This is a genomic window from Rhizobium sp. BR 362, assembly GCF_036528765.1.
GTDB lineage: Bacteria > Pseudomonadota > Alphaproteobacteria > Rhizobiales > Rhizobiaceae > Rhizobium.
Genome location: NZ_JARWGH010000030.1, coordinates 1 through 57,168 on the forward strand (window position 1 = coordinate 1; position 57,168 = coordinate 57,168).

Genomic DNA, 57,168 nt, shown 5'->3' on the forward strand with positions numbered 1-57,168 from the left:
GGGCATGGCTTGCGATTGACGCCATGCACCGTGTTGCCTTCCGCTTCGCTTAACAGCGTCGGCATCCCGGATTTTTCATTTCGCGGCTCTATGGCTGGCCTGCCGGTTTCCCCTGTCAACGCTTCGACGCATACCTCGCGATGTGCGCCGCATGACTCGGGGTCAGAGTGATTCGCCACTTCTTCTCCGTACTGAACTTTCATCAACTATCTTTCATCGGCTTTGCAGCCGCACTAAGCGCTGTTGCCCTAACACGTTAATCAGGTTGCGCCGGACTCGGATTTCGCCTTTTGCTCGACAATAGCATTGAGCGAGTTGGCTTGAGAGGGATGATAATTGTGCCAGTAATCCACAAACGCCCGCAATTTGGGTAGCGCTTGTTTTCGATCCGGAAAATAGATGAAAAAACCCGGACTCGTGGGCATGAACGTTTCGAGGCAGGTTTCGAGGAGACCCTGGCGGATCAGCGGCTCGACAACGCCAGCGATATTGTAGGCTAAACCGACACCTGCCTGCGCGGCTGAAAGAGAAGTCGCGGGTCCATTTACGGTGAGACCTCCTGCCACATCCATCACGAAGCTCCGAGTCCCAATCTCCTCGGTGTGCTCGACAAAATCCCAGCGGTAGACTGCGCCTCCAGCGAGCCGAATATTGATACAGGAGTGACGCTCAAGCTCTTCTGGCCGCAGCGGCTTACCGCGTTTTGCGAAGTAAGCAGGTGACCCCACGACCACCCTCGGAGTGAACCGCGCCGGGTTTGCCGGAGACCCCAACTCGTGAGAAGTAGGGTCTATGACAAGCAAGACGACGAACAAATTCTCTCCTGAAGTTCGTGCCCGCGCCGTTCGGATGGTGACGGAGCATGAAGCCGAACATCCCTCCCGCTGGGCGGCGGTATCATCGATAGCGGCCAAGATCGGTTGCTCGGCGCATACCCTCCATGAATGGGTGAAGAAGGCCGAGGTCGACAGCGGCAAGCGTGCAGGTTTGCCGAGTGACGTGGCGGAGAAGATGAAGGCTCTGGAGCGGGAGAACCGCGAGCTTCGTCAGGCGAATGAGATTCTACGCAAAGCCTCGGCGTATTTTGCCCAGGCGGAGCTCGACCGCCCACTGAAGCGATGATCTCCTTCATCGACGAACACCGCTCGGTGCTCGGGGTCGAGCCGATCTGCAGACTGCTGCCGATTGCCCCGTCCACCTGTTATGAGGTTATCGCCAAGCGCATGGACGTGGACCGCCTATCGGCCCGCGAACGGAATGATATTGCCATGAAAGTCGAGATACGTCGGGTGTTCAACGAGAACTTCCAGGTCTATGGTGTGCGCAAAGTCTGGCGGCAGTTGCAGCGAGAAGGTTACGACATCGCCCGCTGCACCGTCGCTCGGCTTATGAGAATGATGGGGCTTCAAGGCGTCATTCGCGGCAAGCCAGTCAAAACCACTGTGTCGGACAAGTCCGCTCCATGTCCGCTCGACCGGGTGAACCGACAGTTCTGCGCTCCAGCGCCGAACATGCTGTGGTTATCCGATTTCGCGACCTGGCAGGGCTTCGTTTACGTGGCCTTCGTCATTGATGCCTTCGCCCGCCGTATCGTCGGTTGGCGGGCAAGCCGAACGGCCCATGCGGGCTTTGTACTCGATGCCCTCGATCAGGCGCTTCATGATCGGAGGCCCGTTAAACGTGGCGGGCTGGTTCATCATTCCGACCGCGGCTCGCAATATGTGTCCATTCGCTATTCCGAACGGCTGGCGGAGGCGGGCATCGAGCCGTCTGTCGGAAGCGTTGGCGACAGTTACGACAATGCTCTCGCCGAAACGATCAACGGTCTTTACAAGGCAGAGGTCATCCATCGGCGAGGACCATGGCGCAACTTCGAAGCCGTGGAGTTCGCCACGCTCGAATGGGTCGACTGGTTCAACCTCCGCCGTCTTCTGGAACCCATCGGGAATATTCCGCCAGCAGAGGCAGAAGAACGATACTACGCCATGCTGGACGCACCAGCTATGGCCGCATAACTTAAACCAAACGGTCTCCGGCAAACCCGGCGCGGTTCAAACCGCAGAAGCCCTCTGGGGTTATCACTGAGGCGCTGAGCGGCCTCATATGCAGCTTCAACGTAGGCGACGCCCGCTGAAGCCTGCTCCAAAAAGACTTGTCCCGCTTCGGTAAGGCCAACGGAACGCGTTGTGCGCGTGAAGAGCGGTGCGCCCACACGCGCCTCCAGTTGCTTGATCGTCCAACTGATTGCAGCAGGTGTCACGCCGAGTTCAAGCGCAGCAGCAGTAAAGCTCCGTCGTTCCGCGACACGAGTGAAGACGACTATTCCTTCCAGGAGGTCAGCTCTCATTATCAAACTCGCCTTACAAACCCTTTTAGTTTTTTGCAGATTATCAAACCAAACTCCACCGGGTATCTTTAGAGCCTTCGTTAGGAGTTGTCGCCGATGCCTATTGCATCGATCACACGCCGGAACCTCGGCCTCGCTATTGGGGCGACTGCCGTTCTCTTCAGCACAGGAAAAAATACCATGGCACAGACACTGACCGAACGAAGCCAACCAGCGGCGCAGAAAGTCAGTTTTGAAAGCGAGGACGGGTTCGTCGTCGCCAATCTATATCTTCCAGAGGGACATGATCCATCGCGTCGCTATCCGGCCGTCGCGGTCGGTGGTTCGCTAACCTCGGTGAAGGAGCAGATGGGCGGAAATTATGCTGGCGAACTTGCCCGGCGCGGCATCATTGCGCTCGCAATTGATTATCGCAATTACGGCGAGAGTAGCGGTGCGATGCGCCAGTTCGAGGAGCAGGCTTCGAAGGCGGAGGACTTATCGGCCGCGCTTCGGTATTTGAAGAAACGTAGCGACGTGACCGGGACAGGGATTCTCGGGATTTGCACATCAGGGGGCACGGGTCTCTACACGGCTGCGAAGGACCCCAACGTGGGTGCGTTAGCCACCGTTGCAGGGTTTTTCTCCGACCCCGAACTCGGGTTGAAGATGTTCGGCCGTGAAGGTATCGACAACCGGATCGCGGCAGGTCGACAGGCGCGTAAACGATACGACGAAAATGGGGTAATCGAAACGGTCTTCGCGTATATGCCGAACGACAAATCGGCAGTGAGCCCCAGCCCCAGCGAATACTATATGGATCAGTCACGCGGCGGGAGCGTTCGTGCCTGGCGCAACGAGTTTGCGGTTATGGCCTGGGAGCCTTGGCTTGCTTTTGACCCTTTGGCGCAGGCTCCCCATGTTACGGCACCAGCACTCGTCGTTCACTCAGATGGTGCGGCGTTCCCTGATCAGGCTCGCAAAGTGTATGACCTTTTGGCAGGCCCGAAAGACCTTCATTGGATTGAGGGAAAACACTTCGACTTTTACGACCAAGCTGAGACAGTGCGTCAAGCTGCTGACCGGGTTGCGTCACACTTCCACAGCAAGCTCAGTTAAGGCGATGCCGAGGAGAGGTTGTCCAGGTGAAGGTGAAGGGTGCTTTTGTCCATGTTGCCCCTACTGAACGAATGATGCGCCGCATCCGCTTGGCGGAAGGCGGCTCGGGTCATAAAGCGTCAACAGATTAACTAGCTAGTTTCCGTCCACAAACAGGCGTATTTAAGCGCGTTTACAAGGGTTTGTCCTTTGCGGTGAGAGTGGTTTTGGGGCGACGGACAGGATCATGAACGCTTGTGATTGGGCAGTATACAGTTGGCGGCGCTGAGGCGTACGCCACGAGGCCGGCATTGTAGCGACGGCGCAATTCTAAAAGCTGGTCGGAGTTCAGGTCGGTTTGAGGCGGATGAAGAGGACGAGGTTGTAAGCCACGACGGAGGACCAGACGTAGGTCTTGAAGTGGTCAAGGCCCCGCCAGGTGCAGCGTGCCAGGCCGTAGGCACGCTTGAGGCATGATATTCCGGCTTCGATACCGGCGCGGAAGTTGCGCAACTTGCGATAGACCCAATTGCTTCTGACCATGTCCTCGACCTTGAGGCCAGCTTTCTTGTGGAATGCCATGTCGCGAACGCCCCAGGTCTTGGCTGTGGCCAGGTTGCCGCGACTGGCAAAGCCGCCGTCGGCCGCCGCCTGCCGCGGCGCGTTTCCATAGACGGCGATGTGGCGCTCCAGCATCGGCAGCAGCCGCTCGCTGTCGGGCGGATTACCTGCCTCGATCACCAGATCGAGGATCATGCCGCTTCTGCCGGTGGTCAGGTTGAGCTTGTGGCCGTATTCGGTCTCGCGGCTACCTTTGACGATGATATCGGCATGGGGTTCGAACAGGCTTACCAGCTTCTCGCCCGCCGGCAGCTTCTCGCCCGCCAGTACTCGCCGCTCGCTCTGTTTGATGATGCGTTCGATCAGCGGTCGATAGCGGCAAACCTGGGCCTGCCAGAGTTGGACGAGCGGATTGCTCGCCGCTGCCAGTCGCTCGGTTGCCTGCTTCAGGTATGCCAAGGTCGCGCAGGCGATCGCGATCAGCTCACGGTAGAGCCGGACCCGATTGGGCTGACCGCGTGTGAACTGGATCTCGCGGGCACGCTTCTTGGCCGCGCGGCAATGATCGCGCCATGCCAGGCCGGCGCCGACCAAGGTATCTGCCTTCTTCAGCAGGCGCACCATGACCCGCACGGCATCCCACAGCAGGCTGCTGTCGCTCGGTTCGTGCATGAGTGCCGAGGTCACTGTACTGTCCAGCCGCACGACCGTGCCGTCTTCCAGCTTCGCCTGCCGAGCGCTCGACAGCAGCGCCCGATTGATCGCTTCCCAGGTCTCGGGTCGGATCGCGCTGATCGTCTTTTGCAGCACTGACTTTTGCGGGCTCCATGACCACGGCAGGCGCGCAAAGGCCCGAAACGACGCAGAGTCCTCGAGATGGAACGCCAGTTCCTGGTAGCTCAGCTGCCGGTATTGCTTGAGCAATGCGCAACGCAGCACTGCCTCGGCCGGCAGCCCTTGCCGTCCGGTGGCCTTGACGCCGTGCCGACCCAGATCCCGCCCCACCAAGCCAAACAGATCGTGGTGCTCGTCCAGCCACTGCGACATCGACTTCAGTTCGTGGCCGATCTCGTGCGTGGCGAAAAGATCGAATATACTGGCTTGGACGGTGCGTTCCTGGCGCATTGTCGGCTCCGGCGGTTGCAGATTGTGCTTCGGAATCAGTGGCATGAGCCCAAAGTATACCTGAAACCGCCGGGCCTTGCTTGCGCAAAATTCAGATTCACTTAATAATATCAATAASTTGATGTTCGTGGACGGAAACTAGCTAGAGTCGCCAGGCAGAACTTAATAGCCCATTCGAATACCATTCGGCGTGATGGGGCCTGCGAACCGAATCCTGGAAGCGGCGGTTAGGTCGTCGTCTACAAGGACGGCCGGGAAATCGCTGCATTGTCCGCAGGCTCGGTGAGACCGCGAACAATGTCATCGAGCTTACCGGCATGCTGCACGCTACCCAATGGATCATCGATTATTTCAAGAAGGACGAGCCGGCAACGATCTGGCGTGACGCCATGTACGTCGTGAACGGATGCAATGAATGGCGTAACTCCTGGGAGAGATGATTTTGGAGCGCCTGATCGAGGCGATGGAGACGGATATCGCGCAGCCCGTAAGGGTCGGGCCGAAGGCATTCGGAAGCAGCATGCCGCAATACCTCCATTCCGCCGCGGAAAACTTCGCCCGTCGGCGCGAGGACATCATCAAGACCGGTGGCGCCAGAACCCGCGAGGATGAAGCCGCCCAACGCAGGCAAACCGACAAGTCTTTAAGGTTTGTTGTCATAGACCGCAGAGTGGCAGGTCACCGCCGATCTACAATACGGCCGATTATACAAGGAAATTTGTCGAGGAGTGCCTCCTCAAAGGGCGTATATCATTGATGACATTACCATGTTCTAATTCAACAGTCGGCCGTGCCCACGACCGTAATTGAAACGAGCACTTGATGGAAACTCTGCCCCTATCCCTATTCGGATAGGGGCTTTTTGTGGGTGTGCTTGGGCATTGCTGTACGAAATACCGTTGTCATGCAGTCCGATGGTACAACGCGGCCTGTTACTCCCAGGTCTGTCGATTGTACCAATCGTCGATGTCGCGCCGCGCCCGATCTTTTTCCAAGCCGTAGCGTTGTTCTTGGATCTTGCCTTCGAGCTGATCTCGGCGTCCGTCGATTAGATCCAAGGTCGTCATCCGTGAGCTGTCCCCACTGCTCTTTCACCTTGCCCTTGATCTGCTTCCAATTTCCTTCAACTCTATTCCCATCCATGATGTTCTCATCGTAAGGGTTGTCCCTGCAGCGGTAATGTAGATCGGCTATCTTTGTTCGCCAAATAGTTGGAGGGGCCGCCGCGCGAAGCTGGGCAAAGCGAGCGCGCGGAAGCTGGGGTTAGGCCTCCGCTTTGTTTCAAGCATGCAGAAGTGGAATCAAGCCCTGAACGATAGATTCTGCCAATGCTTCCTATCGCTTCGCTATCTGGAAATTTCATAATCAAGGGCTTCTTGCCCCAATCGTCCGACTACGGATCAATGGCAAAGTATTTTACCAAGAAGGGGTTCGCTAAAAGTGGCCATGCACCAGCAAGTCTGGCGAGGTGGCGTTCGTCATGAATGCCTTGCTTATAAAGAGTGACAACGATTGGTGCCAGTCGCTGGGCTTCATTTACATCTTTCATTAGGTTCAATCTTGAGAAAATCTGCTCGAAAGCAAGCTGACAAATCTCTAGGTCACGCAGACCAAAGATTGCCTCATGGTTTCGAATATATTGGGAAAACGGCGAACCATCCTCATCATGCCGCTCCGCCGGGCTGGATACCGGTGACCCCATCTCGGGAGAATCCGAAACCATCCGCTGCTCTCCGATCGTGCATGAGTATACAACGCACGTTTACACTCCAGGCAACATTCTCGCAACCTGAGGCATCATTTCTTTGAGCATCTTCTCGGCGCCGCCACTTTACTGCTGAGCGGGCGTTGTCGCGGGCGGCGTTGTGGTGGTCGGCTGTGTCGTTGTCGTCTGGGCTGGGGCGTTGGGATTTGTCGTGCTGGTGTGGGGCCAGAAAGCCCAGGCGAGAGCTGCGACTACAATAATCCCGAGAATGACAACCCATGGCATCCAAGGTTGGCGACGTACCGGTGTCGTTCTGAGATCTGGGGCACGCTTGTTGATGTCGTTGCTCATCTGAGTACTCCTCTGGGACGTAACCTTTAGCTGCAGCAAAGGTTCCTGACCACGAGGCGTTGCGGTGAAGTTGCGCTAATATTGCGCGCAGTTCATTGGGTTGGTTGATGTCCGTGATCGGATTCATCTCGCAAGTATTTGGCATCGTATAAGAATGGAAGAAGCCGAGCCGTTCCGGGCACAATCTTGGACTCGTCGGCGTCGACCTCGAGGCGAGCTGTCCATCTAATCATGTGGTTGTTGTCGGTCGGGTCCAACGTCGGAAACTTGAGGCGACGGCTTTGATCAGTTGTGACCACATCAATGGTATAGCTATCGTCTTCAAGGTATCGATCTGAGATGATCTCCACATGGAACCGGCCACCTTCCGTCCTGGCATCGCCCTCGTAGCCACATCGCTGGATGCAACCTGGCAAATCACCCCTGACTGTGAATGAGATCAATGTGCCGTCCACCAGGTTGGTTATCCCGTTAAAAGACGGTGGATTTCCTTTGCTCATGGTTATCGAGAGCGTCAGATCGTTGTCGCTGGCCGCAAAGGCAGAAGGGACCATGATGAGCGACAGTGCGGCAACGACGACGGCGTGATGCATAGCAATCCCCCAATTACCGCAATGATTATCGGGAATGATCTAAGAGTCGAGTCAACTATGCGTGCGAGCGTGGCGCCCTGTGAACGGCTCAAATTCATCATCGCCGTGCAGATATTCCAGCTCATGGTCAATGTGGTCGATCGCCCAACAGAGCGCCTCGATCTCGCTTCTCAGGTGCTCGGCCAAGTCCCCGGTGATACTGGCGATATCGGCCGCCGGCAGGGACGCCCTGCTGTTGATAATCTTGATCTCGTCAGCTTCAAGACCGGCAAGGTGGTGCTTCGCCCGCTCGATCTGGAACAACAGCTTGCCGCGGTGATCCAGTAGGTATTCTCTCGTCTCGTCGATCATTTGGGCGTCTCCGAGGGATGTGGCTGTAGCCTTATATGCTTCGAGACCGTGTTCGGTAATCCAAAAATATTCGATATTGTCGATACAATCTCTGGGGACGAAACCGCGGGCCTCCAGACGGCTAACGATATCGTCGCCGCACCCATAAAAGCCCACGCAAGGCGGGCCCGGAAAGGTGGAATGATGGAGGTGATTTAGGAGATGCCGGCCGTGTGACGCGCTGACATCATCTTTGATGCGACAAGGCTAAAATGCCTGATAGGATTTGAGCTTAATCGTGGAGGGGACCATGAAATCAGCGGCAAACGACAAAGAAAATCTGCCGCCCGTCGAGCAGGAGTGGGCCAGCGCCATGCTAGTCATTGCATGGCCGTTTGGGGTTTTTGCCATTGCGCTTTGCTGTAAGTTCTTCGTGTAGCGATTAAGCCCCCGCCTGACCTAACGCTCGGGCCTGGCCAAGACGGTTGTCGGGATGTTGATTTTGGGGATTCTAGCCGTCGTCCCAACAATGATGGTGCAGTCTCTCGTGCCCATAAATCACGCTCTTCGTCACTCGCTCTCAGTTTGAGCAAGCGATCGGTGCCGCTGCGAAGCGCTCCCTGGCTCACGCTTGCGGCTATGCCGGATTGACAAGAGCAGCCGCAACTTCACCAATCGGCAGGTCAATCAGGGTGATGCCGCATTCCGTGCAGAAGCGGCGTTCGTTCTTGGTCATGGTTTTGGCATCAATCACAGCGAAGTGTGGGCCGTTGGAGCGCTTCATGATCTGGCGGGCAAAGATGCGCAACATCTGATCGTCGAAGCGGCAGCCCAGAAAGAAAAAGCCGCGGTTGGTGCGCCGTGCTTTGACGGCTTCGGGGATCGGCGTCTGGATATCGATCTCTGTCAGAACTTCGACATAGTCCGCATCTGACACGAGAAAATTAGCAGCGGGCCGAACGCTTCCATGAGGCGTATACAACACCGTTTTTGCTGCCGGACCGGGCCTGAGTTCCTTTCCGGACAAATCGTAGGTTCTCGTCCATATATCGCGGTTCTCATTTGCCCGCGTAACGCCTTGTATCTCGACCACGTCTGTTCGGCCATTCGCCACGAGAGCCGCGCGCATCGTCCCGTCGTACCAGCTGTCGATGATGAGCGAGAGTGGCAGCGTTGCAAGCCAGGCATGGAGGCCGGTCAGCGGCGCGGATGAGGCGAATATCTCCGCCATCCAGGCTTGAAGCGTCCGACGATGCCTGCGCTGCTCGATAAACTGTGCGACCGACCACATGTTGCTGCGTATCTTGGAAGGTGCTGTCGCCCGTGTGTTAAGAGCTGCTGCAACGCCTTCTGGACCATCAGGTACAGGCGGTGCCGCCGAACTTTGCCGGAGAAGCCCGGGACCGAGATATGGGATTATTGCGTCTGCGGCGAGCGCTTCCTTCAGCAAATAAAGTTGCTTTTCGGCGTAATCGCCCCGGCAGACCAAAAGATGATCGGATTTAGGAAGCACGGGCATGCCGCTGTCGCTTTTTGTCGTTCGTTAGCAGCGTTTAGTCCTCCTCAGATATCTTCTTTGCCTCGACCGTAATGGGCAGGCGCGTGTCCTTTGGCAGATCGGGCAGGGCTAGCCTCCATCCATTCCTAAGCAGCACGCAGCCGCCCCATAGATTTTCATTTTCCATAGCAATGATCGGCTCTTCGAGATCCTTCTTGGAAACATATGCCGATAAGCCGGTTCCGGTTCTGCGGATCATCACTTTCACGGGGCTATTCCTTCCCTGGCGCTGGTAGTCGTTTCGGCAATGCTTGCTGCGGCTTTGTCGAGGCTCGTCAGTTCACGCGCGCGCATGCCGACGATGGTGCCGCGATCCACCCATTCGACCGCATAGATATAGAACTGCTGGAGAAAGGTGCCGATGTCGCGCACATAACCCTCATCGCCCTTTCGCACCAGGTTTTCGCCAACGTCTTTGCCGGGATAGGTGCCGTCATTCTTTATGTGGCGCGTGGCACGAACCCGCTCGCCTGGTAGAAATTGCGGTGAACAGCCGATTTCCACTTCTTGTTCGCGTCCTATGCCCACGGTGGTGCCTCACTTTCTTGAGACTGCTCGGCTTAACCGCGGAGGTCAAACCTTTGGACGAGATATTGCCTTCGGCGGCCAGCGAACAGGCGATCAGGCTGGAACGCAGGTCTTCGGTACCGGACATACCGATGCGCATTGCTGCGTCTCGAAAGCTCCCTCGCATTCTGTGCACTTCTTCGGATCGATCACGTAGTTCTCGCCCATCAGTTCTATCGCACCTGATGGACATTCGAACTCGCAGGCTCCGCACTGGGTGCATTGGGATGCGATGATCTTGAAGGCCATTTTCAACTCCTGAGGAGGTTAAACTAAAAAAAATTCACGCCGTCCCTGTCAGCAGGTCGACTCCAAACTCGGTGGCATAAACCATGCTGATGGCGGTTTCGATGTACTCATAGGTATAAGAGTCCACTGCTCGAATGCCCGCGTCCGCCAACCGCTTTTTAGGGCAATCTCCGATCTTTGCGCAGAGCACGATGTCGATCCCCTCGAGCGCAACTATCACACCGTCGAGTGTAGCGTCGTCACCCCAACCGCCGCGGCAATATTGCTCGACCTTGCGATGCCCCACGAAGGCGATTCCTCTCGGAGAGGCTTCATAAATCTGGAACTCTTTCGCATGGCCGAAATGTTCGTTTATGCGGCCGCCGCCCTTGGTCGCCACCGCGACGTGAAGCGACCCGTCGGGGCCGGCTGCTTTGACCATTTCGATCGCCTCGCTCTTGGCTGCTGCGTGATTGCCTCTCTCCCGCGCCACTACTTCCCGGTATGCCTCGCGATTGCGCTCGTCGTACGAGACTGCATCGGGAATGTGGTCGAGCGTGAATTCTTTGCCACGATCCTCGCCGAGCAGACCGACGGCATCGGCCCGGCATTGCCGACAATGACGCATCAGCTTGGCGCCTTTTTCGAGACGACCTTGAAGCGCCTTCAATTCGATTGCCCGCGGAGCGCGCTGTCCGGTCAGGCCATAGTAAGTGCCGTGCGCTGGGTCCGAAATCAGGGGCATCACATTATGCAAGAACGCGCCGCGCTCTTTCACCCATCTGTTCACCTCGATCAGGTGCTCGTCATTGACCCCGGGTATCATGACCGAATTGACCTTGACGAGGATGCCCCGCGCCGCCAGCATTTCCAAACCCAACATCTGTCGCTTGTGCAGGATTTCGGCGGCTTCGATGCCGGTGTAGCGCCGGTGATTGTAAAAGACCCAGGGATATATCTTTGCGCCGATTTGCGGGTCGACCATGTTGATTGTGATGGTCACGTGATCGACATTCATGCGTGCAAGCTCATCGACATGATCTGGCAATGCTAGCCCGTTGGTGGAGATACACAGCTTGACGTCGGGAATTTCCGCGGCAACTTTTTCGAAGGTCGCCTTGGTTCTCCTCCAGTCGTAACAGGCATCGCCCGGACCGGCGATTCCGACGACCGAAAGCTGCGGCACTTCGTTGGCGACCGAAATAACTTTGCGCAGCGCCTGCTCTGGCGTCAGCTTTTCCGAGACGACACCGGGCCGGCTTTCGTTTGCGCAGTCATATTTCCGATTGCAGTAGTTGCACTGGATATTGCAAGCCGGTGCGACGGCGACGTGCATGCGCGCGAAATAGTGGTGTGCTTCTTCCGAGTAGCAGGGATGATCCTTTATCTTCTCCCATGTCGCTGGATCCATGTCATCCGGTTTTGCGGTTGAGCCGCAGGATGAGGATTTGCAGCTGTCGGACTTCGCATTGGTCAGCCTATTGTCGGACGTTTTGGCGCTGGCCGAGCTATCAAGCGAAATCATCGATGCGGTCATCTAGCAATTCCGTTGCTGGTGAAGATTGCAGTTCAAACTGCAAGACCTATGCCAGGGCCCGGGATTGTCTTATGTCCGGCGTTTTAGTGTTTCGCGTTGGATTGCATACACTTGCTCCCGCACGATTTCGTTCGTTCATGACAATCGGCACATGGATCTCGTCGCGAATGCGACGCGCCTCTGTCACGTAGAGTGCCGAGAGCGCATTTCCGACCTGACGAACGACATAGGCTTAGAACTTTTTCATCTCGATATTGTGCCGGCGCAGAGCATAGCCGACCTGACGGGGCGTGAGGCCGAGCATACGAGCCGCTTTGGCCTGAACCCATCCGACTTTCTCCATTGCCTCGATCAGCCGGTCCCGCTCTGTGAGGCGCGGTGATAGGGCTGGGCAAGCCGGACCATTGGGGTCGCAGGCCTTGAAGGGCGCTACCTCGGGATGCGAGACGCTGCCTGGTTGGGTAGAGAGCGGCGATACTGCCGGCGTTGTTCCACCCCGAGTGAGCTCATCGATAGGCTTACCCTCGCGGCCGCCGCCGTCGCCTTTCCAAAGACGAGCCGAAAGACATTGGTTGTTCTGGCACGCAAAATCCGAGGGAACGATCGTCTTCGAGCGCGCCAACGTCGCCGTCCTACGCACGCAATTTTCCAGCTCGCGGACGTTCCCAGGAAAATAGCATTGCGAAATCAGGTCTAGCGCCTGCGCCGTGAAGGCGTGCTCGCGATTGTTCTCCCGGTTGAAACGGTCGAGAAAGACTTTTGAAAGGCGCGAAATGTCTCCGGGCCGCTCTCTGAGTGGTGGCAAGACGATCGGCACGACATTGATGCGATAGTAAAGGTCGGCTCTGAACTCGCCATTTGCAACAGCCGCCTCGAGGTCCTTGTTGGTTGCGCATACGAGTCTGATGTCGACTTTGAGGGTCTTGGTTCCGCCAACCCGCTCCAGCTCGCCTTCCTGCAGCACGCGCAAAAGCTTGGCTTGAAAGGCAGGCGAAATTTCGCCAATTTCATCAAGGAGCAGCGTTCCGCCATTTGCCAATTCGAAACGCCCCGCGCGCTGCGATACAGCACCGGTGAAAGCGCCCTTTTCATGTCCGAAGAGTTCCGATTCCAGGACACCTTCAGGCAGTGCGGCGCAGTTCAATTTGACAAAAGACTTCTTGCGGCGAGGGGAAAGCTCATGAATGGCCTGTGCGAAAAATTCCTTGCCAGTGCCGCTTTCACCCCGCAGAAGCACTGTGGTATTCGTCATAGCCACCGCAGAGACGATTTCCAACACCCGCCTGACTGCAGGGCTTTCTCCGACGATCCAGTCGACTTTGGCTCTTGAGTTTTGGCTCGGATCATTCCGTCCCCCTTCGGCGGATTTCCGGTGCAGCTGGATGATTTGCGGACCGGACGTGCTCAGGGCTCGGTGGAACGCGATCGTCTGGCCGATAAGATCGGCGACCATGGTAAGGAAGCGAATATCCTCGTTGTGACGCAGTTCAGTGGCGCTGTCCCTGAAGCGGTCGATCCATAACGTCCCGACCAGTTTGTGCGCAGCCCTCAAAGGAACCCCGATAAATGTGATGGGGATCGTGTCGCTGCTCAAAGACGGCTGAGGGTCAGCCCGAAAAAGTTCGGATTTACTGGTCTCCCTTATCACCAGCGGCTGTCCGGTCGTCACGATCTGATCCATTGCAGCCGGTGGGATGGTGTGGCGTGCGCCGGATTGACGAGAATCGGCGACGCCGGCCGACGCGGTAATTTCCGGCTCCCCTTCGCTCGCCCATATAACGATTGCCCCATGACGCATTCGCAAAAACGTGGGGAGGATATTGGCGACCTTGACAAGCGTGATCTCCAGCGGGGCAGCGGCCGTTAGGAGCTTCGATATTTCGTAGATCCCGCTGCAGGAGATTCCGACTTCAGGCGTTTTGCTGGATACCCCGGGCAAAGGTCCAACTTCATCGACGCAATCGCGTAGAATGCGGGTCATTTTCAACACCCCTAGCTGTGTAGAATGCCCCCATTCCAACCACTGTTTGTGCTTATTTGTATAAGCGGAAACTCTAATGGTAGTTTCTGAAATTGCAAGCTGGTTCCTGTCAAAATTGATGCAGCGCCTGGCTGTGACGACATAATGTGTTTTTCAAAAGTTTAACAATAAATTGTTCACCCGAACTTGAAGAGAACACCAAAGCCGCCTCGTGGATAGTTCCACGTGATGTCCCCACTTGCCTCACACAGCACCCTGCATGTGCCGCACTCCATGCAGCCGTCGGCGGCAATCTCCACTTGGCCTTTGTCATTCAGTTCATAGCATTTTGCCGGGCAGATGCGTGTTAGCGCCAAAAGGTTTGCACTCGGATGCTCGTGCGGCCGCACCTTAATGTGCGGGCGTCCCTGATCAACCAGATAGCGATTCTGGAAAAGCTTGTCCTCAACACGCAACTTCGTCACTGCAACGGTCATCCTATTTCTCCTTCAACGCCAAGCCAATGCCAGACGCACCGCGTCGCTGACCAGCCCCCAGCGCGAACGCGCCTTTATGAAAGCGGCCGTTGTCGCCCTTTCATTTTCGATCTTCGGCGTACCATCGACACGCATGAAATTTTTCGAAGCTTCAGACATCAACTTCGGGTATGTCATGAAGAAATTGCGGGAATTGGTATGAAGTAGGGCCGGCATGTCTTTGTATTTCCTAAGATCTTTAATGACAAAGGAATCGTCCAGCATCGTCTTGTATAGTGCGAGGTTTCTTTTGGTCATTCGACCTCCGCGGCTCTTGACCTCGAAAATAGCCTCCCCGGCGATGCGACCTGACGTCATGGCGAGATTGGAACCTTCGCGGTGAACGGCATTGTTGAGCTGTGCTGCGTCGCCGACAACGACCCAGCCATCGCCGAAGAGCGCGGGAATTGCCTTGTACCCACCTTCGGGAATGAGATGAGCTGCATATTCCTTGACTTCCGAATCCGCGATCAGATGTTTGATCGACGGATGGTTCTTGAACGCTTCGAGCAACTCGTAAGGGCTTTCGCACGTTGCGGCGAAGTCGGAGACGAGGCAACCGATGCCAAGAGAGATCGACTCCTTATTGGTATAAAGGAAGGCGAGCCCGGCCATGCCGCGGGAGATGGTGCCGGCCGCCTCGATCACACAACCCTCGTTGCCATGAAGACCGAAGCGCTGATCGATCACGTCTTCTGGCAGAAAATGTATTTCCTTGACAGCGAGAGCCACGCTCTCCGAAGTCGGCGTCTGACGCAAACCGGCCCGGGCGCCGAGCAACCCATTGGCGCCTTCCGCAAGAACGACCGTGTCCGCAAGTATGACATCGCCAGTACGGTCAGTGCGCACGCCGATCACCTTGCCCCCTTCCTGGGCAAGTTCTGTCGCCGTCGTCTCGCAAAGGACTGTCGCTCCCGCCTCACGCACCTTACGCGAAAACCAACGGTCGAACTGAGCGCGAATGATTGTATAGCGCTCTGGCGTCGACTCGTTGAAATCATCCGATCGGTATTGGATCCCAACGTGGGATGTGTCATCCATCATCCAGAAGCGCTGCTCGACGAGATGCCGCTCAAGAGGCGCATCATCTCGAAAATTCGGGATGATTTTCTCCAGCATGTTCGCGTACATGATTGCGCCCTGGACGTTCTTTGAGCCCGGATACTCGCCACGCTCCAATTGCAGGACTTTCAAGCCACGGCTCGCCATGGTGTAAGCAGCCGCATTCCCGGCCATGCCCGCGCCAATCACGATGGCGTCAAACTTTTCCCCGCTCATAACCCGTGCCCCCTAATTCGCAAGCTTATCGCGACTGTGCGGCGACAGCCGTTGGGTGAAAACATCAGTGAGGGCCGGCAAGAAGCGGATCGCATCCGTCACGACGCCAACGTGGGCGAAGTCGAAAATCGGCGCGTTCGGATCGGTGTTGATCGCCACAATGAGATCAGCGCCCTCGACGCCAACCCGGTGCTGAATGGCGCCGGAAATCCCGGCCGCTATATAGAGCTTCGGCCGGATAGTCTTACCCGTTTGCCCGATCTGCCGATCAGCCGGCATCCAGCCTTTCTGGACCAGCGGCCGTGAACAGCCGTATTCGGCTCCAATTACCCGCGCGAGATTCTTCGCCAGCTTCAGGTTCTCCGATGTTCCAAGACCGAGGCCGCCGCCCACCACCACATCGGCATAGGCGAGATTGGAATTTGTCGATTGCACGTCGGAAATGAACCCGAGGACTTTGGTGACGATCTCCTCCTCGACCATCAGGACCCCATGCTGAATGACGCAGCCGATAGGCTTGTTCGTGCGCTGCGGCATCGCCATGACCCTTGGCCGCACTGTCGCCATCTGCGGTCTGCAGTTGAGCGTGTAGATTGTGCATAGTAGAGAGCCGCCGAAAGTCGGCCGCGTTGCGGCAAGCGAACCGTCCGCATCCACATCGAGTTCGGTGCAGTCCGCGGTGAGCCCCGTCAACAAGGTCGTCGCCACGGAACCGGCAAGGTCGCGACCAAGCGTCGTCGCACCGAGAAGCAGGATCTCGGGTTGGTAAGTGGCGACGAGATTTGTCAGAGCTTTGGTGAAGGGCTCGTTCCTATAGTCTTCGAGCAGGGGGTTCTCCACCAGATACGCAACGTCGGCGCCATAGGCAAACGCCTCTGCGATGGCCAGCTGCGTGGCGTCCCCCGGAGGTCCGAGCACGACACCTGCGAGTTTGACGCCAAGCTTGTCCGCCAGCTTGCGGCCTTCTCCCAGCAGTTCGAAGGAGACGGGATGGACATTTCCGCGCTCCACTTCGATGAAGACCCAAACATGGCGGTAGTCTTTGAAATGATCGGGCAGTTCTTTCTTCATTCCCGCGCGGCCGACGGCTGGGCGCGGTATTTCTTGATTTGCGGTCAACGTCATGGCTCCTTGCCGTTATGCGCTGGCGTCGAAGGCGAGTTCGTGTTCGAGCGCCGGCTGACGGGCGAAGATTTCGACAATCAACTCATCAGCAAGATCGCCGAGCGCCTTATCGGTGGTGGTGATTTGCCCTGCCTTTTCCGTCCTTACTGTCGGGGCAAAGACGCGTTTGACGACCGTCGGCGAACCACGCAGTCCACACTTGCTGAGGTCCTCGATGCCGGCGTCGCCCGCGCTCCATTTTACGATCTGACTGCGTGCGGCACGTAGCGCGTCATCAAGCGAGCCGCGGCGGATTTCGTTGGTGCCTTCCAGCATAGTGATGAGGCAGGGAAGCCTGCCATGCAGCATCTGGGTACCGCCTTCCGAACGGCGGTCGACCTTAATTTCGCGTGCATCAAGATCGAGGGAGCAAATCTTCGAAACGTAAGTGAGTTGCAGGAGGTCGAGGCGCTTAGCAATGCCCGGCCCGACTTGGGCAGTGTCGCCGTCGATGCTCTGCTTGCCCGTGAAAACGATGTCGGGGGCGCCGAAGGTCTCGCCGATTTTTGCAATCGCCTGCGACAAAGCAAAGGAAGTCGCCAGGGTATCGGATCCCGCAAAATAGCGGTCGGTCAACAATACCGCCCGATCCGCACCGTAAGTGAGCGCCTTGCGCAACGAATCCTCTGCCATGGGCGGGCCCATCGTGAGCACGGTGACCTCGCCGCCATGCACGTCACGCAACCGCAGTGCTTCTTCAAGGGCGAATAGATCGTAAGGATTTATGATGGTCGGCACACCCTGGCGCATGATCGTGTTCGTTACAGGATGGACGCGAATCTGTGCGGAGTCCGGCACCTGCTTGATACAGACTACGACGTGCATGTGGTCTCCTAGCTGCTGTTAAATGGCGGGTTTGGCGCTTCGTGTCCTCTAAAGCACTATCTGTGCCAAGGTTTTTGAATGTGGCATCCCTTTGAAATTTCAATGATTTATGCTGAGGTGCCGACACTGGACTCGCCATTGTCGGCTTCGCGACATCGTTCAAGCCGGAACCATGTCGCATTCACTCCCTGCCGAAACGCTTCAAGATAGAATCGAATGGCACGAACGTGTGACCCGGTTGGGCAGGCTTGGCCGGATTGTGATCGTTGAGCACCTTGAAGACCCGGTGCGCAAGTGGCGAGGACGTCGCAAAATCTTCGTAGGCGCGTTCAAGCATGGCGCGTGCTCTGGCAGCAATCACCTGTTCCGGGAGATCGGCGAAATCCTCTTCGGCGAGGTATTGTCCCATCCGCTTCATGATGTGAAGCCGCGAGACGTCAAGCACCTTCGGATCATAGGCGACGTCAAGCAGCGCGAAAAACTCCTCCGCGGCAGACAGATTTTTCAACCGCGCGAGGATTTCGGCCGTATCGCTGGTTCGACTGGCGTTGCAAAAACTGTTCATAACATTCTCCCCGTTTGGAACGATGCTCTGTGGTGCTCCGGTGCGATGACCCGCGGTCGCGAAAGCCCCGCAGGAAAAGTGCTCGCTCTTACGGCTACAAGTGGCTTTGCCAGTCCGAGCTCTTCTGCCTCGCAACAGCGACGAACATCGCCTGGTTCCGTCAAGCCAGATCGAGTCTTCAGAAAGTGAACCGCTTCATGAGGTGTTTCCGTCCGTCTCCGTAGGCTTCATAAAAGCCAAAGGTCTTCGCCGCTTTGCCGGCGTCGGCTTAAACGAAGAACCATCTCGTAAACTGCCGACGATTCCGGGTAAGACATCGAGCACGCGATCTATATCCTCCTCGCAATTATCACGCGACAGGGAGAAGCGAATGACCCCGTGGCTCGAGATATCGGGAATGTTCATCGCGGTCAGGACATGGCTCGGCTGCGGCGACTGAGAAGTGCAAGCCGAGCCGGAAGAACAGGCGATGCCATAGCGGTCGAGGAGAAGCAGTAAGCCATCACCGTCGACTTGGTCGAAGGCGATGTTGGAGGTGTTCGGCAACCGCTTTTGCTTATCGCCGGTGACGAACGCATCTGGGATGCGCTGCAGAAGCCCTCTTTCCAGGCGATCTCGCAGCGATCTTACTCGTCCGTTCTCTTCCTTCATGAAGCTCGACGCAAGTTCAGCGGCCTTGCCGAGCCCGACGATGCCAGCGGTATTTTCCGTGCCGGCGCGCCGGTCGCGCTCCTGATGTCCCCCCTTGATCATCGGATCGAAGCGCACGCCGCGCTTTACCCAAAGCGCACCAATCCCTTTGGGTCCGTGCAGCTTGTGGCCCGAGAGCGACAACATGTCGATCGCACTCGATTTCAGGTCCATCGGCAGCTTGCCGACCGCCTGCACTGCGTCTGTATGGAAAAAAGCGCCAACTTCCTTGGCCAACTTAGCGAGGTCAGCGACAGGAAAAATCGCGCCCGTTTCATTGTTTGCCCACATGATCGAGACGAGTGCAACATGTGGGGTGAGGGCAGCCCGGTATGTGCGCAGGTCGAGGCGACCATGCCGATCGACTGGAATCCTGTGCACCTTTATGCCACGCGTCCTCTCAAGGTGCGCGCAGAGCGTTAGCACGGCCGGATGCTCGACTGCGGACGTCACGATCTGTGTGCGATCGGGCATGATTTCGAGCGCTGACAGGATCGCTGCATTATCGCTTTCCGTGCCGCCGGAGGTAAAGACGATCTCATGCTCGAACTCTGCACCGATCAAAGCTTGCAATCGTTTGCGCGCGGTCATTATCGCGGCACTTGCCGAGGCACCAAAACTGTGACTGGACGAAGGATTGGCAAATTGATCAGTAAAGAACGGCAACATCGCTTGTACGACTTCAGGATCAACTCGCGTCGTTGCATTGTTGTCGAGATAGACAGATCTCATGGAAGCGATCCTCAGTTGGCGGAGTGACCTCGGGTAGGCTCCGTCGTTCACCGCTCGGGCAAGAACAATCGCCGCAGCGTTCGATTGGTCGAATTGGCTGCAGGAACGTTATCTGGCAATTTCAGGCTCCGGTGAACTTTGTTCAGGCGAGCTCCAAGCATCCTCGATCCGCGGCGACATGCCGCCGAAAAACCCCGTCGGTTACAAAGATATTTCTTGGACCTCGAGTACGCTGCCTTCCTTTGTGCCTGCCGACAAACTCGTCTCTGACCTAACGAGGCCTTCAATGAACAGCGCCGCAGGGACCGTAACAGTCGCTTCTTCGACAGCTGTGAAGCATGTGACCGGATCGCGCGACTTTGCGCCACACATGAGGCAAACGGCGACGGCGAGGTGGATGGCGGCCGGTCGACAACATACGTTAAGTCGCAATTGATGTTTCGAATGGCTTCATAGGCGCTCTTGCCCACAATAAATTCGATGAACTCGGACGAGCAGGCGATCGCGAAACGGGTTCGGAGCGACTGCAGTGTTGCGGCACTGATCGCTTCCGTCGGCCGATCGAATCCCATCATTAATTCAACCGCATCCCCAGATGCGACCTTGTTTTCAGATTTGGCTGTTTGCAGAATGCGGGCGCCCTTGTGATCGCAAAATGATGTCTTGAGCTTGCCGCGATACTTCCGCATGACTTTTCACACCAACCCCGGATGGTCAGGCAAAGGACTTACCACAAGCGCACATCTCTGCCGCGTTGGGGTTGTCGAAGACAAATCCTGAGGACTCCAGCCGTGTAACGAAGTCCACCGTCATGCCGTTGACGTGTGGTTGAGAGCCTACGTCCACGAACAGTGTAATCCCGCCTGTTTCGATGATCGCATCGCCCTCGCGTGGGCCGCTCTCCGGTCCCATCAGGTATTTGAGCCCGGCGCAGCCGCCGGTCTCGACCGCGATGCGCAGGCCTTCGGCCGGCTCGTCCGCTCGGCTGAGCGCAATCTTCATGGCGGCAACGGCGTTCTCTGTGAGCGTGATCATAAATATGGTTCTCATTGGTCGTCGGGAAATTTGCAAATGACCTTGCATGTGCCGTGCCAAAGAGAAAAGCATTGAGCAGGCGTCGGATCTTCCGCTGGCAATATGCATGCGCATGCCCGACAATGTCCGACATCACTGAACGTCCAACATCAAAAAGGAGCAGTCACCCGTGATTTGGGGACGCCCGCCAAAGACATCACTGCGCCATTTTCACGCCGTTGCCGTCATCGTAGCTGGGAAAAGGTTTGTAGCAGGCGCACCGGGAAAGGCCCTGGGTACCAACAACGATTGTCTGGTTTGTCGATTAGCCGACATTTTGCGTTGGCCAATCTGTATTTGCACGCTCATCACGTTGTTGAGAAACTCCCGGAGAGTTGTGCCGACGCTGTTTATCGCCAGGCTGGCATAATTTTTGAAGCTTTCTCGTCATGGCCGCTATAGCTGCAGGCGACCTTGATCAATGAAACGAAGGAGCAAAAGCGCCGTGTCAGATCAGCATCAATTCCAGATCTTAAAGGGAAAGAGCATCAGTCCCAGGATACTAATGTCTGATCGGTGGCGACATTCACAGTCATCCAATGCCAGGCTATGGCTGCGAATGGGCTTGGAGATAGACTTTGACGACTATGTACTTACCTGTGTCTTTTCGCGAGCGCTTCAGGAGATTGAAGCTGGCCAGGCGTCGGCGACCGAGGCGACCGGGCTTTCTCGCGCCGAGCTGCGGGACATCCTGACACGAAGTTTTCATGCCAAGCTCATCGACGCCTTTTTTCCGGAAGAGGCGAGCGATCCAGAGCTCGGCACGGAGGAAGAGCTCCTGCGTGACTTGCTACTTTCGCATGCCCGTCCAAACGATCCATTCAGCGCCCGGTTTGCTAAAATCATTGCCCGCCGTGCCCTGCGCGACGACCATCTATGGCAGGACCTTGGTCTATTTGACCGAGCCGAGCTTGGTCGGTTGTTTGCCATGCATTTTCCGACGCTAGCGGCAGGCAATACCAACAATATGAGGTGGAAGAAGTACCTTTACCGCAAGCTCTGCGAGGCTGAAGGTTTCTCGCTCTGCGCCGCTCCCAGCTGTCAGGAATGCAGTGATTTTAACGCGTGCTTCGGCCCCGAAACGGATGAAGCCCGTCGTTAAGTCGCTTTCGCGAGCAGTGCAAGATCGTCAGCGCTTGGTCGGCGCCTATACAAATCCCGCACGGATCTCTCGACGACGTTGAACGGAAGAGGGGATATTCATTGCTTCCCGGTATTTTGCGACGGTGCGGCGCGCAATATCGATCCCGCTTTCCCGAAGTTGGGCGACCATATTGTCGTCGGAGAGCACACTGTCCTCCGTTTCCGCGGCGATCATTGCCCTGATGCGATGGCGGATCGCTTCGGCCGAGTGTGCCTCGCCGCCTTCCGAGGATGCAATCGCGACCGTGAAAAAATACTTCAGTTCGAACACGCCGCGAGGGGTGAGCATGTATTTGTTCGAAGTCACACGGCTCACCGTCGACTCATGCATCTCGATCGCGTCGGCGACAGTCTTAAGATTGAGAGGCCGAAGATAGGCAGTGCCGCGTTCCAGAAAGACATCCTGCTGGCGGACGATTTCAGTTGCTACCTTAAGGATCGTCTTGGCCCGCTGATCGAGGCTGCGAACCAACCAGTTCGCGTTCTGGAAGCATTCGTTGAGGAATGCCTGATCACCGGTATCATGCGCGGTCAGACGAGAGACTTCGGCAAAATAGGTTTGGTTGATGAGCACCTTGGGCAACATCTCGGGATTGAGTTCGATCTGCCACCCGCCTGCGGTCGAGGGCAGAACTCGAACGTCCGGTATGATGGCCTCCGGCCGTCCCGATTGGAACCGGTTTCCGGGCCTCGGATCGAGTGTCCGGATCTCATGCAACATGTCGAGAAGGTCGTCGTCGTCGACACCGCAGCGCCGCTTCAATGCGCGAAAGTCACGTTGTGCAACCAACTCAAGATTTGCGACCAGCGCTTCCATAGCAGGGTCGAACCGATCTTGCTGCCGTAACTGTATCTCGAGGCATTCCCTAAGAGTTCGTGCAAAGATTCCAGGTGGATCGAAATGCTGCAAGGTCGCGAGGACTCGCTCGACGTCAGCCTCGTGGACACCCAGCCTTGCCGCCAGCTCTGATAGGTGCACCTGAAGATATCCAGTGCTTTCCAGATGATTGGCAAGCGCACCGGCAATCAGCCGATCTCGTGAGCTGAATGCTGTGAGGGCGATCTGCCGGGCGACATCGTCGTGCAATGTTTCAGTAGAAGCAGCAAACTCCTCGAAGCCCGGCGGGTGCTCTGACGACGCGTTGGCGGAACTTCGAATTGATTTCCATTCTCCAAGTGGCTCGGGAGCCTCGAGCCTTGTCGGCGCATCAACCTTGCCATCGTGTGTGGCACTATCGGGCCTGTTCTCCGAGGTCGAGACGACATCGTCAGAGGCGATGCCGTCACTTGAAGCCAGTTCTAGAAACGGGTTCTTCTCCAATTCCTGCTCGATGAACTGATGCAGTTCGCCATGCGCCAGTTGCAGCAAGCGAATAGATTGGATGAGCTGAGGCGTAATAACCAGCGATTGCTTTTGGCGCTGGAGAAGGTTTGCTAAATACTGCATCCTAAGAGAGAAACCCCTATCGATCTTGGTACTTAGTCGCGCGAATTTTTCATTTTATGAGGCTTCAGTCCTCCGGTGCTTATGCTGCGGCCGTGGCCTTCAGCGTTTCCAGGACGTTTTGCGGCGATGAAATGCCGTAGGGATCGGTTTGACAGTTGTCCGAGAAGCCTTCTTCCTCAAACCACTGCTCTACCACGCCGTTATCGACCAGCGCCGCGTAGCGCCAGGAGCGCATTCCGAAACCGAGATTGTGCTTGGCAACGAGCATGCCCATCTTGCGAGTAAATTCTCCCGACCCGTCAGGGATGAGCTTGACGTTGAGAAGCCCTACGGACTTGCCCCAGGCGTTCATGACGAATGCATCGTTTACGGAGAGACAGTAAATCTCATCGATGCCCTTCTTTTGAAACTCCCCATAAAGCCTTTCGAAATCCGGTAGCTGTTGGTTGGTGCAGGTGGGGGTGAAGGCGCCTGGCAGCGAAAACAAGATGACGCGCTTGCCGCGGAAATAGTCGTCGGATGTCTTGTCTTTCCACCGATAAGGGTTCGGCCCTGGTAGGGCCTCATCGCGAACACGCGTCCGGAATGTGACGAAGGGAACCTTCTTTTTGATGTTCATCTAACTGTTCCTCATACCGACAATTGACGCGATGTTTGGCGATTGCGGCTGCATATCCGATCTCGGTCGATATATATTGATCAAGCAAGCGCCATGCCATTTGCCTTAAATGCAGAAAATCATTGTACTGCCGGAAGGAGCCTGGGTTTGAGTAGGAGCGCCTCCGACAAGGGCGCTGACCCAACCTTCTCACCTCGAATGACCTCCGCCGCGGTGACATCGGTTGGGTCGCTTGTTATCGGCAAGCGTCCGATGTTCGCAAAAGACGGAACCGTTTCGGATAGTCATGTCAGATCCTTGAACGAGCACCGCCGGCAGGCTTTGACGTGGCCGCCGTGCTCGCGTTCTTAGGCATAGCGATTTGCCGAGACAGCTCTTCTCATTGCACCGACTGATGTGCCGCTGTTGTTGCTCTCGATCATATCAAGATCGGGACGTGCGCCACCCTCCAGCTCTTCGGCAAGGCGCCCGCGTGTCCGGTCGCAATGAGATTAAAAGTTCGTGCCGTGTCATCGCTATTGAATGATTAGGTTCTCCCTCGCGGGGTCATTCGCCAACCTTTTGATGTGCGAAACGGGACAAGAATGTCGGGAGACCGACGATTGGATTACAAGGCCTGGCCGCCGGCCGGGGCAAGTCGTGCAGTGCGGCCGCCCGCGCTCATCCGGCATGCAACTTGCGTCTTTGATTGTTCGCTGCGCTTGGAACTTTCCGATTTTTGATGGAGCATGACATGGATCAAAAGGTTTTCGTTCCAAAGAGCATCGGGGCGATTGAGGATCCGACGAAATCGCTCCGCGATCTGATTTCCTCCCCAGACCTGACGCACCTGATGGGAGCGCATGATGGGCTTTCCGCGGCGGTCGCCATGCAGGCGGGCTTCAAGGCCATTTGGGCGTCTGGCCCGTGCATTTCGAAGAGCCTCGGCTATCGCGACGTCAAGGAGGCAAGCTGGACACATTTGATAGAGGTGATGGAACGAATGGCGGACGCCAGCGGCCTGCCGATCCTCGCTGACGGTGATTCCGGCTTCGGGAACATGAATGGCGCGCGGTTAATGACAGCAAGGCTCTTGCAGCATGGTGCCTCTGGTGTGTGCATCGATGATAAGAGCTTCCCGAAAATGAATTCCTCTGTCGGCAATCGTCCTCCGCTGGACGATATCGAAAAGTTTTCCGGCCGCCTAAAGGCGATTAAGGATGCCACGGGAAACGACCTCGTGCTTGTCGCTCGCACCGAAGCCTTGATCGCCGGTTACGGTCTCAAGGCGGCACTATTGCGCGCGGACGCCTACGCGAACGCCGGCGCCGATGCAATCCTGATCCACTCGGGGGAAGCGAAGACGCACGAGGTTCTCACCTTTGCGAAGCAATGGAAACGGCTTCCTATCATGATTGCGCCTTCGAATTACTATCGCACAGTCATTTCAGCGCATCATGAGGCTGGCATCTCGAATGTCGTCTGGGTCAACCATGCGATGCGTGCAGCGATTGCAGGTATGCGGGCCGCGTACAACTGGATCATCGCCGAAGCAAGCGCCGGGCCGATTGGGCAGGAGGTCGCGAAGCTCGACGACGGACCCGCTGCGTTATGGTGAACCGTCTTCGGCGAAAATCGGTATCTCTCTGCGCGCGTGATTAGCATTTGTAAGCTGAAGCGGTCAGCCTCGGTACGGTGTCTGCGGAGCCCGATCCGGACGACTTAATGAGACACTTTCCCGCCGAGCTGATGACAATGTGGCCGATCGGCAAGGATGTGGGCTTTGAATGACCGCCCCGATATCATCGAGCCTATCGAGGATGCGGAGCCGCCGTCACTGTGATCGGTGACGAGATTTTGAAAGAACGTGCCGCAGAAAGGTACCACGATCGGCCGTTTGAAGTCGGCATTATCGTTAACTAAGCAGAACATGATGGGACCCTTTCATTTGTGGTGATGTAGGTCGCTCTCACATGCTTTCCCTCGGTCCAATCACGCAGCCGGTTTGGATGGGTGCCGTTGATAACGACCCCCGCAGCACCCCGCAATGACATGAAATGAGCTGCACAAGCATCGACTGACGCATGACCAAGCTCGGCAAGATCGTGGGCATCTATTTCCTCGATCAACGCCCCCGGATCGTGAGTTGCCGCATTGCGATAGACGCCGTCTACATCGGTCAGAATTGCCATTAGCGGAGCATTGGTTACCCACGCAATCCACGCCGCCACAGCGTTAGACGTTATGTCCAAACTCCATTCGACCGAATCCGTTGTGAAGAGCATGCGCGAGGCAAGCAGAACCGGAATTTTGCCAACCTTTGCCAGGCTCCGACATTCGCTCAACGTTGCAGACGGAACAAGTTTCGAAGAGAAGGCACGATTCGCCAGCAAATATCCTGTCTCATCTTGGACAAGAGCGCACGCGTGATGGGTCATCACCGATGGGGGAGGATATAGGTCTTCAACACGCTCAATCGCCTTGTCGTTTAAGTCTCCGCCAGGAACGACCAAAATTCGATGTCCACGCTCGACCAAGCGCTCGAGTTCGGCGACAGCCGTCCTAAAAACCGACAGATCATGCATGAGGCTTCCGTGGAACTTGACAACTATTGAAAAGCCGCATGGGGGAAGACTTTGGGTGAACATGCCTGAACCTCGCCCTGCCACTGTGAAGGCGCCATGTAGGTTTTGCGGGCTTCTCGATGTCAGATGGAGAACTGAGACCTTCTGAAAAGCCGCAGCGTACAACTGCATCCGTTCAACGCCATTTGGGAGAGCAAGCTCGATTACGTTGAACCTAATGTCGAGAAGTTTCGTCGCGTTTGAAAAGTCGCTCTTCCTCCATTTCTCCGCAATTCTTCACCGAACGATGTTGGAGACGTCTCGAACGTGCTACGGCTCTTTGTCCGGGATGCTCAAGCTGACGGGCCTTTCATTTAGCTGTAGGCCTACATGATCCAGTGTTCCACGCAGCGACCAACGAGAGAAATATGTCTCGGCGGCTCTCACTGCGTCGCAACAACCTCAAAAACCATGCCAACTTTGCAGAGCGAGCCCGCGAAAAGTTTTCTCAATGTTTCCTACCGACTTAGGGCTGAAGATAGCGAACACCTCAGAGGCGGCGTCGTGAAGATTCAAACGCACACACTGTCCAATTCGTCAGATAACCGACACGGGTTTTGTTAAGTCAATTTCTCGCCGTCCCACGCTAAACATTTGAAATTGACGAACGAAACCATTCCGTCCGGCGACACGGGTCGCGTTGGCGTGAGATTTGAATGGGATGGGTGCTGGAATGGCGATGCTGACCTGTAAACGATTATTCGATCCGGTCGGCAGGAGAAAAGGCGGACCGTATCAAATCGTCCAATCGGATTTTGTCAAAGAAGAGAACAATGGAAGCCAAAAGAGCGAACGGTCTGACGTGCCATATTCCCGACAACTTTAAGCCGCGGCTGAGCGAACTTACGGACGTCGAACCAAACGACGGTTTGACAGATGAGAAGCATATTGGCGGGCCGCCCCGTGCCAGGTGCAAAGTGTAGCATCTCCTCGATGATCCGCCGGCTCCGAATATCCTGGCGCCGTTGCGGCGTCGCTCAATGTACGAATGCCTCTTCCCATCTTGAAATTAGCGACAAAGCGATGCGCCACGAACAAATTACCGAATTACTTGATCGGGAGGCGATCCGTGATTGTCTTTATCGATACTGTCGCGGGATAGATCGGGCAGACGAGGCGGCGCTGCGCAGTGCGTACTGGCCGGATGCGCATGACAACCACGGCGCTTATTCGGGCTCGGCAGAGGGGTTCATAGAGTTCGCGCGCGGTGTCTTCAAGACCGAACAGCGCAACATCCATCAGATCACGAACATTCTGATCGAGTTCATCGACCCGGCGGAGGCTGCCGTCGAGAGTTACTTCACTGCGCTGCAACGCGGACCGGACGGGGCAAGGACACTACGTCAGGTTCTCTTGTGCGGCCGTTATTGCGATCTGTTTCAGAAAAGGGAAGGTGAGTGGCGCATCGCCGAGCGGACTGTCGTCTACGATTGGTTCGAGGAACAGCCCGCGCCAGTGACCTCCGAGACGGAGCGTTTCGGTCTCCGGCAGCCGATCGGGGCATCATATCCAATCGATCCGGTCTATGCGCTCTTGAACCGTCGTTTTCTTCAGAAACGTGAAGGCCACATGGCGAAAACGCCTCGGTGATGAGCGGTTTCAGATCTTCGTCGGCGGCGAAATGGAAACGTGACCTTTCTGTCTACCGCCATGTCGGGATGGTTGTCCGGAAAAAAGGTCCGGGAAACGGTCAGGAGAATTCCTCATGAGAAAGCAACGCGTCGTCATCATTACAGGCGCTGCAGGCGGGATCGGCCGCGCACTCGTCGACGCTCATCTCAATGTCGGGGACATTGTTGTTGCCGCGGACCTCCCGGACAGCGGTGTGCTTGAACTGGCTCGCGCTTTCGGCGCTGCGGATCTCGGACTTGAATTCGATGTCTCACGGGAAGAGGACATCCTTGCCCTTTATGAGCGGATCGACGCGCAGTTCGACCACATCGACGTTCTTGTCAATAACGCGGCGATGGGGCCCAGCATGGCCGCGACCACGCAGACCCCCATCGACGACTTCCGACGCGTATTGGCGGTAAATCTGATCGGGCCCTTCCTCATGGCTCGCGAAGCCGCACGGCGGATGCAGCCAGGTGCTGCGATTATCAACGTCGCCTCGATGGCGGGGGATAATTGGCAATCCAAAACGCAACGCCTACGCTGCTTCGAAAGCGGGCCTTATCTCGATTACGAAGTCGCTCGCCTGCGAGTTGGCTTCACTTGGCATCCGCGTGATGGCAGTGGCGCCGGGCTATGTGCGAACGCCGATGGTCGCGCAATTGGAACACGCTGGCCAGACGAACTTAGAGGCGGTGCGCAGCCGTGTGCCGATGGGGCGCATGGCGCGTCCGGACGAAATTGCACGAGCCGTGCGGTTTCTCGCCAGCCCGGATGCGCACTGTATCAACGGCACGGTGCTGACAATTGATGGCGGGTGGATGTCCTTCAACCAGCCTGGCGACGCGCACCCGCGAGTAAGCGAAATACCACAAGCCGAACTTTCCCGTCCGCCACAATCAACCAATAAGCGGATTGTCCTCGTCACGGGCGGCGCGACCAGCATAGGCGCGGCCGTTGCTCGCCGCTTTGCAGCAAATGGCGATACCGTCGTACTTGCCGACATAAACGGCGCCGCGGCGGCGAAGTTCGCAAAATCCCTCGGCGGCGAGCACATTGGAAAATCCGTGGACATTGCAAGCGAAATGCAGGTGGTAGCACTGTTCGACGATTTGCGGGAGCGGTTCGGGGGGCTTGATGTCCTCGTCAACAGTGCCGCTTGGCCCGACAGTTGCAAGTCGGGAGTTGAGCAAACGCCTGCCGAGATCGCGCGCGTCATTGATGTCAACCTCACCGGTGCCTTCACCTGCGCGCGTGAGGCTATCAAAATGATGCGGCCCGACGGGGTAATCCTGAATATCGGATCCATCAACCGCTCCCTGACGATTGCCCAGCGCCATGCATATGGCGCATCAAAGGCGGGCTTGGAAATGCTGACCCGCTGCATGGCGGCCGAACTCGGGCCGGTTGGCATTCGGACTGCGACGATTGCTCTTGGCTTCATTCACACACCTGATAGCGCACAGAACGCGATCAGCCGCCGCAACCCAGCCCTTGGCGGGGGGCAGTTCGAAGGCATGGCAAACGCCGCGTTCTTCCTAGCTTCGCCAGATGCTTCATACATCAACGGATCGACCCTCTACGTCGGCGCCGGCTGACTTCGGACAATGTTGTATTCTACCCACGATCGGAAGCATTCACGGGAAATCGAAAACGACACTGTGTGCCAAACGGCATCCGGAACGTCATCGAATTTGACAGTTTTAAGGAGCACTTGCGGCCGGGGAACGGCAAGCGATTTTGTTTCAAAGCCCCGAATATCAAAAAAGCCGATTGGATCAGTAGCCACGGATACATGCCCGCTGACCATTCGCGAATGGACCCAACGTGAATGAGGAAACGTTATGGAATTTGCGACCTTCATCCTTGCCTCCCAGCGGGGCTATCATCAATCGGCCGACAGAATCATCCGCAACTCAATCGAACAGGCAGTCCTTTCGGAGCAAGCTGGCTTCAACACCGCATGGTTTGCCGAACACCACTTCAACAACTATAGCCTCGTTCCATCGCCGTTGATGATGGTGGCCCATTGCGCCGGCCGGACGAACTCCATCCGCCTCGGCACTGGTGTTTGCGTATTGCCGCTTTATCAACCGCAGCGCCTGCTTTCCGAGATAGGTTTCGCCGATATCGTTTCGAGCGGCCGCCTGGAGCTTGGCGTCGGCTCTGGATATCAGCAGTTTGAGTTTGACCGCTTTGGTGTCGATATCGATGAGGCGCCCGCTGTCTTTTCGGAATATCTGGACGTCCTTCTCAAGGGCCTCACGCAAAAGATTTTTGAGCACAATGGCCAATATTTAAAGGTACCACCGACGGCGATTTCGGTGCGGACTATCCAGAAGCCGGCCCCCCCAATCTGGATCGCTACGGCGTCCGGATACAACATGGGCCGGGCCTATCGGGAAGGACACAATCTTTTCGTCACGGCATTCCACGATGGCTTGGGCGCTTTAAGCAAGCTTCGCGAGAGCGTCGAGAACGCGGCACTCGCAAAAGGTAAGGATGCCGCGGATGCCAAGATTTCGCTGTTGCGTTGTTGTTATGCCAGCGATAACGAAACGGAGATCAACAGCTATCTCGACAACGCCCGTTTCCAGCGCCGGCTATCGGAAGCGCTTCATCAGCGCCGCCAACAAACCGAGGACGGCTATCTTCTGCAGGAAACCCCGACCAAGCAGGACCTGTCGTTTCAGACGATGCGCGACAATCTACCAATCGGCAGTGTGAATCGGGTGATCGATCGCCTGCTCGAAGAGATCAGTGTGCTGAAGCCGTCCCAGATCGCAATTCACTGCCAATTGGGCGATTTCGATCATCAGGCGATGCTGCGGCAAATCGAACTCTGGGGAGACAAGATCATCCCGGCTGTCAACAAGTCGCTCGGTCATGCGCAGCCATGACCGGATAACCCCTTCCGAGATCACAGAGCAATTTTTGATGATGAACCGTCTGGATATCACTGAAGTCGGTCTCGGTTCACGGCGAACGGCCCTCGCTGACGATCCGGATCTCTGGCCAGAAGAGACGGCGATTTAGACTTTGGCGAACTCGCTACAATAAACTGCCGTAGTGACCATCATCACCCAGCGAGACTGAGTGTCTCGAAGTGAAATGGGCCGCGTACCCCGGCGGAAAAACGCTCGGCGGCGTTCAGAGCCATCTCTAACCTTTCGCGAGGCGGTGAGCTTGATGATGCATAGAGCGCGCCCAGTGCTATTTGCTGACCACATCCACAGGCGTCAAAGCCATCGACCGGCTCAACAACCTGGTAATCATCGTCAATTCTGAAAAGCCTTCCGGCATAGCCGACGAGGAAGGTGCCGCCGCGCTCGACTTCGTCCTGCCGCCGTGCGTAGCCGCCATCTTTCAGGCACTGGCGAAGCGCGTCGACGAAATCCGTCACCATGAAGGCATAGACATCCGTTTCAGGATCTCTTTTGGGCGGCTTGAGCGAATGTGCCAATAGCTGGCCCATTCTGAACGAAGAGGTAAACCCGAAGAGAAAGTCCTGGTTGCGGAAAACTTTGCGATCGGCTCGGAGGGTAAGCGAATAGCCGGCCACACCAGCGCTATCGCCGCCGATGTGAACAGATCCGTCGCTGATCAAACCGACAATGCATGTCATCCGCCGTCGCTCCTCCTGTGGGCTGATTAGTAGAACCCAATGTCGCCACTGGCTGCCGACCATGCTTTGTCGACTTTGCTGCCCCAAGCTCTGCAAGCAAACAGCTTGCCAAACAGCGCCTCGGCCACTGTCAACCGTGTGTCAGCTTCCCGACGGTATTGCCGCTTTCTGGCCGATTGGCGCGATTACCGGGTCTGTGATGAACCGGCACGCGCTCGCCTGAAACTTCAATAAATCTTCGCGATGTTTTTGCTTCGGGGGACGATGTCGGATTTGTTCCGTCCGCGACACCGACGTGTTCGCCAACTGACGCATCCATGCTTGAACCGTTGGGATAGCGGTCATTTCACGCTCTTTGCGCAGCTGGCACGGCTTTTGAAGTTCCTTTGCCAGGAGGTGATAGAAACGATGACCTGTGACGAGATCGATCCGATGAAAGGAGGAGAAAGGCATCATGCCAAGTCTGGCGCAGATCCGCATTAAGTCCAAAAGGACCGTTACCTGCCTGGCATCGGAACGCTCGATTGCTGGAGTGGCGGCGTTCTCATAATTACTCGGCTCGACCAATAGTCGCCAATGAACCCCGCTGGTTTCAATGAACATGTGCTTACCCGACTTTCGCATTAGTCGGATTAGAGTCGCGCAGGTGCGGCGGTGAAACAGCCGTTCTGGCGCCAAATTGAGGACCGCCTTTTCTTTGCCGCGCCAGCTACGATTTTTCCTGCGGAGGTGAGTGGAGCCCTAGTTCTGTGCGAGCTTTCCGCGAGCCTAGACCGAACCGTCTGACGATTGCTCCGTTTGCGGAGATCATCGCCCAGCGGCCACGGGAGCAGTAACGATTTCTGGCAGGGCTAAATCCATTTGGTCGGCTAAGACAGCCACGTGTTTCTCACCTTCGGAGGCTCGGCAACACAAAACCAGGCAAGGACAATACCATCCGTTCTCGGGACAGATCGTACGGCCATCGTGCCCGCCATCACAGACTTACCTCCCCGCACAACGGAGTTCTTCCCGATTAGGAGTTTTTCGCACATGAGTGTTATCGATGCTCGGCCGACACTGAATGCCCCCGATGACGACCCTTATCTCTGGCTCGAAGACATCGATGGCGAGAAAGCTTTGATTTGGGTCACTGAGCAATCGGCGCGAACGCTTTCGCGTTTTGGCGGGCCGCCGTTCGAAGGAGACCGCGACACGCTCGCGGGCATTTTCGACTGCCCTGACAAGATTGCGGGGATCACGCGCCGGGACCGATACCTTTATAATTTCTGGCGCGATGCCGAAAACCCGAGAGGCGTGTGGCGCAGAACAACACTCGCCGCCTACATGGCGGCGGAGCCGGAGTGGGAGATCGTTCTCGACGTGGATGCCCTTGCCAAGGCCGAGGGAAAGGACTGAATATGGGACAGTGCCTCGATCGAACCGGGCAGATGCGAAAGCGCCGTCCTTCACCTGTCGCTGGGTGGCAGCGATGCGGTCGTGCATCGCGAGTACGATCTAACCACGCGAAGCCTCGTTACCGACGGCTTCAATCTCCCGGAGGCCAAAGGCAATGTTGCCTGGCTCGATTACGACACTCTTTTGCTTTCCATCGCTCTCGGCGATGGCATGGCCACGCGCTCCGGCTATGCGCGCACAGTGCGGTTATGGACGCGTGACTCCGATCCGCTCGCCGCACCGGTTATCTTCGAGGCGGGTCCCGATTCCATCCTCGTGTTCGGCTTTCTGGATCGTACCGCCGCAAGCGAACGCGTTTGGTTCATCGAGCGGGGCTTTTTCAGTACGGTCGGCTGGATCGGCGACAGGAGCGGTCCGAAGACCAAGATCGATCTTCCTCGAGATGCTAGCTGGAACGTCTTCGGTGATTGGCTGGCTGTGAAGTTGCGTAACGCATGGACGGTCGGAGGAAAGACCCATTCAGCTGACGCACTGATCGGCATCTCCCTGTCCTCGTTCATCGCCGGCGCGCGTAACTTTGCTACGCTGTTTGAACCGGACGAAAGGTGCGCCCTGCAGTCCTTCTTCTGGAACGATGGAAAGCTCGTGGTATCCCTCCTCGACAATCTCGTTCCTCGCTTCGATATGTTCACGCCTGGACGACAGGATTGGACGCACCGAACGTTGGACACCATGCCCGCTGCGACGACTGTTCGAGCCTGGCCCTTAGATGCGGAAGTTCACGAGAGCAATGGGGAAGTCCTCGTCTCGGCTGAAGATCCAGTGACGCCGCCGCAGCTTCTCTTGTTCAATCTTAACGGGGCGCCGCGGCTCGGCGCCCCCGTCGTCCTGAAACGCGATCCAGACAAATTCGATGCATCAGGATTGCTGGTCACGCGTCACGAGGCGGGTTCGACGGATGGTGAAATAATCCCCTATACACAGGTCGGGCCGGAAAACGGAAACGGAAATGCGCCGGTCCACCTCACCGCCTGTGGCGACTACGGCAAATCGGTTCTGCCCCATTACAACTCCGCGATAGGCAAGCTGTGGCTCGAACCCGGCGGCACGAGCGTGGTGGCCAACATCCGCGGCGGCAGCGAGTTCGGTACGCGCTGGCGCGAGGCTGGAAAAAGGGCGAAAAGGCGTCTTGCCCATGACGATTTCGCCACCGTGGCCGCCGACCTGGTGCGCCGGGGTGTCACGCGTCCCGGACGGATCGCTGCCGAGGGCGGTTCAAATGGCGGTCTCCTGATCGCCAACATGCTAACTCGATATCCGGAGCGTTTCGGCGCACTCTTTTGCACAGTACCCGTTCTCGATCTGCGTCGTTACACCAAGCTCCTCGCGGGCGCGAGCCGGATTGACGAAAAGGGTGATCCCGACAAGCCGGAGGATTGGGCCTTTCTCAGTCAAATGTCTGCCTATCACACGGCCGAAGCCGGGCAATTCTACCCGCCCATCCTGCTCGCGACCCGAAGAGGGGACGACCGCGTCCATCCGGGGCACGCACGTAAGATGGCTGCAAAGCTGCAGGCACTCGGCTGCCCCGCTTACTTCTACGAAGCTGAGGTCGGTGGTCATGGTGCCGGCGCGGACGATCGCGAGCAGGCGGCGTTCCTAGCCCTAGGTTACGGTTTCCTTCGCGATGCGATCGGCTTTTCGGAACGTCTGTGACTGGTTGAGGAAAGCAGCAGATCGACTTGAAGCGGCGAGGCACTCCCTCCATCATAAACGGTATCATCGACCCTTAGGTCGCCGCGCGGCAACTGCATGGCAGAAGAGGGCCTGCCAGGAAGGCAGTCGGAGTGCATTCCAACAGGCGAAAGCGGCCTGTCAGAACTTGGATCCGCGCCGGAACGGTTGCTCGTCTAGCGAAGAACCGGCTCTCCATGGAAACGGCGTTTTGATGGTTTTGAGACGCCAAAACCGACCTCCATCATCAGTCGCGGCCTCTGCTTTGCCAAGGTACCCATATGAAAGCCGAAAGGATCCTCGACGAAACCTGAACCCGCTTTGCCGGTCAAAGTGATGGCATTTTCTGCGCCATAGAAATCAAGCACCTCGTGCGCCGGATGGCCAACGAGCAGAGTCAATTGATGCCTCAAGCGCCGACGGTTGTGGCTGCCGCGCACGTAGACATGCGGACCGGAATTGCCATCGACGTCGGAGAGATAAAAGAAAAACTTCAGCATCCGCCAATCATCAAGATCGAAGTGAAACTTGAAGGAAGCGCGGCTCAGATCCGCATCCGAAGCGTTTTTCGTCGGAAAGCTCCACCACGTCCGCGTGGTGATCAATCTCGCGTTGCCGCCGAGATAATGCCTTGCCACGTCGAGAAGCAGCGGATCTTGCTGAACGGCAACGACGGCATCACATCGTAACGCCCGTTCGTAATGGTGGCCACTTAGTATCGTCCTGCCAAACCACCCCTCGGCTTCGACATGGTCGCTGGCCAAGAAGTCGAACCTTCGGTCGAAATTGCCGAAGCAAGGCGTCTCATGTCCAAAACGGGCAATTTCCTCGCAGATTGCGGTGGGAAGCGTCAAGCCGGCAAAAAGGCCCGTACTTCTCAATTCGGCTGCGATCGTCTCTGCCTTGAGGTCACCAAACATCGAGGGCTTGCGACTTTCCTGCCGCGGCGCTTGTCTTGCGGTCAGCCAATGTGCCTTGCGGAACGGCATCGTGCGTGCCAGCAGGAACATTGGTAGCCAAGCCGGGTTCTCCCGCATATCAGTGAGATAGGTTGGAATTCGAGACACCATCCGACGAAATACCCCGCCGTTGCGCGCGATCTGTTCGAGGTCCTTCGGGTTGGAGTTTGCGGAGCTGAGCATTCGATCGCCTTTCATGGATGATGGAAGTTCCTCCTGCGGGCAAGAACCTGCACTCGATACGGATAGTCTCGACAAAACGTGTTCCTGTTGATGCTATGAAATCCAGTAACGGATCAACGGAATGTGCAAAGGCGGTGTGCTGTCGCACGCCGCCTTTGCTGGCCTTGTCCAGGGGAGGATTCGTTCAAGGGAATGTGTTCGTTGGTCCTCTTATTGAAACCAGATTTGACATTAGGCGCAGTCGGACCTAGCCCAATGAGCGGAAATCGGGAGCACCGGCTTTGATTGCATGACTGAACATCAATTTCCCTAAAGTTTGTTTTCGAACGATCAATGTGGAGGCATAGGAACCGATTCTTGACTTCGTTTGCAAATTTATTGTTTAGATAACGCTTATTTACGATATGGATAAATCAAGACACAGCTCCGCAGTTTCAGGGACTGAGACCCGTTCATGATGCCGATCTACACCGGCATTTCCGTACGGCAGTTTCCTGTTGAAGACTCCCCACCGGATGTCAGATCGCCAAGGCGTTAAGGAATGGGGATGAGCGGATATTAAACGCGCTGATAGCCGATCTCCTTCGCGTGGATCCCGTACGGCGGCGTGTTCGGCAACGGCGGGTGCTTGCCACGTTCGCTCTGATATTCGAACCAAGCGATTGCTCTTGCCGCGATGACGTGAGTGGAGGCCTTTATGCCGAGCTCCTGGGTCGGCCCGAAATTTTGTCCGATACCATGCAACGATGCGTGGAAGGTTCCACGTCTTGTCGTCTCACGACCGCCCCCAAAGGGGTTGCCCGGTTAAGAGAGTTGCCAAGACGCGCAACGAGAGTAAACCCCAAACATCCCCAAGGCCGATTTATGCGACCGTTCGGGCGAGCCAATGCAACTGTGCACTCGATTTACTTGATTTCGGTCAACTTATATTCTTTCAATAGGCACGATGATCGATGGCGTGTATGGCACACCTCCACGCCGTGGATGAAGGAAAACATGCGCTTTAAAGGTCTTGATCTAAATCTCCTTGTCGTGCTCGACGCCCTCATGACCGAGCGCAACCTCACAGCAGCGGCACGAAGCATCAATCTGAGCCAGCCCGCGATGAGCGCGGCCGTCGCGCGGCTGCGAAGCTATTTCCGCGACGATCTCTTTACGATGGTTGGCCGTGAACTTGTCCCAACGCCACGTGCCGAAAGGCTCGCCGTGGCCGTCCGAGAGGCTTTGCTGTATATCCAGCTCTCCGTTATTGCCTGGGAACCGTTCGATCCGGCTCATTCGGATCGCTGCTTCAAGATCATCCTATCCGACTACGTGACACTCGTGTTTCTTGAAAAGGTCGTCGAGCGTATGGCGCAGGAAGCTCCTGCCATCAGCTTCGAGTTTCTACCTGTTTCAGACGACTTCGATGAGCTCCTCCAGCGCGGCGACGTCGACTTCCTCATTATGCCGAAAGTGTTCATGTCGAAGCATCCTCATGCTGCACTGTTCGACGATATATTCGTGTGCGTAGGGTGTAGTACGAACAAGCAGCTATCAGAGCCGTTCACGTTCGAGCAATACATGTCGATGGGCCATGTTGCGGTCAGATTTGGAAGTGGCCTTAGGCCTGCCATTGACGAATGGTATTTGCGCGAGCGGGGTTTCAAGCGACGTATCGAGGTCGTGGTGCAATCCTTTAGCATGATACCGCCCATGCTAGCAGGTACCGACCGTATAGGGACAATGCCTTTGCGGCTGGCGCAGCACTGTGCGAAAACGACGCCCCTGCGCATCATGGAGCTTCCGCTTCCGATCGCCACATTGACCGAGGCCGTCCAATGGCCCGCGCTCCACAATAGCGATGCGGCAAGCCTTTGGATGCGGGAGACATTAATTCGGGAGGCTGCCCGGATGGTTTCGCCGCCGGCTGCGGAACGTCAAGATGCTCCGACAATGAAGCCCACTCGTCCGAAAGTTTACGCCGGATAAACGGCCGGCTCGCTTGATGCGGCTGCGATGCATTCAAACTTTTCAAGCCATTGGGCATGCGAGCTTGTCCGCGACCGGCCGCCAGGAATATTGCGCAGCTTACCTGGATCCCTGCGCTTACCGCTGATTCTAAACGCATAAATTGCCAAGGCTGTCCTATCCGTTTCGTGTGGGTCGCGCCGCATGGATATGCCGCTTTCGATCCTGGGGCATGATGCGGCCGAACAAGCAGTTGGGGTCTCAACTGGTTTGGCATTGTTTTGAGGCCAACCCGGGTGCTTCGCCAGTGGCACGATTTGATGTGGGATTGTCTCCAATTTTAAAAATTCTTTGGTCCCGCTGTGGTCTTGGCCAACCTGCGGCACCCTCCGATCGCCAGGCTTTATCAGTTTACTGCGACACATTGCGTCCGATTTGTCGGGCCCGCGACAAAGGCTTGTCCAGTTGGAGCGCATGTCTGGCGCAGCTAAATAGCTGAAAAACAATCAAGAGAGTTTCCCTTCAAGTCGGCCGCCAACTTGGCACGCGTTTTGAAACGCTTCTTGGCGGGCGGCGCGAGCTGCCGACCGTACTCCGCGATGGATGGAACGAAAGAAGGAAGGCAACATGTCAGATTTGCGTCAAATCGCATTCTACGGCAAAGGGGGCATCGGCAAGTCCACCACCTCACAAAATACGCTCGCAGCCCTTGTCGATCTCGGGCAGAAGATCCTGATCGTCGGCTGCGATCCCAAAGCCGACTCCACCCGCCTGATCCTGAACTCGAAGGCGCAGGACACCGTTCTGCATCTAGCGGCAGAGGAAGGTTCGGTGGAGGACCTCGAACTCGAGGACGTGCTCAAAATCGGCTATAAGGGCATCAAGTGCGTAGAGTCCGGCGGCCCGGAGCCGGGTGTTGGTTGCGCCGGCCGCGGCGTCATCACCTCCATCAACTTCCTTGAGGAAAACGGCGCCTACGACAATGTCGACTATGTCTCCTATGACGTGCTCGGCGACGTCGTGTGCGGCGGCTTCGCTATGCCGATCCGCGAGAACAAGGCCCAGGAAATCTACATCGTCATGTCCGGCGAGATGATGGCGCTTTACGCGGCAAACAACATCGCCAAGGGCATCCTGAAATATGCCCATGCAGGCGGCGTGAGGCTCGGGGGTCTGATCTGCAACGAGCGCCAGACGGACCGCGAGATCGACCTCGCCGAGGCCCTGGCCTCCAGGCTCAATTCCAAGCTCATCCATTTCGTGCCGCGCGACAACATCGTCCAGCACGCCGAGCTCAGGAAGATGACGGTCATCCAGTATGCGCCGGATTCCAAACAGGCCGGAGAATATCGCACCCTGGCTGAGAAAATTCATGCCAATTCGGGTCAAGGGACCGTCCCGACCCCGATCACCATGGAAGAGCTCGAGGACATGCTGCTCGACTTCGGCATCATGAAGACCGACGAGCAGATGCTTGCGGAACTTCAGGCCAAGGAATCGAAGGTGGCGGCCGCCCAATAACCGCCGCTTTCGACGGACGCGCCGGCCCTTGACCCGGCGCGTCCTTCCCGAGAACGCGCCTCAGCGCGAGGCGACATCCGAACCTTAAAAGAGGGCAGGCCCTATGAGCCTCGACTACGAGAAAAACGGCGCTTTGCATGAAAAGCTTATAGCGGACGTGCTGTCGCAATATCCGGACAAGGCGGCGAAGCGCCGCAACAAGCACCTCGGCGTTGCAACGGGCAAAGACGCGACCGACAAGGAGGACGACGTTCTTTCCGAATGCAGCGTCAAATCGAATATCAAATCCATTCCGGGCGTTATGACCATCCGCGGCTGCGCCTATGCCGGTTCCAAAGGTGTCGTGTGGGGGCCGATCAAGGATATGGTCCACATCTCCCATGGACCGGTTGGTTGCGGCCAATATTCCTGGTCGCAGCGTCGCAATTATTATGTCGGCACGACAGGGATCGACACCTTCGTGACGATGCAGTTCACCTCCGACTTCCAGGAAAGAGACATCGTTTTCGGCGGCGACAAGAGGTTGGACAAGATCATCGATGAGATCGAGGAATTATTCCCGCTGAACAAAGGCGTCAGCATCCAATCGGAATGCCCGATCGGTCTGATTGGCGATGACATCGAGGCTGTGTCGCGCAAGAAGGCGAAGGAACACGACAAGACGATCGTGCCGGTGCGCTGTGAGGGCTTCCGCGGCGTATCGCAATCACTTGGCCACCATATCGCCAACGATTCCATCCGTGACTGGGTTTTCGAGAAAACGGATGTCGAGTTCGAGGCGGGTCCTTACGACATCAACGTCGTCGGCGATTACAATATCGGCGGCGATGCGTGGGCCACGCGCATCCTCCTGGAGGAGATGGGGTTGCGCGTGGTCGGCAACTGGTCTGGAGACGCCACGCTTGCCGAAGTGGAGCGGGCGCCGAAGGCCAAGCTCAACCTCATCCACTGTTACCGGTCGATGAACTACATCTGTCGGCACATGGAGGAAAAGTACGGCATTCCATGGATGGAATACAATTTCTTTGGTCCGTCGCAGATCGAAGCCTCTTTGCGCAAGCTTGCCAAGCATTTCGGGCCGGAAATTGAGGAAAAGACCGAGAAAGTCATTGCCAAGTACCGGCCTTTGGTCGACGCCATCATCGCCAAATACCGACCACGCCTCCAAAGCAAGACCGTGATGCTCTACGTCGGCGGTTTGCGCCCTCGTCACGTGGTCACGGCCTACGAGGATCTCGGTATGGAGATCGTTGGCACCGGCTACGAGTTCGCCCACAACGACGACTATCAGCGCACCGGCCATTACGTGAAAAAAGGCACGCTCATCTACGACGACGCGACCGGTTATGAACTGGAAAAGTTCATTGAGGGGATCCGCCCCGATCTCGTAGGCTCCGGTATCAAGGAAAAGTACCCGGTGCAGAAGATGGGCATTCCATTCCGCCAGATGCATTCGTGGGACTACTCCGGCCCGTATCATGGCTACGACGGCTTTGCCATCTTTGCCAAAGACATGGACCTCGCCATCAACAATCCAGTCTGGGATCTTTACGACGCCCCCTGGAAGAGAAAGGTCGCGCCGGCTGAGGCGGTTGCGGCCGAATGAGGGCCTGGCCTGTCTTGGAGCAGGGGCAGGCTAGGCTCTCGCCGCGGATTTGATCCTGACACCTCGAACATCTCGACGTCCTTTGCCGCCATTGGTGCGGCACGATGAAACGAAAGGCGATTACCATGCCGCAGTCGGCGGAAAAAATTCTCGACCACGCGCCTCTGTTCCGCGAGCCGGAATACAGGCGAATGCTTGCCGAAAAGAAGCTGAATTTCGAATGTCCGCACCCGGACCAGGTCGTTGCCGATCAAAGCGAGTTCACCAAGACCTGGGAGTACAGGGAGAAAAATCTTGCCCGCGAAGCCCTGGTGATAAATCCCGCCAAAGCCTGCCAGCCGCTCGGGGCCGTCTTTGCGGCTGCGGGCTTCGAGCGGACCATGTCCTTCGTCCACGGCAGCCAGGGCTGCGTTGCCTATTACCGGTCGCACCTTTCGCGACACTTCAAGGAGCCTTCGTCGGCGGTTTCGTCCTCGATGACTGAGGACGCGGCGGTATTTGGCGGACTGAAGAACATGGTCGACGGGCTCGCCAACACCTATGCGCTCTACGACCCGTCGATGATTGCCGTCTCGACCACCTGCATGGCGGAGGTTATCGGCGACGATTTGCACGGCTTTATCGAAAACGCCAAGAGCGAAGGCTCGGTCCCCTTAGACTTCGATGTTCCTTTCGCCCACACGCCCGCCTTCGTCGGCAGCCATGTCGATGGCTATGACGGCATGGTCAAGGGCATCCTGGAGCACTTCTGGAAGGGCAGGGAGCGCAAGGAACCGAACGGCACCATCAACATCATACCCGGGTTCGACGGCTTCTGCGTCGGCAACAACCGCGAGCTCAAGCGCCTGCTGAACCTCATGGGCGTATCGTATACCCTCATCCAGGACGCATCCGACCAGTTCGATACTCCCTCGGATGGCATGTATCGCATGTATGATGGCGGCACGACGATCGGAGACGTCAAGGAAGCTCTTGGCGCCGAAGCGACACTATCGCTGCAGCACTACAACACCCGCAAGACGCTGGAATATTGCAAGGAGTTCGGACAGCCGACGGCTTCCTTCCATTATCCCCTTGGCGTTAAAGCAACCGACGAATTGCTGGTGAAAATCTCGGAGGTTTCCGGCAAGGAAATCCCTTCCGCGATCGGACTGGAGCGTGGGCGCCTCGTCGACGCCATGGCGGACAGCCAAGCCTGGCTGCACGGAAAGAAATACGCGATCTACGGCGATCCAGATTTTGTCTATGCGGTGGCCCGGTTCGTGATGGAAACCGGCGGCGAGCCCACACATTGCCTCGCGACCAACGGCACATCTGCGTGGGAAAGCGAAATGAAGGCATTGCTTGCATCCTCGCCGTTCGGAAAGGATGCCAAGGTCTGGGCGGGCAAGGACCTCTGGGCACTGCGCTCACTGCTTTTCACCGAACCGGTGGACCTGTTGATCGGCAATTCCTATGGCAAATATCTGGAGCGCGACACCGGCACGCCGCTGATCCGGCTGACGTTTCCGATTTTCGACCGGCACCATCATCATCGCTTCCCGCTGATGGGCTACCAAGGCGGGCTGCGTGTCTTAACGACAATTCTCGACACGATATTCGACAAACTCGACCGCGAGACGAGCCAAACAGGTGTCACGGACTATTCCTATGACCTCACACGCTAACGGCAAACGCTCGGCTCCGCCGCCGAGTGTCTTGCAATCGACATCTAAGGCCGGCGCAAGCCGGTCGCTCGATGCCAGGATCCAGGACGTCTTCGAGGAACCCGCTTGCGAGATGAACCGCGGCAAAGATGCCAATGTCCGCAAGAAGGGTTGTTCCAAGCCGCTCACCCCCGGGGCGGCAGCCGGTGGCTGCGCGTTCGACGGCGCAAAGATCGTGCTGCAGCCGATCACCGACGTCGCGCATCTGATCCATGCTCCGCTCGCCTGCGAAGGCAATTCCTGGGATAACCGTGGTACGGCTTCGTCCGGCCCGATGCTCTGGCGCACGAGCTTCACCACCGATCTTACCGAACTCGACGTGGTGATGGGCCACGCCGAGCGGAAGCTTTTCAAAGCGATCCGCCAGATCAAGGAAACCCACGCGCCACCGGCGATCTTCGTCTATTCGACATGCGTTACGGCGCTAATCGGCGACGACATCGAAGCGGTCTGTAAGCGCGCTGCGGAAAAATTCGGCTTGCCGGTGGTGCCGATCAATGCGCCCGGCTTTTCCGGCTCCAAGAATCTTGGAAACAAGCTCGCCGGCGAGGCGCTGCTCGATCATGTCATCGGCACGGTGGAGCCCGATGATGCCGGCCCCTACGACATCAATATCCTCGGCGAATTCAATCTTTCCGGCGAGTTCTGGCTGGTAAAGCCGCTTCTTGATCGGCTTGGCATTCGCGTGCGCGCCTGCATCCCCGGTGACGCGCGTTATCGTGACATTGCCTCAGCGCATCGTGCCCGGGCAGCGATGATGGTGTGCTCGACCGCACTCATAAATCTTGCCCGCAAAATGGAGGAACTCTGGGACATTCCGTTCTTCGAAGGGTCCTTCTACGGCATTACCGACACGTCGCAATCGCTGCGGCAGATCGCTGAGCTGCTCGTCAGGAAGGGCGCCGATCCGGAGATTCTTGAGCGCACCGAGGCGCTGATCGCAGAGCAGGAGGCGATCGCCTGGAAAAAGCTCGCGGCATACCGGTCGCGGCTTCAAGGCAAGCGTGTGCTGCTTAATACCGGCGGTGTGAAGGCCTGGTCGATTGCCCACGCGCTGATGGAGATCGGCGTCGAAATTGTGGGCACCTCGACCAAGAAATCGACGGCCGAAGACAAGGAGCGCATCAAGGAAATTCTGAAGGAGGATCACCGCATGTTCGAGTCGATGGGATCGCGGGAGATGTACGACATTCTCGCAGAACACAAAGCCGACATCATGCTGTCTGGTGGGCGTACGCAATATGTCGCGCTGAAGGCAAAAACGCCCTGGCTTGATATCAACCAGGAGCGCCATCATCCCTATGCCGGCTATGAGGGCATGGTGGAGCTCGTTCGCCAGATCGATCTTGCTATCCACAACCCGATCTGGAGCGAGGTGCGGGAGCCGGCACCATGGGACGCCCAGCCCGCAATGAAGGAAGAACTGCAAAGCACGCAAAGCGAGAGCGAGACGTTCCCCGCCTCACAGATCTCGTCGGCGCCTCCGCCGCCGGCTTCCGCGGGTGGTGAGGAAAGCTGATGGCCTGCATTCTCCCGCAGACCAAGTCGGCGGCGGTCAATCCGCTGAAATCGTCGCAGCCCCTCGGTGCCGCTCTAGCCTATCTTGGCGTCGATGGTGCGATACCGCTGTTCCACGGCAGCCAAGGCTGCACCAGCTTCGCGCTGGTGCTCTTCGTGCGCCATTTCAAGGAAGCCATCCCCCTGCAGACAACGGCGATGGACGCAGTCGCGACGATCCTCGGCGGCGCCGGCAATTTGGAAGAGGCGCTCCTCAATATCAAAACACGCGCTAAACCGAAGCTGATCGGGATCTGCACGACGGCGCTGGTGGAAACCCGCGGCGAGAATTTCGAGGGCGATCTTGTCAATATCAAGCTGGAGCGTGCCGAAGAGCTAGCAGGTACCGAGGTCGTGCTAGCGAGCACACCCGATTTCGACGGTGCGATCGAGGAGGGTTGGGCAAAGGCAGTCACCTCCATGATCGAAGGCATTACGACCCCAGGCGGCCGGCCCCGCGATCTGAAGAAGATTGCGATCCTCCCCGGTTGGCACCTGACGGTCGCCGATATTGAGCTTCTGCGCGAAACGGTCGAAAGCTTTGGTCTGAAGCCGGTGATCCTGCCGGACGTCTCGGGCTCGCTCGACGGCACGGTTCCTGACGACCGCTGGGTGCCGACTACCTATGGCGGCACGAAGGTAGAGGAAATCCGCGAACTCGGCACCTGCTTCCAGGCGGTTGCGATTGGCGAGCATATGCGCACGGCCGCCGCGGCCCTGCAGGCGAAGACCGGCGTGCCTTATGTCCTCTTCGAGCAGCTTGTCGGCTTGAAAGCAATCGACCGTTTCATGACGATGCTGGCGATGATCGCCGGCAATCCCGTGCCGGCCACGGTGCGCCGCCGCCGCGCACAATTGCAGGACGCACTCCTCGACGGCCATTTTTATTTCGGCGGAAAGCGCATTGCGATTGCGGCGGAGCCAGATCATCTTTTTCAACTTGCGACGTTCTTCAAAGGGATGGGCGCCGAAATAGTCGCCGCCGTGACGACCACCGGTACCAGCTGCATTCTGCAGAAGGTGCCAGCCGACGCTGTGCAGGTCGGCGACCTTTCCGATCTCGAAACCATGGCGCGTCACGCTGGCGGTGACTTGATCGTGACCCATTCCCACGGCCGTCAGGCGGCCGAGCGGCTTGGCGTTCCGCTGATGAGGGTCGGGTTTCCGATCTTCGATCGGCTGGGCAGCCAGCATAAGAAAACCATTCTCTATGAGGGCGCGCGCAACTTCCTGTTCGAGGCCGCCAACATTTTCCAGTCGAACTGCCGCCGGCCGAGCCCCGAAGCGCTCAATCCCTTGCAAGACATGGAGGCAAAAAATGACGGCCGTCAGACGTCTTTCACTCGTCACTGACGAGGGGCCTGCCCCTGCGCCAGAGTGCCCGAAGGGAGTTCTGCGCGTTGCGATCGCGACGCAGGACCTGAAGAGGCTGAATGCCCATTTCGGATCTGCCAAGCTTTTTGCAGTCTATGACGTCACCCCAACCGGTTGGGAAATCGTCGAAGCCGTCGATTTTGGTGAGGCAACTGACGAAAGCGGCAAGCACACGAACGACGGCGGCACCGATCGCATCGCGATGAGGGTCGAGGCGTTGAAGGGATGTCATCTGCTGTTCTGCCTGGCGATCGGCGGACCCTCCGCCGCGAAGGTCGTCGCGGCAAAAATCCATCCGATCAAGGTGCCCGAGCCATCTTCCATCGAGGAGGTGCTGACGCGCACCCAGACCATGCTGAAAACTGCCCCGCCGCCATGGCTGCGCAAGGTGCTTGCAGATGCCGGCATGGGTCTCGCCAAGCCGTTCTTCGACGATGAAGATTAAAGGAGATCGGCGATGACGCCGCCCAGCAACCTCGCGAACACACTCACAAATGATGATAGCGACGCTATGGCGACCCCGTTCATGAAACGCCTGGTTCGCTTGGTGAGGGCGCAGGATACTCATGGGTCGTGGGACGGAAAATCGGACACTGACCTGCTTGCCGATTTCATTGTGACGAAGGAGCAGCGCCGGCAGATGCCGATCATCGGCGACCCCGATCCGGACGTGATTTGGAGGCTTCAAATCTTTTACACCTGCGTCGGGCTTGAAATCGAGGGGCACTCCGGCCTCGTCGCCTCCTCGATCGTGACGATGAACCCCGAGGGCTTCGGGCGAGTGGTTCTCACGACAGGGCGTTTGGTCGTTTTGTCGAAGACGCTCCGAGACGTGCATCGGTTCGGCTTCGAGACGCTTCGCAAGCTCACCGAGGCCGGCACGAAATTGGTCGATGATGCTGTCACCGCCATTAAATCCTATCCCGACGTGGCGCGGGCGCCATGAAATCAGTTTTTGAGGAAAGAGATGATGTCAGACATTGTGGAGCAGCTTCAGAAGGTCCGTAAACTGCAGTCACGAGCGGCAACTGCGAAAATGGAGTTGCACGACCTTGCCGAGGACCTGCCGGTCAACTGGCCCAAGATCAAGACGATCTCAGAAAAAACGTTCGAGGCATTCGCCGAGTTGAATGTGGCAAAGAAAGAGCTTGCCGCCTTGGAGGATTCACGATGACGGAGACCTTCGTTACCCGTGATGGATTCACCTGGGTGCCGGAGTATCTTACCGCTATCGATGGCAAAACCTGCATCGGCTGCGGCCGCTGCTTCAAGGTCTGCTCGCGCGATGTCATGCATCTTTACGGCGCCAATGAGGCGGGTGAAATCCTCGGTATCTGCGACGACGAAGACGACGACTTCGATGGTGAACTCAATCGTATGATCATGGTCGTGGACGAAGCAGGGCGCTGTATCGGCTGCGGTGCCTGCGCCCGCGTCTGCCCGAAGAACTGTCAAATTCATATCGCGGCTGACAAGCTCGCTTCATGTGCTGGCGCATAAACCTGGAGAACGGCGGTGCCTTTTGCAATTTTCTGTCGTCTCCTGCAACTGGTCATGTGCGTCAGCCTTTTAGGCACTTACTTCGTTTCACATTCCATCCGCAGAGCAATGGTCACGACGCTGGAAATTTGGCTCCTTCTTCAGGTGGTTTATTTCGCAAGCGTGCTTTTTTTGATCTGGCGGGCCAGTTGCGCTTCAAAGAGGAGCCAGCCGGCCTTGCGTTTTGATGATCTCGAGGAAATGCGCTACCGGCCAAAGCATTGCGGAGAGAAAGACTGAAGGACTCCGATGTCCTCCCAGCTTGGCTCGATGGTGCGGTTTGCTGCTCTTGAGGGCCGGGAATAGATCAGTTGTGAGCCTCGGGCGCCTTAGAAGACATTGATCATCGAGCATGACGTTATTGGAGCCACTACGCGGTGGCTGTCGGCGATCGTTTCCACGGTGTCGCAACCTGACGAGTTTCCTGCTGTTCGGTCGCTTTGACGCTGAAGCGCAGACCACTGGCGTGGGGCTCGCGTCGTCTCGATGACCAACGAAGGCGAGGGGAATGGTATTGTTTCGAACGGGGGAGAGTGCCGCCAACAGCTTAAGGATCGTGCATAGCTGACTTGGATTTAAAGACATACTGGAAGAGAGAATGCTGAAAAATTTTGAACGATATCCTCTTACCTTCGGACCTACCCCTATCGAAAAGCTTGACCGGCTCAGTGAGTATCTAGGAGGCAAGGTGGAGATCTATGCCAAGCGCGAGGACTGCAACTCGGGGCTGGCGTTCGGCGGCAACAAGCTCCGCAAACTCGAGTACATCATCCCGGACGCGATCGCGTCCAATGCCGATACGCTTGTTTCCATTGGTGGCGTGCAGTCCAACCACACACGCATGGTCGCTGCGGTAGCCGCCAAGATCGGCATGAAATGCCTTCTGGTGCAGGAGAATTGGGTACCGTATGAGGACGCTGTTTACGATCGCGTCGGCAATATCCTCTTAAGCCGGATCATGGGAGCAGAGGTGCGGCTAGTCGACGACGGCTTCAATATCGGCATCCGCAGCAGTTGGGAAAGGGCGCTCGACGAGGTTAAGCAAAGGGGCGGCAGACCCTACGCGATCCCAGCCGGTGCGTCTGTCCATAAATATGGCGGCCTCGGCTATGTGGGTTTTGCCGAGGAGGTGCGCGCGCAGGAAAAACAGCTTGGTTTTGCCTTTGACTATATCGTGGTTTGCACGGTGACTGGTTCGACGCAAGCCGGCATGGTCGTTGGGTTCGCAAAGGATGGACGACAGCGCAATGTGATCGGCATCGATGCTTCGGCAACTCCCCTCCAAGCCCAGTCGCAGGTGCTCAACATCGCCCTGCAAACTGCAAAGCTCGTCGAACTCGGAAGAGAAATCGCCAATGATGATGTGGTATTACTCGCGGACTATGCGCACCCCCGTTATGGCATTCCTTCCGAGGAAACAAACGAGGCCATTCGCCTTTGCGCGCGGCTGGAAGGCATAATCACTGATCCCGTCTATGAAGGCAAATCGATGCAAGCCCTGATAGACCTCGTCAAGAAAGGCTTCTTTCCAGAGGGGTCGAGAATCCTCTTCGCGCATCTCGGCGGCGCTCCGGCAATCAATGCGTACAGCGACACGTTTCGCGACGGCTGATCCCGAAGGAAAGAGTCTCCATGTGTGCCCCGAAACTTGAAGGCTCTACCGATGCGCCAACAAGCCATAGTTCTGCCGGTGACAGCCCTTTTTTTAATCTCAGGAATATGAAGGTGCGCTGACATCAGCAACAATGGCTACCGTTGGCAACTAAAAAACCTCCGCCTGAAATTGCTAATATCAAGCGCATTTTTGATTATAATGCCTACTCTGTTGGGTGCGCCTATTTTGACTGATTAAGACGCAGCCAAATTGGCGCCGCTTACACGGTCAGCTTCAGGACGATTCCGCAATTACGAATCCGGTTTTTCGGAAAGCGCGTAGCCGACAGATCTTACAGTCCGTATCAGATCGCGGTCGCTATCCCTATTTAGTGCCGCGCGCAAGTTACCGATATGAACATCGATAGTGCGAGGCCCGATATGAACGGCATGAGGCCAAGCTGCATTCTTTAGTTCATCTCGCGAGTACGCTCGGTATGGGTTCCTCATAAAGTGCTCCAGCAGGCGGAACTGGGTTGGAGCTAGATGAACCGACCGGCCGTTTCGGCGCACACGATGCGTGGCCATATCCAATTCAATGTCGTGAAAGGCAAGTAGTTCTTGATGGCTGGGAATGGAACTCCGACACGAGCCGTCCAAGATTCTGCCGATGCTCGTCAGCGCTATCTCTCGCGATCGGCTAACATGCTCATTGTCATCGAAAGCGACCGTGTCTTCTTGAGTTACTTCGTCAGCAACCGCCGCAATCGCAATGATCGACGTTGACCGCGCCCGGCGAGAAAGACGCAGCCGAATACAGAGCGTCTGCGTCTCAACGTCAGGGAAATGCGTCCTAAGAAACACCACGTCTGGCGTTGCCTCTTGGAAGTGTTTGGCGAGGGCGTTCCCATGGCTGGTATTGATGTACTTACATGCGCATTCCAAGAACTGACCAGAGCAATCGTCTGGTGCAGTGATCAGCACCGCCGCTGAGTGGAAATCCCGATTAGTCTCGTTCTTCGACATCGCGTGAAATCCTCGAATGAAAGTTCGACCGACCTTCAGATTTTTTCGCCAACAAAGTTTTGCACTTATCTCCAAAATCCAGTTTGTAGAACTGCGGCTCACGCCGAAGCCTTCCATCACGGCACGTCGGCGAATGGGCTTGATCCTGGAGGGAGTTCACTCCTCAGTCGGCAATTTTGCGGATAGCCATGCACACATCGTGCCAATGTAAAGATTGTTTTGAAACAGTGCCATGGCTCTAAAACTGAGCGCACATGTTTGAAGTCTCGGACTTGAGCGCTTTGTCCCTAAAGCAAAGATACCACAACCGGATCGGTAGCCAGCGACCTTGCATTAACACGCGCTTTCGGTTCGTGAAGAAATGGATCTGTCAGCGGCAGAAAGAACAGCCACACACGCTTGACGCGGATCACCTGTTCGACCCTCTGACCTTGATGCTTCGCCGTCGCCGATGGCTGCGAATAGCGTTTGGACATGAGCCCGGAAGAGGCGCTGATCCACCAACCAGTCAACTATCTGATTAGGGAGTGGACCGAGTACGTTGCAGAGTTAGTCTCACCTTCTGTGCACGATCCGAGGGCACTGCTGATGGAGAAATGTGCGATCGTTATCGCAAGCCCCCGACATATTAGATTAACTGGCAAAGAGCGCTTCCCAGCCAGCGCAGTTATGGTCGGCGGCACGTCCGTTCTGCAACATTTATTATCTCAATTGGCACGTGTTGGCGTGCAAAAGACGATTATCCTTGGACTAGGAGGCATGGGGGAGGTCGACCATCGTTTCTGTCACGAGCTGTATGGTATGGAGCTCCGCGTACGCCCCCTGCGCACGCCATATCCCGGGCGTCTTATTGATGTGACAGCGGCCGAGGAAGTCGCTGATGTCGATGGGATCATTTTAATATTTACCGCGGAAATGGTGATCAATTTCACTATGCTGGAGCGCTTGGTACGTTCATCATATCGCAACGTTGTCGTTGTGAGCCAGTCACTCGGCAAACGATCGCTACGAGTGCTGACAGGCAAAGCGCAACGCCTTACAGCAATTGTACCCGAAGGTTCCAACAGCCATAAAAGTGCGTCTGCAGATTTGAGCCTCGTCGGCGTTTATAAATTTGATGCGGCGTTGGTTCGGAGGATTGCGCGGAGGCGGCAACTTCGCTCGCATGACGATCCGGAGTTCTTTGAAGCAGCATTTGGGCTTCACGGCGATCCAATCTATGTCATGTGTGCCGAACCGGGCGAAATACGATGAACCAACAACATCCATGCAGCCAGATTTTAAGTGCCGCAACTGAAGAACCTGGCCGCAACCCTGTTCCTTCCGCGCACGCAATGCAATCTTTGATACCCAGATGCGGTTCCTGTTGTCGAAATGCAAAGCTTGGTGCCTGACGCAGATTGGGCGTCACAAGGTTGGTGACTCATAAAGAACTATTGTCAGGCTTATCCGACTCAGGGCGCGCCGTACTCGGCTGATTCGATGCTGCATTTCGCATAAACGGTAAAAAAATTTGGTAGAGGCTCTGTGGGTTCTTTCAAGATTGGCACGACTCTTGAACTACGGACAGCAATTCCGACCCCTCGGAAAAACGAGAGGAAAGCAGGATGTCAGCTCTTCCGCAGCCCGCTTCCAAAGCTCTAGCGATCACGTTCGCCGGAGGCTCGGAGAGCCGTAGCCGCTCACGGCCAGCGACGTCATCTGACGACAGCATGGCGTGCCATTATTTACCCGAGAGAGAGCGTCGATTGTTTCGGGACGGTTGCGGTTCTACTCAAGTCAGTAAGCAGACCGGCCGAGTTACCGATCTGAATTCCTCGGACCTCTCGCCACCTTCTCAAGCTTTAAATCGAGGGGAACTTGCGGTCGAGTTCGGCCGATTTCTTGACCAGACACACACCATCGCTCAGTCTAAACAGTTATTTGAGCACTTATCAGCTTTTGCTCTGAATCTTGGCTGCGCGTGGATAGCCTACGGTCCTCTTACAACCGAGCGCAAGGTTCTACAGCCGGTTCGATGCCCTTCATTTGAGATCCTGAACTATCCTGATGACTGGCAGAAGCGATGTCTCGAAATGGGTTATGATCGGAAAGCTCCTATTATCGAGGAAAGTCGAATGCGATCAGGCCCTATTCAATGGAGGGAGGCATACGTTGGCCCGAGCACAACTCCAAGCGAACGGCGCATCTTCGACGAGGCTGCAAGCTTTGGCGTAAGGTCAGGCATTACTATTCCATTGCGCAGCTCGGCTGGAAGCTTCGCCATCATGAGCTTTGCCCAGCAAGTAGAGCGTGAATTCCACCAAAGAGCAATCGCCTACTTACAACTTGCGGCAATACATTTCCACCTGAGACTTACAAATGTGGCGAATTCGGATGCCCTGGAGAACGTGCCCGAGCTCTCGCTCAGGGAGAAAGAATGTATTCTCTGGGTGGCACGCGGAAAGTCGTCATGGGACATAGGAATTATCATGAGTATATCCGAAAACACTGTTAATTTTCACATTAAAAACGTCATGCGAAAGTTGGACGCTGCCAGCAGAACGGTTGCGGCTATTAAGGCAATAAATCTCGGATTTATCGAGCTGTAGGAGGCGATGTTCGTTCGTCTCTAGGCGGCAGTGCTGCCGCTGCCGCAGCTCTGTTTTCCTGCTACAGGCCAATTATAAGCAAGTAGGAACCTATCATTCTAGGTAGGAGCACAGTTAGCAATGGTCGTATAGAGTTGCAAAAGCTTTCCAAATGGACGCCGGATTTCGAGGCATTGCTGAGATTTCGCGGTAATTGGCGTCAAGGGTACGGGCGCTGCTGGGTCATGGCTGCTGGTTGAGGAGATAATCGTGAGTAGTGACAGCATTTCCAATTCCCTATCTGCCTTTGAAAACCATGAATCGAACGTGCGATCCTATTCACGATCATTCCCCGTGGTGTTCACGAAAGCGGCAGGAGCCATCCTCGAAGACGAAAATGGTTGTGCGTTCATTGATTTTCTTTCCGGCGCGAGTGCCCTTAACTACGGTCACAACGACCCCGATATCGTAAGTGCTGCCGTGGAATACCTGCAATCAAATCAGATTGTCCACGCATTAGACATGGCTACGTCGGCGAAACGAGAGTTTATGGAGTTCTTTGGCGAGCTGATATTGCGCCCGCGTGGTCTTACATACAAATACCAGTTTGTCAGTCCCACTGGCGCCGACGCCGTCGAGGCGGCTTTGAAACTTGCACGCAAGGTCACTGGACGTCATAGCATCGTTTCATTCACCAACGGTTATCATGGGGTGAGCCTGGGCGCGCTTGCTGTAACTGGTAATCGATACTTCCGAAATGCCGCAGGTCTTCCCCCTTCCGGCGCGGTCTTCATGCCTTACGACGGTTATTGGGGGCCTGATCAGGATACGACGGAATATCTGGACAAAGTGCTTGCGGATGGTAGCAGTGGCGTCGATTTGCCTGCAGCTGTTATTCTCGAAACCGTTCAGGGTGAGGGTGGCATCAATCCTGCGAGCAGAAACTGGCTGCAGTCGCTAGAGCGGCTTTGCAGGAAGAACGACATCCTCCTGATTGTTGATGACATTCAGGCGGGCTGCGGACGAACTGGCGATTTTTTCAGCTTCGAGTTTGCGGACATTTCTCCGGACATTGTTCTTTTGTCGAAGTCTCTCAGCGGTTGTGGGCTGCCGCTGTCGCTCTTACTGCTCAAACCCGAATTTGACGTATGGCGACCAGGCGAACACAGTGGAACCTTTAGGGGCAACAATCTCGCACTCGTGACAGCGACCGCTGCTTTGCGAAAATACTGGACAAATGAAAAGCTATCTAGAGAAGTTGTCGAAACAGGATGCCTTCTAAAAGAGCGCCTTCAGCAGGTCGCCCAAAGCAACCAAAATTCCAACATTTGCGTGCGTGGACGGGGCATGATGCTGGGGCTCGACTGCAGTACCGGCAAATTGGCGGCGCAAATCGTGCGTAAAGCCTTTGAAGAAGGGCTTGTAGTAGAACGATGTGGCGCGGAAGATCAGGTTATTAAGCTTCTTCCTCCATTGACAACTGAACGGCAGACCTTGCAACGTGGGCTGGATATCCTGGAGAAGTCCGTGCACTCAAGCCTGTAAAGTTATGCTTGGCTCTTGAAGGCATGGCAGAGCCGAAGCAATCGGGCGACGGCATCGATTGTAGTTTGTGGGCACCGCAGCTCGCACCAACCGGCTCATCCACGAATCGCGCGGCCGCACGGAGGTCTGGCAGGCGCCAAGGCCTCGCAACCTGTTAGCGCTCTAAAAAAGTACGACCGCCAAGCTTATTGGCTGACGAGGTCGCCCAAATGGGGCTAAGGCCAGAACTATCTTTCTGAAAATCTGGCGACCACGTCTTTCCAATGGTCTCCGTCGTCGCATTTCGGAAACGCGGAGGTCTCCTAAGACTATGCTGAAAACCGGTCAATGGCCACTCAGATTTGTCGGATTTCCGACACGGCATGTTCGGCCCTGCGTGTGCCCCATCGTCACCTAAATAGTTGAACAGTGGAAATAGGCTCTTCTTAGCTGATTCTGCATAGTTGGCACATCTTTTGCTTTCTCCTTATTACGAAGCAATTGATTGTAGATCTTCACGTCAAGGACGAGTTTATAATGGTGGGACGTAAAAGGCGCGTGTCGCACTCGAGTAAACTCCATGTTCGGCGCCGTCTTGGTTCTTATGACGATATTGGTGCGCTCGGGTCGACATACATGGCCTAATCTTCAAGAAAGATTCAATCAAACCAGCTCCCGGGAACGCTGCAGCTCGTGGATGAGCTAGCCAACGGGCTGTTTGAGGCATCGCGAAAACGGCGACCTTGAAATCCATAGGCCAAGAAAAAGATCTTTGTTGCTTGAGCATCCGCCTAATCAGGAAATAAGAATGGATTTTCCCACCACAAGTCTCATAAAGAACAGCTATGAGCGATTTCCCCGGCAAATGAAGGTCGCTGCGCGTTGGTTGGTTGACCATCCGACAGAGGTCGCACTGCTGTCAATGAGGGAGCAGGCGCGCCGAGCAAGAGTGCCTCCGGCAACATTAACGCGGCTTGCAAAACGCCTTGGCTTCGATGGTTTCGACAAATTGAAGGAGGGATTCGCGGATAGCATTAGGGAACGGCCGGAATGCTTCGCTGGAAGTGGAGAGGAGTTATTGGCACGAGGGGAGATCGGGGGAGATGGCGTCCTCATCTGCGATACAGTGGATGCTTTGCAGGCTCATCTGAGCAGGTTCGCTCAGCCGTCCGCGATTGCCGCATTGGCGGCAGCAGCCGACCTAATAGCGGAGGCGAAACAAATTTTATGCATCGGCCGTCGCTCAAGCTTTCCCGTCGCCTATTTAATGCATCATGTTGGATCATTGCTTGGCTCTCCCACAACATTGATTGATGGGATGGGCGGTTCCTCCGATGATGCGCTTCGGTCTGTCGGTCCAGAGGACATTTTGGTGGCGGTCACAGTCAGCCCTTACACTCGCTTCACAATACAGGCAGCCGAATTTGCCGTGTCCCGTGGTGCGAAACTCGTCGCTTTGACCGACAGCGAACTGTCTCCAATCGCTAAAATTTCTAAAGTTGTGATCCGCGTTCGCACCGAAGTTCCTTCGTTTATTCACACGATGACCCCGGCATTGGCCGCAGTAGAATGCCTCATGGAACTGGTCGCGGCGAGACGCGGGAGCTGCGCTCTTCGAGCTCTGGCTGATCATGAAGAACAAGTTGTGGAATTCGACACTTATGTCTTGAAGAGCGGCGTCGGCCCGAACTCTCATGAGTAATGAAGAGCTGAAAATTGACTGGTCGTTTTCCGCCTGGCGACGTTTCGCAGTTCTCGCTAACACACGCGCTCGAGCGAATTGCATCACGGGGGCCGGCCGGCGATTTCGACGAGCATCTCTTAGGAATCTGAACACCAAAGGCAAGCAGTGTGCGATGTTGGTCTTGCTCGCGAGACGCGGCCGATTGCCTTTGAGTGTCAATCAGCAGCGAACATTGGCCCCTTTGTAGAGGGCGCCGTCGGGTTGGGCAGATCGCGATACGGAATCGATTATGCTTCTGTGTTTTCAAAGAGATGCCAGGGCAAGATGTCGCGGCTAAGGGATCGAATTCACAAACGAGCCCCATCACGACGATGCGAAGGCCGGCGATATCATCCGGGAGTACGAGGCTGGGGTTAACTAACTGAACCTTATGGGCAAACCTTCCCTGAAGCTTCGAAAAGCAACGGCTCACATCATCGTTTACATTGCGCGTGTCCACTCAAGCTCACTTCTGTTCCGGCCCTGACAGACACTCTGAAGAGGCAGATTCTGTCGACCCCTGCTTAACCACCTCACTGGGCGTCTTTGCCGGCTTCATCTCATCGACGGTACGCGGATTGCATGGGCATAATAGTGAAACCGTTACGGCCATTGCGTCTCGCGTTCTTGAAATTGGGGCTCTAGATGAAGACCACACGAATCATTCAAAGTAAAACGGCTCCGCTCACTAGTTCGGACCCACGGTTGTCGTCTAAGGTCATAAATTTCGTTGAGGGCGCGCGGACAGTGACCCGGGGAGAGCTGGAAGCCAACAACATCACGCGTTATGGTGTTACAAGATTCTATCGTGAACAGATCATTACAAGTGATTATTACGATCAGCTGAAATTTATCGTGGAACCCTCATTCGAAGAGTTCGACAATAACGGCAGTCTGGATACTAGTGGTGAGCATGATAACACGGTCGTGCCCGGATTTCAGCACAAGTACGCCCAGACGGGACTGTTGTTGGCAACAGACCGTTGCGCTTCGTACTGCCGATATTGCTTCCGCAAACGCATTGTGGGTAAAGACTCAGATGAAATTGCAGCTGACTTAGGGCAAATTGCACAATACATTGAACATCATCCTGAGATGACGAACGTACTGGTATCGGGAGGCGACCCGTTCGTACTCAGCACCAGCAGGCTCCATGAGATTCTTGATCATCTGTTGCCGTTCCCGCATCTGATGTCCATTCGTTTTGGCACAAAAGCGCTCGCGTACGCGCCCAAAAGGTTCGAAGACTCTACCTTGGTGACCTTATTCAAACGGATTCATGATGCAGGTAAGACTGCACTCATCGTCACCCATTTTGATCACTTTGGTGAGATCTCGGCAGACGCGGAGCGCA

54 protein-coding genes, 5 pseudogenes and 1 other annotated feature (1 of these 60 only partly in view) are annotated in these 57,168 nt (G+C 56.3%); of the genes and pseudogenes, 28 read left to right on the forward strand and 31 right to left on the reverse strand.

From position 1 onward, the window contains the following. A pseudogene (locus QDY28_RS24630) lies at positions 1–203 on the reverse strand (group II intron reverse transcriptase/maturase); the annotation flags it as partial. A gap of 57 nt (positions 204–260) precedes the next feature. Beyond that, positions 261–728 carry a LysR substrate-binding domain-containing protein gene (locus tag QDY28_RS24635; RefSeq protein WP_285170460.1) on the reverse strand — a complete coding sequence of 156 codons (468 nt, stop codon included), beginning with the start codon at positions 726–728 and terminating at the stop codon, positions 261–263. Positions 729–792: 64 nt separating this feature from the next. Here QDY28_RS24635 and QDY28_RS24640 point away from each other — a divergent pair. Beyond that, positions 793–2,015, forward strand: a protein-coding gene (locus QDY28_RS24640) for an IS3 family transposase (protein ID WP_184806348.1) whose coding sequence is annotated in 2 segments (ribosomal slippage) — positions 793–1,084 and positions 1,084–2,015 — 1,224 coding nt in all. Because the reading frame shifts where the segments join, the coding sequence is not laid out codon by codon here. Further along, positions 1,077–1,193, forward strand: a sequence feature (AL1L pseudoknot). Its footprint overlaps the gene before it by 117 nt. On the opposite strand, the gene QDY28_RS24645 is transcribed toward QDY28_RS24640, so the two are convergent. Then, on the reverse strand, positions 1,979–2,347 hold the full coding sequence (locus QDY28_RS24645; RefSeq protein ID WP_246802383.1) for a LysR family transcriptional regulator: 369 nt from the start codon (positions 2,345–2,347) through the stop codon (positions 1,979–1,981). The genes QDY28_RS24640 and QDY28_RS24645 overlap by 37 nt on opposite strands. Positions 2,348–2,527: 180 nt before the next feature. Here QDY28_RS24645 and QDY28_RS24650 point away from each other — a divergent pair, with 180 nt between their 5' ends. Next, a complete protein-coding gene (locus QDY28_RS24650; protein ID WP_246802382.1) occupies positions 2,528–3,445 on the forward strand; it encodes an alpha/beta hydrolase in 918 nt (305 codons plus the stop codon). A gap of 327 nt (positions 3,446–3,772) precedes the next feature. Here QDY28_RS24650 and QDY28_RS24655 read toward each other — a convergent pair whose 3' ends face one another. The 7 genes and pseudogenes from QDY28_RS24655 to QDY28_RS24685 all read right to left on the reverse strand — a co-directional run bounded on the left by QDY28_RS24655 (position 3,773) and on the right by QDY28_RS24685 (position 8,110). Next, a complete protein-coding gene (locus tag QDY28_RS24655; protein ID WP_184806401.1) occupies positions 3,773–5,110 on the reverse strand; it encodes an ISNCY-like element ISRtr6 family transposase in 1,338 nt (445 codons plus the stop codon). A 346-nt stretch (positions 5,111–5,456) separates the two neighbouring features. Continuing rightward, on the reverse strand, positions 5,457–5,732 hold the full coding sequence (locus tag QDY28_RS24660; protein ID WP_184805638.1) for a hypothetical protein: 276 nt from the start codon (positions 5,730–5,732) through the stop codon (positions 5,457–5,459). Positions 5,733–6,042: 310 nt separating this feature from the next. Beyond that, positions 6,043–6,253 (reverse strand): annotated as a pseudogene (locus QDY28_RS24665) (CsbD family protein). A gap of 250 nt (positions 6,254–6,503) precedes the next feature. Then, positions 6,504–6,833, reverse strand: coding sequence for a hypothetical protein (locus QDY28_RS24670; protein WP_246802345.1), 330 nt, complete (start codon positions 6,831–6,833; stop codon positions 6,504–6,506). Positions 6,834–6,941: 108 nt separating this feature from the next. Then, positions 6,942–7,166 carry a hypothetical protein gene (locus QDY28_RS24675; protein ID WP_184805636.1) on the reverse strand — a complete coding sequence of 75 codons (225 nt, stop codon included), beginning with the start codon at positions 7,164–7,166 and terminating at the stop codon, positions 6,942–6,944. A gap of 92 nt (positions 7,167–7,258) precedes the next feature. Next, positions 7,259–7,759, reverse strand: a complete 501-nt coding sequence (locus QDY28_RS24680) for a hypothetical protein (RefSeq protein WP_246802344.1) — start codon at positions 7,757–7,759, stop codon at positions 7,259–7,261. A gap of 51 nt (positions 7,760–7,810) precedes the next feature. Beyond that, the gene (locus tag QDY28_RS24685; RefSeq protein ID WP_037136675.1) at positions 7,811–8,110 is read right to left on the reverse strand and encodes a hypothetical protein; all 300 of its coding nucleotides are present in this window, start codon (positions 8,108–8,110) and stop codon (positions 7,811–7,813) included. 289 nt (positions 8,111–8,399) lie between these two features. Here QDY28_RS24685 and QDY28_RS24690 point away from each other — a divergent pair, with 289 nt between their 5' ends. Beyond that, the gene (locus QDY28_RS24690) at positions 8,400–8,528 is read left to right on the forward strand and encodes a hypothetical protein (RefSeq protein ID WP_276307846.1); all 129 of its coding nucleotides are present in this window, start codon (positions 8,400–8,402) and stop codon (positions 8,526–8,528) included. Between the two features lie 198 nt (positions 8,529–8,726). On the opposite strand, the gene QDY28_RS24695 is transcribed toward QDY28_RS24690, so the two are convergent. From QDY28_RS24695 to QDY28_RS24760, 14 genes are all read right to left on the reverse strand, one after another. Continuing rightward, complete coding sequence (locus QDY28_RS24695; protein ID WP_004126018.1) at positions 8,727–9,608, reverse strand: SIR2 family NAD-dependent protein deacylase; 882 nt, start codon at positions 9,606–9,608, stop codon at positions 8,727–8,729. 34 nt (positions 9,609–9,642) lie between these two features. After that, positions 9,643–9,855 (reverse strand): putative nitrogen fixation protein NifT, encoded by a 213-nt coding sequence (gene nifT / locus QDY28_RS24700; RefSeq protein WP_004126022.1) that lies wholly within the window; start codon positions 9,853–9,855, stop codon positions 9,643–9,645. Next, positions 9,852–10,175, reverse strand: coding sequence for a nitrogen fixation protein NifZ (locus QDY28_RS24705; RefSeq protein ID WP_004126025.1), 324 nt, complete (start codon positions 10,173–10,175; stop codon positions 9,852–9,854). The genes nifT and QDY28_RS24705 overlap by 4 nt, the downstream gene beginning before the upstream one ends. A gap of 93 nt (positions 10,176–10,268) precedes the next feature. Continuing rightward, positions 10,269–10,463: a 4Fe-4S binding protein gene (locus QDY28_RS24710; protein ID WP_184805633.1), complete on the reverse strand. Its 195-nt coding sequence runs from the start codon at positions 10,461–10,463 to the stop codon at positions 10,269–10,271. 34 nt (positions 10,464–10,497) lie between these two features. After that, positions 10,498–11,979, reverse strand: coding sequence for a nitrogenase cofactor biosynthesis protein NifB (gene nifB, locus QDY28_RS24715; RefSeq protein WP_120670799.1), 1,482 nt, complete (start codon positions 11,977–11,979; stop codon positions 10,498–10,500). A gap of 232 nt (positions 11,980–12,211) precedes the next feature. Then, positions 12,212–13,960, reverse strand: coding sequence for a nif-specific transcriptional activator NifA (gene nifA, locus QDY28_RS24720; RefSeq protein WP_004126033.1), 1,749 nt, complete (start codon positions 13,958–13,960; stop codon positions 12,212–12,214). A gap of 176 nt (positions 13,961–14,136) precedes the next feature. After that, entirely contained in the window at positions 14,137–14,436 is a 300-nt protein-coding gene (locus tag QDY28_RS24725; protein WP_004126035.1) for a ferredoxin family protein, read from the reverse strand. Positions 14,437–14,448: 12 nt separating this feature from the next. Continuing rightward, positions 14,449–15,753, reverse strand: a complete 1,305-nt coding sequence (locus tag QDY28_RS24730; RefSeq protein WP_004126038.1) for an FAD-dependent oxidoreductase — start codon at positions 15,751–15,753, stop codon at positions 14,449–14,451. A 12-nt stretch (positions 15,754–15,765) separates the two neighbouring features. Beyond that, positions 15,766–16,878, reverse strand: a complete 1,113-nt coding sequence (locus QDY28_RS24735; protein WP_004126048.1) for an electron transfer flavoprotein subunit alpha/FixB family protein — start codon at positions 16,876–16,878, stop codon at positions 15,766–15,768. 12 nt (positions 16,879–16,890) lie between these two features. After that, entirely contained in the window at positions 16,891–17,742 is an 852-nt protein-coding gene (locus QDY28_RS24740; RefSeq protein WP_184805630.1) for an electron transfer flavoprotein subunit beta/FixA family protein, read from the reverse strand. 181 nt (positions 17,743–17,923) lie between these two features. After that, on the reverse strand, positions 17,924–18,307 hold the full coding sequence (nifW, locus tag QDY28_RS24745; protein WP_004126055.1) for a nitrogenase stabilizing/protective protein NifW: 384 nt from the start codon (positions 18,305–18,307) through the stop codon (positions 17,924–17,926). A gap of 195 nt (positions 18,308–18,502) precedes the next feature. Further along, positions 18,503–19,729: a cysteine desulfurase NifS gene (gene nifS, locus QDY28_RS24750; RefSeq protein WP_004126059.1), complete on the reverse strand. Its 1,227-nt coding sequence runs from the start codon at positions 19,727–19,729 to the stop codon at positions 18,503–18,505. 47 nt (positions 19,730–19,776) lie between these two features. Continuing rightward, a complete protein-coding gene (locus QDY28_RS24755; protein WP_120764277.1) occupies positions 19,777–20,418 on the reverse strand; it encodes an iron-sulfur cluster assembly scaffold protein in 642 nt (213 codons plus the stop codon). Between the two features lie 25 nt (positions 20,419–20,443). Beyond that, the gene (locus QDY28_RS24760) at positions 20,444–20,764 is read right to left on the reverse strand and encodes an iron-sulfur cluster assembly accessory protein (RefSeq protein ID WP_004126065.1); all 321 of its coding nucleotides are present in this window, start codon (positions 20,762–20,764) and stop codon (positions 20,444–20,446) included. A gap of 484 nt (positions 20,765–21,248) precedes the next feature. On the opposite strand from QDY28_RS24760, the gene QDY28_RS24765 reads away from it, so the two are divergent. Continuing rightward, entirely contained in the window at positions 21,249–21,905 is a 657-nt protein-coding gene (locus QDY28_RS24765) for a nitrogen fixation protein NifQ (RefSeq protein WP_004126068.1), read from the forward strand. A 45-nt stretch (positions 21,906–21,950) separates the two neighbouring features. Here QDY28_RS24765 and rpoN read toward each other — a convergent pair whose 3' ends face one another. Further along, positions 21,951–23,393, reverse strand: a complete 1,443-nt coding sequence (gene rpoN / locus QDY28_RS24770) for an RNA polymerase factor sigma-54 (RefSeq protein WP_120764276.1) — start codon at positions 23,391–23,393, stop codon at positions 21,951–21,953. Between the two features lie 79 nt (positions 23,394–23,472). Next, on the reverse strand, positions 23,473–24,012 hold the full coding sequence (locus QDY28_RS24775) for a peroxiredoxin (protein WP_004126073.1): 540 nt from the start codon (positions 24,010–24,012) through the stop codon (positions 23,473–23,475). A gap of 733 nt (positions 24,013–24,745) precedes the next feature. On the opposite strand from QDY28_RS24775, the gene QDY28_RS24780 reads away from it, so the two are divergent. Together QDY28_RS24780 and QDY28_RS24785 are read left to right on the forward strand one after the other, a co-directional pair. Then, a complete protein-coding gene (locus QDY28_RS24780) occupies positions 24,746–25,609 on the forward strand; it encodes an isocitrate lyase/phosphoenolpyruvate mutase family protein (protein ID WP_240535520.1) in 864 nt (287 codons plus the stop codon). 77 nt (positions 25,610–25,686) lie between these two features. Further along, a pseudogene (locus QDY28_RS24785) lies at positions 25,687–25,834 on the forward strand (SOS response-associated peptidase); the annotation flags it as partial. Between the two features lie 76 nt (positions 25,835–25,910). Here the strand turns inward: QDY28_RS24785 and QDY28_RS24790 are convergent. Continuing rightward, positions 25,911–26,639 (reverse strand): amino acid kinase family protein, encoded by a 729-nt coding sequence (locus tag QDY28_RS24790; protein WP_184805628.1) that lies wholly within the window; start codon positions 26,637–26,639, stop codon positions 25,911–25,913. Positions 26,640–27,638: 999 nt separating this feature from the next. Here QDY28_RS24790 and QDY28_RS24795 point away from each other — a divergent pair. The 4 genes and pseudogenes from QDY28_RS24795 to QDY28_RS24810 all read left to right on the forward strand — a co-directional run bounded on the left by QDY28_RS24795 (position 27,639) and on the right by QDY28_RS24810 (position 31,126). Further along, positions 27,639–28,205, forward strand: a complete 567-nt coding sequence (locus QDY28_RS24795; protein WP_004126081.1) for a nuclear transport factor 2 family protein — start codon at positions 27,639–27,641, stop codon at positions 28,203–28,205. A 115-nt stretch (positions 28,206–28,320) separates the two neighbouring features. Further along, a pseudogene (locus QDY28_RS24800) lies at positions 28,321–28,683 on the forward strand (SDR family NAD(P)-dependent oxidoreductase); the annotation flags it as partial. Positions 28,684–28,702: 19 nt separating this feature from the next. Beyond that, entirely contained in the window at positions 28,703–29,824 is a 1,122-nt protein-coding gene (locus QDY28_RS24805; protein WP_285170288.1) for an SDR family oxidoreductase, read from the forward strand. Between the two features lie 246 nt (positions 29,825–30,070). Next, positions 30,071–31,126 carry an LLM class flavin-dependent oxidoreductase gene (locus QDY28_RS24810; RefSeq protein WP_004126087.1) on the forward strand — a complete coding sequence of 352 codons (1,056 nt, stop codon included), beginning with the start codon at positions 30,071–30,073 and terminating at the stop codon, positions 31,124–31,126. 179 nt (positions 31,127–31,305) lie between these two features. Here QDY28_RS24810 and QDY28_RS24815 read toward each other — a convergent pair whose 3' ends face one another. After that, positions 31,306–31,914 (reverse strand): hypothetical protein, encoded by a 609-nt coding sequence (locus QDY28_RS24815; RefSeq protein WP_331384113.1) that lies wholly within the window; start codon positions 31,912–31,914, stop codon positions 31,306–31,308. 78 nt (positions 31,915–31,992) lie between these two features. Continuing rightward, complete coding sequence (locus QDY28_RS24820; RefSeq protein ID WP_028755198.1) at positions 31,993–32,454, reverse strand: hypothetical protein; 462 nt, start codon at positions 32,452–32,454, stop codon at positions 31,993–31,995. Between the two features lie 429 nt (positions 32,455–32,883). Here QDY28_RS24820 and QDY28_RS24825 point away from each other — a divergent pair. Next, a pseudogene (locus QDY28_RS24825) lies at positions 32,884–34,965 on the forward strand (prolyl oligopeptidase family serine peptidase). Between the two features lie 194 nt (positions 34,966–35,159). On the opposite strand, the gene QDY28_RS24830 reads toward QDY28_RS24825, so the two are convergent. Beyond that, positions 35,160–36,125 carry a hypothetical protein gene (locus tag QDY28_RS24830; protein WP_004126098.1) on the reverse strand — a complete coding sequence of 322 codons (966 nt, stop codon included), beginning with the start codon at positions 36,123–36,125 and terminating at the stop codon, positions 35,160–35,162. 996 nt (positions 36,126–37,121) lie between these two features. On the opposite strand from QDY28_RS24830, the gene QDY28_RS24835 reads away from it, so the two are divergent. From QDY28_RS24835 to QDY28_RS24890, 12 genes are all read left to right on the forward strand, one after another. Continuing rightward, positions 37,122–38,096, forward strand: a complete 975-nt coding sequence (locus QDY28_RS24835) for a LysR family transcriptional regulator (RefSeq protein ID WP_004126101.1) — start codon at positions 37,122–37,124, stop codon at positions 38,094–38,096. 606 nt (positions 38,097–38,702) lie between these two features. Continuing rightward, positions 38,703–39,596, forward strand: coding sequence for a nitrogenase iron protein (gene nifH / locus QDY28_RS24840; protein ID WP_184805620.1), 894 nt, complete (start codon positions 38,703–38,705; stop codon positions 39,594–39,596). Positions 39,597–39,699: 103 nt separating this feature from the next. After that, positions 39,700–41,202, forward strand: coding sequence for a nitrogenase molybdenum-iron protein alpha chain (nifD, locus tag QDY28_RS24845; RefSeq protein ID WP_120764273.1), 1,503 nt, complete (start codon positions 39,700–39,702; stop codon positions 41,200–41,202). A 125-nt stretch (positions 41,203–41,327) separates the two neighbouring features. Next, positions 41,328–42,869, forward strand: a complete 1,542-nt coding sequence (nifK, locus tag QDY28_RS24850; RefSeq protein WP_184805668.1) for a nitrogenase molybdenum-iron protein subunit beta — start codon at positions 41,328–41,330, stop codon at positions 42,867–42,869. Positions 42,870–42,981: 112 nt separating this feature from the next. Next, positions 42,982–44,427 (forward strand): nitrogenase iron-molybdenum cofactor biosynthesis protein NifE, encoded by a 1,446-nt coding sequence (gene nifE / locus QDY28_RS24855; protein ID WP_246802348.1) that lies wholly within the window; start codon positions 42,982–42,984, stop codon positions 44,425–44,427. Beyond that, positions 44,427–45,818, forward strand: coding sequence for a nitrogenase iron-molybdenum cofactor biosynthesis protein NifN (gene nifN / locus QDY28_RS24860; protein ID WP_120670840.1), 1,392 nt, complete (start codon positions 44,427–44,429; stop codon positions 45,816–45,818). The genes nifE and nifN overlap by 1 nt, the downstream gene beginning before the upstream one ends. Continuing rightward, on the forward strand, positions 45,784–46,284 hold the full coding sequence (gene nifX, locus QDY28_RS24865) for a nitrogen fixation protein NifX (protein ID WP_120670842.1): 501 nt from the start codon (positions 45,784–45,786) through the stop codon (positions 46,282–46,284). Before nifN ends, nifX begins: the two co-directional genes overlap by 35 nt. 12 nt (positions 46,285–46,296) lie before the next feature. After that, complete coding sequence (locus tag QDY28_RS24870) at positions 46,297–46,785, forward strand: NifX-associated nitrogen fixation protein (protein ID WP_184805616.1); 489 nt, start codon at positions 46,297–46,299, stop codon at positions 46,783–46,785. A gap of 24 nt (positions 46,786–46,809) precedes the next feature. After that, complete coding sequence (locus tag QDY28_RS24875; protein ID WP_184805613.1) at positions 46,810–47,013, forward strand: CCE_0567 family metalloprotein; 204 nt, start codon at positions 46,810–46,812, stop codon at positions 47,011–47,013. Then, positions 47,010–47,339, forward strand: coding sequence for a ferredoxin III, nif-specific (fdxB, locus tag QDY28_RS24880; RefSeq protein WP_184805610.1), 330 nt, complete (start codon positions 47,010–47,012; stop codon positions 47,337–47,339). Before QDY28_RS24875 ends, fdxB begins: the two co-directional genes overlap by 4 nt. 15 nt (positions 47,340–47,354) lie before the next feature. Next, a complete protein-coding gene (locus tag QDY28_RS24885; protein WP_184805607.1) occupies positions 47,355–47,618 on the forward strand; it encodes an exopolysaccharide production repressor protein in 264 nt (87 codons plus the stop codon). Between the two features lie 358 nt (positions 47,619–47,976). Further along, positions 47,977–48,990 (forward strand): 1-aminocyclopropane-1-carboxylate deaminase, encoded by a 1,014-nt coding sequence (locus tag QDY28_RS24890; RefSeq protein ID WP_184805604.1) that lies wholly within the window; start codon positions 47,977–47,979, stop codon positions 48,988–48,990. A gap of 293 nt (positions 48,991–49,283) precedes the next feature. On the opposite strand, the gene QDY28_RS24895 is transcribed toward QDY28_RS24890, so the two are convergent. Then, positions 49,284–50,114, reverse strand: coding sequence for a winged helix-turn-helix transcriptional regulator (locus QDY28_RS24895; protein ID WP_246802342.1), 831 nt, complete (start codon positions 50,112–50,114; stop codon positions 49,284–49,286). Between the two features lie 357 nt (positions 50,115–50,471). On the opposite strand from QDY28_RS24895, the gene QDY28_RS24900 reads away from it, so the two are divergent. The 5 genes from QDY28_RS24900 to QDY28_RS24920 form a co-directional block, all read left to right on the forward strand. Then, positions 50,472–51,251, forward strand: coding sequence for a hypothetical protein (locus QDY28_RS24900; protein ID WP_246802341.1), 780 nt, complete (start codon positions 50,472–50,474; stop codon positions 51,249–51,251). Positions 51,252–51,604: 353 nt separating this feature from the next. Then, complete coding sequence (locus tag QDY28_RS24905; RefSeq protein ID WP_184805601.1) at positions 51,605–52,588, forward strand: helix-turn-helix transcriptional regulator; 984 nt, start codon at positions 51,605–51,607, stop codon at positions 52,586–52,588. A 249-nt stretch (positions 52,589–52,837) separates the two neighbouring features. Beyond that, entirely contained in the window at positions 52,838–54,112 is a 1,275-nt protein-coding gene (gene ectB / locus QDY28_RS24910; RefSeq protein ID WP_184805598.1) for a diaminobutyrate--2-oxoglutarate transaminase, read from the forward strand. A 787-nt stretch (positions 54,113–54,899) separates the two neighbouring features. Beyond that, complete coding sequence (locus QDY28_RS24915; RefSeq protein ID WP_184805595.1) at positions 54,900–55,793, forward strand: MurR/RpiR family transcriptional regulator; 894 nt, start codon at positions 54,900–54,902, stop codon at positions 55,791–55,793. 666 nt (positions 55,794–56,459) lie between these two features. Next, on the forward strand, positions 56,460–57,168 hold the 5' portion of the coding sequence (locus tag QDY28_RS24920; protein ID WP_210320778.1) for a KamA family radical SAM protein. It continues 443 nt past the right edge of the window; 709 of the gene's 1,152 nt are visible here — the first part of the coding sequence; the start codon lies at positions 56,460–56,462; its stop codon lies off the right edge, out of view.

Bases quoted from the DNA above. Each gene is read 5' to 3' on its own strand.
- QDY28_RS24900 (WP_246802341.1), top strand. From the start codon at position 50,472: ATGAGCCCGGAAGAGGCGCTGATCCACCAACCAGTCAACTATCTGATT.
- QDY28_RS24685 (WP_037136675.1), bottom strand. From the start codon at position 8,110: ATGATCGACGAGACGAGAGAATACCTACTGGATCACCGCGGCAAGCTG.
- rpoN (WP_120764276.1), bottom strand. From the start codon at position 23,393: ATGCAGTATTTAGCAAACCTTCTCCAGCGCCAAAAGCAATCGCTGGTT.
- QDY28_RS24695 (WP_004126018.1), bottom strand. From the start codon at position 9,608: ATGCCCGTGCTTCCTAAATCCGATCATCTTTTGGTCTGCCGGGGCGAT.
- QDY28_RS24655 (WP_184806401.1), bottom strand. From the start codon at position 5,110: ATGCGCCAGGAACGCACCGTCCAAGCCAGTATATTCGATCTTTTCGCC.
- nifX (WP_120670842.1), top strand. From the start codon at position 45,784: ATGACGGCCGTCAGACGTCTTTCACTCGTCACTGACGAGGGGCCTGCC.
- QDY28_RS24775 (WP_004126073.1), bottom strand. From the start codon at position 24,012: ATGAACATCAAAAAGAAGGTTCCCTTCGTCACATTCCGGACGCGTGTT.
- QDY28_RS24680 (WP_246802344.1), bottom strand. From the start codon at position 7,759: ATGCATCACGCCGTCGTCGTTGCCGCACTGTCGCTCATCATGGTCCCT.
- QDY28_RS24820 (WP_028755198.1), bottom strand. From the start codon at position 32,454: ATGTTCATTGAAACCAGCGGGGTTCATTGGCGACTATTGGTCGAGCCG.
- nifN (WP_120670840.1), top strand. From the start codon at position 44,427: ATGGCCTGCATTCTCCCGCAGACCAAGTCGGCGGCGGTCAATCCGCTG.
- QDY28_RS24895 (WP_246802342.1), bottom strand. From the start codon at position 50,114: ATGGAAGGCTTCGGCGTGAGCCGCAGTTCTACAAACTGGATTTTGGAG.
- QDY28_RS24810 (WP_004126087.1), top strand. From the start codon at position 30,071: ATGGAATTTGCGACCTTCATCCTTGCCTCCCAGCGGGGCTATCATCAA.
- nifA (WP_004126033.1), bottom strand. From the start codon at position 13,960: ATGACCCGCATTCTACGCGATTGCGTCGATGAAGTTGGACCTTTGCCC.
- QDY28_RS24780 (WP_240535520.1), top strand. From the start codon at position 24,746: ATGGATCAAAAGGTTTTCGTTCCAAAGAGCATCGGGGCGATTGAGGAT.
- QDY28_RS24835 (WP_004126101.1), top strand. From the start codon at position 37,122: ATGCGCTTTAAAGGTCTTGATCTAAATCTCCTTGTCGTGCTCGACGCC.
- QDY28_RS24815 (WP_331384113.1), bottom strand. From the start codon at position 31,914: ATGGTCGGCAGCCAGTGGCGACATTGGGTTCTACTAATCAGCCCACAG.
- nifW (WP_004126055.1), bottom strand. From the start codon at position 18,307: ATGAACAGTTTTTGCAACGCCAGTCGAACCAGCGATACGGCCGAAATC.
- QDY28_RS24890 (WP_184805604.1), top strand. From the start codon at position 47,977: ATGCTGAAAAATTTTGAACGATATCCTCTTACCTTCGGACCTACCCCT.
- QDY28_RS24710 (WP_184805633.1), bottom strand. From the start codon at position 10,463: ATGGCCTTCAAGATCATCGCATCCCAATGCACCCAGTGCGGAGCCTGC.
- QDY28_RS24870 (WP_184805616.1), top strand. From the start codon at position 46,297: ATGACGCCGCCCAGCAACCTCGCGAACACACTCACAAATGATGATAGC.
- QDY28_RS24675 (WP_184805636.1), bottom strand. From the start codon at position 7,166: ATGAGCAACGACATCAACAAGCGTGCCCCAGATCTCAGAACGACACCG.
- nifS (WP_004126059.1), bottom strand. From the start codon at position 19,729: ATGAGATCTGTCTATCTCGACAACAATGCAACGACGCGAGTTGATCCT.
- QDY28_RS24740 (WP_184805630.1), bottom strand. From the start codon at position 17,742: ATGCACGTCGTAGTCTGTATCAAGCAGGTGCCGGACTCCGCACAGATT.
- QDY28_RS24650 (WP_246802382.1), top strand. From the start codon at position 2,528: ATGGCACAGACACTGACCGAACGAAGCCAACCAGCGGCGCAGAAAGTC.
- nifK (WP_184805668.1), top strand. From the start codon at position 41,328: ATGCCGCAGTCGGCGGAAAAAATTCTCGACCACGCGCCTCTGTTCCGC.
- QDY28_RS24725 (WP_004126035.1), bottom strand. From the start codon at position 14,436: ATGACCGTTGCAGTGACGAAGTTGCGTGTTGAGGACAAGCTTTTCCAG.
- QDY28_RS24690 (WP_276307846.1), top strand. From the start codon at position 8,400: ATGAAATCAGCGGCAAACGACAAAGAAAATCTGCCGCCCGTCGAGCAG.
- nifH (WP_184805620.1), top strand. From the start codon at position 38,703: ATGTCAGATTTGCGTCAAATCGCATTCTACGGCAAAGGGGGCATCGGC.
- fdxB (WP_184805610.1), top strand. From the start codon at position 47,010: ATGACGGAGACCTTCGTTACCCGTGATGGATTCACCTGGGTGCCGGAG.
- QDY28_RS24735 (WP_004126048.1), bottom strand. From the start codon at position 16,878: ATGACGTTGACCGCAAATCAAGAAATACCGCGCCCAGCCGTCGGCCGC.
- QDY28_RS24755 (WP_120764277.1), bottom strand. From the start codon at position 20,418: ATGCGGAAGTATCGCGGCAAGCTCAAGACATCATTTTGCGATCACAAG.
- nifB (WP_120670799.1), bottom strand. From the start codon at position 11,979: ATGACCGCATCGATGATTTCGCTTGATAGCTCGGCCAGCGCCAAAACG.
- QDY28_RS24670 (WP_246802345.1), bottom strand. From the start codon at position 6,833: ATGGTTTCGGATTCTCCCGAGATGGGGTCACCGGTATCCAGCCCGGCG.
- QDY28_RS24905 (WP_184805601.1), top strand. From the start codon at position 51,605: ATGTCAGCTCTTCCGCAGCCCGCTTCCAAAGCTCTAGCGATCACGTTC.
- QDY28_RS24875 (WP_184805613.1), top strand. From the start codon at position 46,810: ATGTCAGACATTGTGGAGCAGCTTCAGAAGGTCCGTAAACTGCAGTCA.
- nifE (WP_246802348.1), top strand. From the start codon at position 42,982: ATGAACCGCGGCAAAGATGCCAATGTCCGCAAGAAGGGTTGTTCCAAG.
- QDY28_RS24730 (WP_004126038.1), bottom strand. From the start codon at position 15,753: ATGAGCGGGGAAAAGTTTGACGCCATCGTGATTGGCGCGGGCATGGCC.
- QDY28_RS24790 (WP_184805628.1), bottom strand. From the start codon at position 26,639: ATGTTCACCCAAAGTCTTCCCCCATGCGGCTTTTCAATAGTTGTCAAG.
- QDY28_RS24915 (WP_184805595.1), top strand. From the start codon at position 54,900: ATGGATTTTCCCACCACAAGTCTCATAAAGAACAGCTATGAGCGATTT.
- nifD (WP_120764273.1), top strand. From the start codon at position 39,700: ATGAGCCTCGACTACGAGAAAAACGGCGCTTTGCATGAAAAGCTTATA.
- QDY28_RS24760 (WP_004126065.1), bottom strand. From the start codon at position 20,764: ATGATCACGCTCACAGAGAACGCCGTTGCCGCCATGAAGATTGCGCTC.
- QDY28_RS24645 (WP_246802383.1), bottom strand. From the start codon at position 2,347: ATGAGAGCTGACCTCCTGGAAGGAATAGTCGTCTTCACTCGTGTCGCG.
- QDY28_RS24830 (WP_004126098.1), bottom strand. From the start codon at position 36,125: ATGCTCAGCTCCGCAAACTCCAACCCGAAGGACCTCGAACAGATCGCG.
- QDY28_RS24795 (WP_004126081.1), top strand. From the start codon at position 27,639: ATGCGCCACGAACAAATTACCGAATTACTTGATCGGGAGGCGATCCGT.